The sequence below is a fragment of the Bacillus sp. L_1B0_5 genome, from assembly GCF_000836715.1.
GTDB classification, from domain to species: domain Bacteria; phylum Bacillota; class Bacilli; order Bacillales; family Bacillaceae_G; genus Bacillus_A; species Bacillus_A thuringiensis_S.
Genome location: NZ_JXIS01000035.1, coordinates 1 through 57,671, shown reverse-complemented (window position 1 = coordinate 57,671; position 57,671 = coordinate 1). Strand labels below are relative to the sequence as shown.

Sequence of the window (57,671 nt, the reverse complement as noted above, 5' to 3'; positions counted from 1 at the left end):
TGGAGAAAAACTTCCAGGTAAAATCTAGCATAAGAATCCACCTTTCTCAATAAGCGTAGCCTATAAACCAATTTCCTTTGTTGTTATTAAATTGACCCATTTTGTCCATTTTCATGTGAGAAAAATTTTTCCTAATTTATCAAAGTTCATAAAAACCAATAATCAGCGGATGAACCAACCATCCACTGATTACAACTTTACTCTATTTTAGTACTCATCCTCGCGGAAACCTAGGTCACGAAGCTGAGACATTTTATTACGCCAATCTTTTTGCACTTTTACCCATACTTCTAAAAATACTTTAGAACCAAGTAGCGCTTCAATATCAAAACGAGCTCGCTTACCAACTTCTTTTAACATTTTTCCTTGTTTTCCGATGATGATTCCTTTTTGTGATGCACGTTCAACAACAATCGTTGCATTTATATAAACTGCCCCGCCCTCACGCTTTTGAATCGCATCGATAACAACAGCCACAGAATGCGGTACTTCTTCACGTGTTAAATGTAGTACTTTCTCACGAATAAGCTCTGCAATAATAAATCTCTCCGGATGATCCGTCACTTGATTCTCTGGATAGTATTGTGGTCCTTCTGGTAAATACTTTTTAATTGTTCCAATTAAAGCGTCCACATTATTACCGTCTAACGCAGAAATTGGTACGATCTCTGCAAACTCATGTAGTTTACGATATTGATCAATTAACTCTAGTAATTGCTCTGGATGAAGTTGGTCAATTTTATTAATGACTAAAAATACTGGTTGTTTCGTTTCTTTTAATTTCTCAATGATGAATTCCTCACCACGACCAAATCCTTCAACTGCATTAACCATAAACAGAACAATATCCACTTCTTTTAATGTCGTTTGCGCCATCTTTACCATGAAGTCGCCTAATTTATGTTTAGGTTTATGTATTCCTGGTGTATCAATGAAAATAACTTGTGCATCATTTTCTGTATATACACCTTGAATTTTATTACGAGTCGTTTGTGGCTTATCACTCATAATAGCAATTTTCTGGCCGATAATACGGTTTAAAAATGTAGATTTTCCAACATTCGGTCTGCCAATAATAGAGACAAAACCTGATTTATAACCTTTTCTATTCATGTAAATCCTCCGCTAAAAATGCTCCTGGTAACAATTCTCCGACTGTCGTCTCTTGAACGTCACCATGTAAGTTTGATAAGTATACTTTCGTATCCTGTTTACATAATTCTACCATAACTTGTCGACATGCTCCACAAGGAGGTACTGGGCGCTTTGTATCTGCTACAACCGCAATGGCTACAAATTCTTTATCTCCTTCAGAAACCGCCTTAAATAAAGCCGTTCTTTCAGCACAATTACATAAGCCATATGATGCATTCTCAACATTACATCCACGATATACTTTTCCACCGCGCGTTAATAATGCTGCACCCACTTGAAATTTAGAATATGGTACGTACGCTTGTTTACGCGCTTCGATTGCTTCTAGAATTAATTGTTTACTATTCATATTCCCGCATCCTTCCTGTTCACAGCTATGAAGAGATACACTCTCTCATTAAAGGCCCTTACAGCACTTCCAAAGCTTAATAAAAGCTTCGGAATGCAACTATACCATATACGGTAAAAAGATAATAGCACCAATTATAACAGCTATAATTGCAAACAATAAAACCGCTCCTGCCGCAACATCCTTTGCAATTTTTGCAAACGGATGAATATCGGCAGTCGCTAAATCTACCGTTTTTTCCACAGCCGTATTTACCATCTCTAAACTCATTACACTCCCTATTACAATAAGTAATATCATCCACTCTATTTTCGTAATATGGAAATAAAAGCCGCAGCATATAACAATGACTGCGGCTAAATAATGGATTTTCATATTTCGTTCATGACGAAAACAAAAGAATATACCAGCTATAGCATATCCAAAACTATCTATAAGTTTTCCTTTTTTCATCGTCCTAATCCAAAAGCTTCTAAAATTTCTTTTTGTCTTCCGAACATTTCTTTTTCATCATCTTCAGTCATGTGATCATAACCAAGTAAATGTAAAAAGCCATGCAACGCCAAAAATCCAAGTTCACGATCGAAAGAATGTCCGTACTCTTCAGCTTGCTCTTTCGCCCTCGGAATAGAGATAATAAGATCACCTAACATGCGCGGCATCTCTGCACCAACAATCTCCATTTCTCCTTCTCCCATCTCTTCCATGGCAAAGGATATTACATCTGTAGGTTGATCTTTATCTCGGTAATCACGATTAATTTCTCTAATGCGCTCATTATCTACAAATGTCACCGATACCTCCGCACCATCCTCGATATTTTCCATTTGAGCTGCTTTTTCTAGCACTTCACGAATTAAACTCATATACTCTTCTTTTACTTCTTCTGTTTCATCAATAAAATCAATTAACAAACTCATTCTTTCTCCTTTTCTTCCGGAGGTTCCGGATATGTAATACGCGAATGGAAAATACCATTTAACGTTTCACACAACGTTTTTCCAACGATTTGTAGTTCCTTAAACGTCAAATCACATTCACTAAATTGACCGTCTTGCAGTCGATCTTTAATAATACTTTGCACCAAATTATTAATTTGTTCTGGCGTTGGGTGATTCATAGAACGTACCGCAGCTTCTACACTATCAGCAATACCAACAATTGCCGATTCTTTCGAAGTTGCTTTTGAACCTGGATAACGGAACATCTCTTCTGTATATTTTTCTTTATCTTCTTTAATAGCTTTATAATAAAAATATTTCAGTAACGTTGTACCGTGATGTTGCCCAGCGATATCAATAATTTCTTGTGGAATATGATATTCTTCGAGCATTCTTACTCCATCCGTTACGTGAGCAATTATAATATCTTTACTCGTTACAGGATCTAATTTATCATGCGGGTTTTCAATTCCCATTTGGTTTTCAATAAAGAATTGCGGTTGTACTGTTTTTCCTACATCATGATAATATGCCCCTACACGCGCTAATACACCATTTGCCCCGACTGCTTCACAAGCAGCCTCAGAAAGATTCGCTACCATTACACTATGATGATATGTCCCTGGCGCTTCTAACAAAATTCTGCGTAAAAGCGGATGATTTGGACTTGATAGTTCCATAAGCTTCATACTTGATACGATTCCAAGTCCACTTTCTAAATATGGTAAAATCCCCATAGCCAAAACGGATGATATAATCCCTGAAAGTGAAGCCATTAATAATTGCGTACCAATTTCAAGAGGCGAAAAATTCCCATTACGTAATAATAAGAGCGCCGCTAATACGACTACATTTAATACAGAAACGAGTATACCAGCTTGTAAAATCATTGTACGACGATTTTTTTCTCGCAAGAAAATACTAACCGATAATGAACTTAACAATACGTAAATCCCTACACTATAATTTAATGTACTCGTTACTCCTTCATTAAACATAATACTTCCGCATACAGAAAAAATCATACTCGTTAAAAAGACAAATCGATCACCAATCATTAGTTTTACAAGTATTGTTCCCATCGCAACTGGGACAACATATGCAATCCCTGCATATTCAAGTTTTTGAAATAAACTAATGATTTTCATTAAGACGATTGTAATAGACAAAATTGTAATATACGCTAAAACATACGGTCTATCTTCTCTTTTTCTCTTTAAAAATAATTCAAATTGTTTATGCATAAAGTATAGTAACACACCAATGAGTACCGCTAATCCAACATAAGGTTGAAAGCCGTTCCCTTTTTCTAACAAACCAACTAATTTCAACTGATTATACACATCACTTGAAATTGTTTCACCTTCTCTAACAAGAACTTGCCCTTGAAGAATATAAACAGGTGGAACTAAATCTTCCTCTGCTTTTCTCTTCTCTTTCGTTAAGGTCGGGTCATAAAAATAGTTCGCTGAAATCGCATATCTTCCTAGCGCCTTAATTGACTCTTTTAAACCATTATCAACATTAACACTATTCATCTCACTTACATATCGTTCTTTCGCATCTTTCAATTCGTCCATTTTAATATGCTCAGTCATGATACTATTAATCGCTGTGACCGCAGCATCTTTCGCTAATACTAATTGGCTCGAATCTGCATTAATCAAATTTAGTAAGTTTGAATCAGATAATTCTTTCGTTAAGTCAGTAGGTAGTTTCTTTTTTAACTTGTCCACTTTCTCAGCATCAGTCATCTTTTTTTGATCATCCGGTCCAACAGCTTTAATCTCTTGCACCACTTCATCTACTTTAGCAAAGACGTCATTCACAATATCAACTTTATTTTGTTTATACTCACTTTTATATGTATATTGATCTTCAACTTTTGTAGCGGCTTCTTTTTTCTTTTTATCCGTTGTAACTTTATCTTCAATTTTTATAGGAGAATGGATTGTCTTTTTCGCAATAGAATACATGTTAACATCTAATTGCTCTGGTTTTACATTATTCATAAGCGCAAAAAACAGCACTGCTCCTAATACAACGTAAGAAATCCAACTTAGTTTTTTCGAATGTTGTAAATTACGAAACCACTTAGAAATTTCTTGAGATCTTGACATGATTTCAATACCTTCTCCTCTCCAGAAATAAAGTGAAACTATTTATAGCTTTCATTTCTTCTACCCAACGATACTTTGAGGCAACATTTTATACCAGTACCTATAGTTTATTTTCCTTATCTTTCATGATAGTAAAAAATACGACGTTCGCCAACCTTATCATACAAAAAGAAATGATCCTGACAAATAGGATCATTCCATTTTATCATATGCCTCAATAATACGTTGCACCAATGGATGTCTCACAACGTCCGTTTGTTCTAATGTAATAAATGACAGACCTGATACACCAGATAAAATATTAGCAGCTATAGATAGCCCTGATTTTACCCCTTTCGGCAAGTCTACTTGTGAAGGATCTCCTGTAATAACCATTTTAGAACTAAAACCTAATCTTGTTAAAAACATTTTTATTTGAGCACCCGTTGTATTTTGAGCCTCATCTAAAATAACAAATGAATCATCAAGCGTACGTCCCCTCATATAAGCAAGCGGCGCGATTTCAATTACTCCTCGCTCCATCATACGCTGCGTATATTCTTGTCCAAGAATATCATGTAAGGCATCATATAATGGACGTAAGTATGGATCCACCTTCTCTTTCAAATCCCCTGGTAAAAAACCTAAATTTTCTCCAGCTTCTACAGCAGGTCTTGTTAAAATAATTTTCTTTACATATCCTTGTTTTAAAGCCCTCACAGCCATTACTACAGCTAAGTATGTTTTTCCAGTTCCTGCAGGCCCTATCCCAAAGACAATATCATTCTTCTTCATCGCATGAATATATCGTCTTTGCCCCATTGTTTTTACACGAATGGATTTACCTTTTGCAGTCTTGAAAATTTCTTCTTCATATAACTCTTCAAATTGAGCAATTTTCCCTTGTTGTGCGAGCTGAATTGCATACGCAACATCTCTCTCTGAAATTGATATACTTTTACGAATTACAACAAGTAATTGCTGTAAGATTTTTTCTACGAGTGTCACCGTTTCAACTGCCCCAGATACATGAACAGTTTCTCCTCTAGTTACGATCGATACATTCAGTTCTCGTTCAATTACTTTTAAATGCGCATCATTGACTCCAAAAAGAGCGATTGCTTCGTTAGTATTTTCCAATTGTTGGTTCATTTCTACTAATTGTTCTGCCATTACTCAGTCTCCTTGAATATCGGATTCGGATATTGGTTGTGGCTCTGCAATATTTTCAACCACAGTATAATGCAATGTGACTTTTAGTTGATCCCCCTCAACCTTTTTACTCAAAATCTTATCACTTACAATCATAGCATGTTCATCCAATTTTTTCTTTAGTTCTTTTTCAGCCATCTCTTTCGCTACTTTCAGCGCTTGCTTTTCTGTATATTCTCGATTCGCTTCTTCCTCTTCTCTTACAACATCTTTTTCATATGCAATCGGCAGTGTAAAACCAAATAATTTCACATCATGCTTTACACTTTCAGTACGAGAGCGTTTATACTTATCATGTTGAAATCCCCATATTTTTATTTTCATATCCCAAAATTTAAGAAAATGTTCATTATATACATTACCAGTATACACTTGGAATTGCGTCTTTAGTGGGACATCTACCTTAGACGTATACCACGTTTCGCCATACACAATACCTTTCGCTGAAACAATCGTCGGACTTTCCTCATTACCATATATTCCCGATACGAGAATCTGCCCTTTTTCTACATGATCATTTTTCAGTACAACCGGCTTTCCAACTTCTACAAACGTTTTTGTAATAATCGCTTCTTTTTTTGCTACTAAATTTTGCGGCCTTTGTTCCTTTTCTTTTTTCGGTTCGTTTTTTTCAACGATTTTAAAATGATACGTTGTTCCTCTTACTTCTAGTCCCGCCCAAGTAATGGCATTAATATTATCTGTCAAATGGCGTTGTACATCTTCTACATTCGGCATTTGAAACTGTAGTTTCCCTTTTTGAATACCCATTTTATCCAATTCTTTCATCAATATATATTCTGTTTCAGGTTTTGCTCCTGAAATTTCAATTTTCCAAACCATATTTGACATTGTAATCACGCCAAAAAAGAAAATTAAAAACCCAATTAAAAATCCACTGTTTTTAATTAAACGCTTATTCCAAAAAGGAAAACCATAACGTCCAATAAAATATAATTTACATTCATTTTTTCTATAAATTGGTTTTATTTTTTTCACATCGCGTAACAACATACAAAAAACTAACGTTTCATCAGCTATCTTCCTAACATCCCAAACTAATAAATTCCTCCGTACACATTCATTAACAAACCGTTCCGCTCCTCTACCTTCAATTCGCACTTTTACATATCCAAGCCACTTTATAAACCATTTATTTTTCATTTACCACCTTCACTACCTTTCTAAAAGTAGATATACCACTTTTCATTTGAAGCATTAAAATAGCTCGTACTAAAATGAAACAGAGTAAAACTGTAATCGATCTCTATCAACGGAACTTTTACAGGATAAAGAAGAAAAACTTCACAAATGGAAGTTTCACTTCAATCACCTTTTTTCTCATTTTCTAAAAATGTTACTTGCTCAATTATCCCTTCGAGCAAAAGCTCCTCTGGAAGAATCGTTTTAATAACAAAGGATTGTCCTTTAATTAGTAATTGACCGTGCTTTAAAAGCAATCGCACTTCTTTATCTGAAAACACTAATAGCCCCCGATGATTTTCTATATAAATATGTATTTGCCCAACAAGAGTAATCCGAGGCAGATCCATTAATACATCCACTGGTAGGTCTACTTGTTTTGTTAACCAATTTTTCATTTGTTCTAATTTCTTCATCTCGAAAGACCCCCTCCTCATCCCATATATATGTATTTCTTCACAAGTGCCTATCGTGTTATAACGACTTCACTAACATAACTATATTCTGTAAGTGTTCATCTCATGTTAATTAAAACAGTCGCTATATGAAATCATATTTATCGGGACAATGATGGATCAGAGGATGTTACCCATAATAATAGAAGTATTAATACAAGAATATGCGCCCCTAGGGGATATCAGTACAAGTTACATTAAGAAATTGAGCCTAGCGAGCAGTTAGAAACTTGAAAAACCCTGTTACAATTTGTTCTGGGTGTGACATACTGACCATAGAATAAGTAGTTGTCATTCATTAGACAAATAAGATAAAATTCGAAAAAGGAAATTGCTCCACTCTGAATTTTGCGGTGTAAGTAAGAATATCTTATAGGTGGTTGTTATATGAATTTCAAAAAAATATTAGGAGTCATTAAAAAACAAAAAAATGAATTAATAAGCGAGGAAATACGAAAGGAAATTGGATTTAGTCAAGAAATTTTAAATGTTATAAAACAAGTTACTAACAGCAGCATCCAGCCCTTTTATGCAACTGATTCAAAATCTAAAATAGCCGGAGTCTCTTTCGTTACCTTTGAGAATTATGCTGAACAGCAAGTTATAAAACTTCAATCTGAGGTTCAGAAGCTTGGATACTTAGCTTTTATTTGCGAAAGAAGTTTTAGTCAAGGAAGTAAGAGTAAGTGTAGAATTGCAATTACACAAGGAAATGGCCAATTTGATATCCTTACAATCCAACAAACAAATGGCGTTAATTACGAAGTTAGCAATATGGATGTTATTTTCAAACTAAGAAAATGGAATGATCGCTATCCTTTTATCATAATCGGTGCAGATCATGACTGGGTTGATGCCATTTTTAGCGTGTTACCTACAGACGAAGAAATGCAATCTTTCGCGCAAGAAATGTATGAATTTTGTCCAGATATAGTGGAACAAGGAATAGAAAGCATTGAGGAGTTAGTCGAAGAAATTAAGAAAACGAAAAAGCTTTTTTTATGGTGGGATTAATCACAACTAAGGCCGTTACCTTTTTTACATACCAGAGGCGTTTCTATCACTTACAGAAACGCTTTTTAAGCAATATAGCGTTTTTCCTTAATAAGAACAATAAAAAAACGTCTCATACGAAATGAGACGTTTTTTTATGCTAATAGCTGGATAACCAACTTATTCACAAGTGATCCGTCTGTTTTACCTTTTACTTTCGGCATAACAGCAGTCATCACCTTACCCATATCTGCTTTAGAAGTCGCACCAACTTCAGAAATAACTTGCTTGATTACATCAACTAGTTCTTCTTCAGTTAATTGCTCTGGCAAATATGCGCTTAAAATCTGAATTTCACTTTGCAGTTTATTAACAAGGTCTTCACGACCAGCTTTTTTAAATTCAAGGAGGGAGTCCTTATACTGTTTTACTTCACGAGCTAAAACTGTTACTTCCTCTTCTTCAGTAAGAGTATGTTGCAGTTTAATACCTTCATTTTGTAAAGCAGCCTTAACCATACGAATAACGGTTAATTTTTCTTTTTGTTTATTCTTCATCGCTTGTTTCATATCATCGTTTAAACGACCGAGAAGACTCATAACTTACACCCTCTCTTAGAATTTACGCTTTCTTGCCGCTTCAGATTTCTTCTTACGTTTTACACTTGGTTTTTCATAAAACTCGCGCTTTCTTGCTTCAGCAAGTGTACCAGTTTTAGAAACCGATCTTTTAAAACGGCGAAGTGCATCCTCCAAAGACTCGTTTTTACGAACGACTGTTTTTGACATTCTCTTTCCCTCCCTCCGAAACATCACACTTACATACTAACTTCAGCATGCAAAAAGAAACACTTCTTCAGCATGTCTTTTACGATTATAATACATTTTATCACTTCAGGTCAACTATTTGGCAGAATAAAAGAAGAATAGAAGCATTTCCTTTTCAAAAGTTATGCAAATAGCTAGTATCCTTCTTTCATGAAGATAACTATATTTTTATCATTTCATCTTTTTTCATACAGGGATGCACGAAACGCCTCCCCACCTTCTAGTACTTAACCTCTTCAAAAATAAAGAAAGCATGCAAACCGTTTCCGGTTGCACGCTCTTTTTATGCGCTTGCTGATTCTTTTTTCACATCATCTTCAAGAACACGAACAAATTGTGCTTCGTTATATGGATAACCAGCTTTCGTAATTTTCACTTTCACTAGCTTACCAATTAATTCTTCTGATCCTTCAAATACAATTTTCAAGTAGTTATCTGTATAACCTACATATAACCCTTCACGGTCGCCCTCTTTAAATTGCTCTTCCGGAATAATTTCAAGTACTTCACCTTCAAACGCTGATGCATATTCTTTCGCTAATTGATTAGATAACTCAATTAAACGATGAACACGATCGTTCTTCACATCTTCAGGAACTTGATCTTCCATGCGCGCTGCAGGTGTTCCTGTACGTTTTGAATAAGGGAACACGTGTAACTCAGAGAAGCGGTTCTCTTTAATAAAATTGTATGTTTCCATGAATTCTTCTTCTGTTTCACCTGGGAAACCAACGATTACGTCAGATGTAATTGCAAGGCCTGGTAACGCTTCTTTCAAACGATCTAAACGCTCTTGGAAGAATTCCATCGTATATTTACGACGCATACGTTTTAATACAGTATTAGAGCCAGATTGCAACGGGATATGCAAGTGACGTACAACTACTTCAGATTTATCTAACACTTCAATTACTTCATCTGAAATTTGACTCGCTTCAATAGAAGAAATACGAAGGCGTTTTAATCCGCCTACTTCCGCTTCCATATCACGAAGTAATCCAGCCAAGTTATAATCTTTTATATCTTCGCCGTATCCACCTGTATGAATACCCGTTAATACGATTTCTTTATAGCCTGCATCCACTAATTGTTGTGCTTGTTTAATAACTTCCTTTCCATCACGAGAACGCATTAAACCACGCGCCCAAGGAATGATACAGAATGTACAGAAGTTATTGCAACCCTCTTGTATTTTTAAAGACGCACGTGTACGATCCGTGAAATAAGGTACATCAAGTTCTTCGTACACACGTGTTTTCATAATATTGCGGACAGCATTAATTGGTTGACGCTCTTTACGGAATTCTTCGATGTAACCTAACATCTTTTCACGATCCTGTGTACCAACTACGATATCTACACCTGGAATCGCCATAATTTCAGCTGGAGATGTTTGTGCATAACATCCCGTTACACAAATAACTGCATCTGGATTTTGACGCACAGCACGTCTGATTACTTGACGGCTTTTTTTGTCCCCAGTATTCGTTACTGTACATGTGTTAATAACATATACATCAGCTTTCTTTTCATATTCTGTTCTTTCATAACCACCTTGTTTAAACAATTGCCAAATGGCTTCTGTTTCATAGTGGTTTACTTTACAACCTAACGTATGGAACGCAACAGTTGACATTGATCATCACCCCATCAATTCAAAATGATACGAAGCAGCACTTAACGCGTATAACGGCGCCGTTTCTGTTCTTAAAATTCTTGGTCCTAAACTACATGGTACAAATTTATGTTCACGAAGCGCTGTAATCTCTTCCTCAGCTAAACCGCCTTCTGGGCCAAATACAATCAATAGTTTTTGACCTGGTTTCATTGTCGTTAAAGCTTTCGCAAAATTAGATTTCTCGCCTTGTTTTGCTTCCTCTTCGTAAGCAACAAGACAAACATCATACTCACCACTCATTGAAAGCAATTGCTTAAATGATGCCGGAGCATGTACTTCTGGAATTTCACTTCTATGTGATTGTTCCGCAGCTTCTTTCACAATTTTTCTTAAACGCTCAACTTTTTTATCAGCTTTTTTCGCATCCCATTTTACGATAGAGCGAGATGCTTGAAATGGTAAGAATGCAGCTGCCCCAAGCTCAGTTCCTTTTTGAAAAATCAACTCTAGCTTGTCTCCTTTTGGCAGTCCACTTGCAATCGTCACGAAAACAGGAAGTTCACTTGACGCCTCTACCCATTCTACAATAGCCGTATTAATAAATTCACTGGTAATTTCATCAATTGAACACACTGCTGTTTTTCCGTTTACACAGCAATAAATTTGATCGCCAGCTGTCATACGCATTACTCTCGCAATGTGATGTACATCATCACCTACAATGCGAATTTTTGCTTCACTTACATGTTTTTCTTCTACAAAATAACGTTGCATATAATCACCTTAGTAGAGTTTCGTTCCTTTCGTAAGTCAACACTTACGAAAAGAACGAAACATTATCATTTTTCATATAACAAACGGCAAGTCCCTCACCTTATAGTGAGAGACTCCCCTTTTCATTATAGACTAAAATCTATATTACGCATTTCGTGCAATAATTGCTACCCAATCTTCCATTCGTAACACTTCTTCAATTGTAAATCCAGCTTGTTCTAACGCCTCAGAAATTACTTTTTCCTTCGCAGCAATAATGCCCGATGTAATAAATAATCCACCTGACTTCACAACTCTCGCTGCATCTTCAGGGAATAAAAGAATAATTTCTGCTAATAAGTTAGCTACGATTAAATCAACAGGACCTTCAATACCTTCTAAAAGACTATTTCGCCCAACAGACACGATATCATCTGTTTTATTTAAACGCACATTCATTTCTGCACTTTCAACTGCAACCGGATCTAAATCATATGCTTGAACAGAAGACGCACCTAATTTTGCCGCTGCAATACTAAGCACACCAGAACCTGTTCCTACATCAATGATAGCGTCACCTGGCTGTACTGTTTTTTCTAAAGCACGAATACACATCGTTGTTGTTGGATGAGTTCCTGTACCAAACGCCATACCTGGGTCTAATTCAATGATTTTTTCATCAGGAGAAGATGGTGTATATTCTTCCCACGTCGGTACGATTGTGAATGTATCAGAAATTTGTACTGGATGGTAATATTTTTTCCAAGCAGTAGCCCAATCTTCTTCATTGACTTCGTTAACGGTAATATTTCCAGTACCAATTTCAATGTCGTAAGATGGAAGCACATCAATAGATGATTTTACACCTGCAATCGTTTCATGTAAAGAATCCGTTTGCGGAAAATATGCTTTTATTAATACACCTTCCGCCGGATATTCATCTGGATTCAATGCATAAATTTCACCATATTGTTGCTCGCGCTCTTTCGTTAACTCCGCTGGGTCCTCAATAGCAACTCCACTAGCACCAGCCTCGTGTAAAATATGAGAGACAGCTTCTACTGCTTCTTCTGTTGTATGAATACTAACTTCTGACCATTTCACAATTTACCAACTCCATTTTTTATTTCCATTATTCCCCTTTGAAAGCACGTTTAAGCTTTCCAAACAAACTATCATCCTGCTCTTCTTGCCCTGCAAATTCACGTAATAAATCTTTTTGATGTGAAGTCAATTTCGTCGGTACAACAACGCGAACGACTACATATTGATCTCCTTGACCGTATCCACGTACGTTCGGAGCACCTTTTCCTTTTAAGCGGAATTCTGTTCCAGTTTGTGTTCCTGCTGGGATTTTCAGCTTCACTTTACCATGAACAGTAGGAACTTCCACTTCAGCACCAAGTGCCATTTGTGCAAATGTTAATGGCATTTCGCAAATAATGTGATCTCCTTCACGCTCAAAGAATTCATGACTTCTTACATGAACGACTACATATAAATCTCCTGCTGGTCCACCATTTACGCCAGCTTCACCTTTTCCAGATACACGAATTTGTTGACCATTATCGATACCTGCTGGAATTTTAACATTGATTTTTTTGCGTTTACGAACTTTACCAGAACCGTGACATGTCGTACATTTTTCTTTAATCATTTGCCCAGTACCTGAACAATGACCACAAGCTTGACGGTTCACAATACGACCAAACGGTGTATTTTGTTCTACACTCACTTGACCTGATCCTGAACAATGTTTACATGTTTCTTTTGAAGTTCCTGGTTTTGCACCGCTACCTTTACAAGTATCACATGGATCTTCTACTGGAATTTCCACGTTTAATTCTTTACCAAAAATAGCTTCTTCAAAATCTAAAGTGACTTGATATTGTAAGTCAGCACCTTGGCGCGGAGCATTCGGATCACGACGTCTGCCGCCACCACCGCCAAAGAAAGAACTAAATATATCTTCAAAACCGAAGCCACCGCCGAAGTCTCCTCCGCCGCCAAATCCACCGAAGCCTTGATTTGCACCAGCATGACCAAATTGATCGTACTGCGCACGCTTTTGATCATCACTTAACACTTCGTATGCTTCTTGTACTTCTTTAAACTTTTCAAGCGCATTTTCTTCTTTGCTTACGTCTGGATGGTATTTTTTAGCCAAACGACGATACGCTTTTTTAATTTCATCTGTTGAAGCGCCCTTGCTAAGTCCAAGGACCTCATAATAGTCTCGTTTACTCATAAATTTGCAACCCCCGAATCTTTCACATAAACGTAATTTTAACACCGAAAGAAAGTGCTTTGCAACAAAGTTTCCTCACTTACAGTATGCAAAGCAAAAAACTTAAGAACCTCACACATTTCTCCTCATTCGTGAAAAAAGCCAAAGTCAAGGCACGCTTGACTTTGACTTTTTGTCATCTTACTTATTATCTTTGCAGTTGAATTACTTGTCTTCTTTTACTTCTTCAAACTCAGCGTCAACTACATTATCTTTCTTCACGCCAGCGTCTTGTGCACCTTGCGCACCTTCTGCTTGACCAGCAGCTGCTTGAGCTTGCTCGTATAATTTAACACTTAATTGTTGTACGATTTCTTGTAAAGCGTCTTTTTTCGCACGAATTTCCTCAAGCTCGTTTTTCTCAATTGCAGCTTGTAATGCTTCTTTCGCTTCTGTTGCTTTTGCAACTTCAGCTGCATCTACTTTACCTTCTAAATCTTTTACAACTTTGTCTGTTTGGAATACAAGTTGGTCAGCTTCGTTACGAAGTTCAACTTCTTCCTTACGTTTTTGGTCAGCGTCAGCATTTGCTTCTGCTTCTTGTACCATACGATCTACTTCTTCATCAGAAAGACCTGAAGAAGATTGGATTGTAATAGCTTGCTCTTTGCTTGTTCCTAAGTCTTTCGCACGTACGTTAACAATACCGTTCGCATCAATATCGAATGTTACTTCGATTTGTGGAATACCACGTGGTGCTGGTGGAAGGTCTGTTAATTGGAAACGACCTAACGTTTTGTTGTCAGCTGACATTGGACGCTCACCTTGTAATACGTGAATGTCTACTGCTGGTTGGTTATCAGCAGCTGTTGAGAATACTTGTGACTTACTTGTTGGAATTGTAGTGTTACGCTCGATTAATTTCGTGAACACACCACCCATAGTTTCAATACCTAAAGAAAGTGGAGTTACATCTAATAATAGTACGCCTTCTACATCACCAGTAAGTACGCCACCTTGAACTGCAGCACCTAATGCTACAACTTCATCAGGGTTTACACCTTTATATGGCTCTTTACCAGTTTCACGTTTAATAGCTTCTTGTACAGCTGGGATACGAGTAGATCCACCAACAAGAATAACTTTATCTAATTCGCTTGGAGCAAAACCAGCGTCTTTTAATGCACGACGAGTTGGCTCTAATGTTCTTTCAACAAGACCTGCTGAAAGTTCTTCGAATTTCGCTCTTGTTAACGTTAATTCTAAGTGTAATGGACCAGCAGCTCCAGCACTAATGAATGGTAATGAAATTTGTGTTTGTGTTACACCAGAAAGATCTTTTTTCGCTTTTTCAGCTGCATCTTTCAAGCGTTGAAGCGCCATTTTATCTTGGCTTAAATCAATGTTATTTTCTTTTTTGAACTCAGCTACTAAGTGATCGATGATAACTTGGTCAAAGTCATCTCCACCAAGACGGTTGTCACCAGCAGTTGAAATAACTTCGAATGTGCCGTCTGCTAACTCAAGGATAGATACGTCAAATGTACCGCCACCTAAGTCATATACTAAGATTTTTTGTTCTTCATCTTGTTTTTCTAAACCGTAAGCAAGTGCTGCTGCTGTTGGCTCATTAATGATACGCTCAACTTCTAAACCAGCGATACGACCAGCATCTTTCGTTGCTTGACGCTCTGCATCGTTGAAGTATGCAGGTACTGTAATAACAGCTTTCGTTACTGTTTCACCTAAGTATGCTTCAGCAGAAGCTTTTAAGTTTTGTAAAATGATTGCAGAAATTTCTTGAGGTGTGTAATCTTTACCTTCAACTTCTACTTTGTAATCTGTACCCATATGACGTTTAACAGACATGATTGTATTTGGGTTTGTAATTGCTTGACGCTTTGCAACTTCCCCAACTTGACGTTCTTCATTTTTGAAAGCTACAACAGAAGGTGTTGTACGGTTGCCTTCTGGATTTGGGATAACCTTTGGTTCTCCACCTTCCATAACAGCTACACAAGAGTTTGTTGTACCTAAGTCAATACCGATAATTTTACTCATGGCTAATCCTCCTACTTTTATGTAAATTATTGATTTACTTTTACCATTGATGGGCGAATTACACGATCTTTTAGTTTATAACCTTTTTGGAATTCTTCCACAACCGCGCTTGATTCAAATTCACTGTCTTCCACTTGCATAATAGCTTGGTGTTCATTAGGATCAAACTGTTTACCAACAGCTCCAATCACTTCCACACCTTCTTTAGTCAACGCTTCTAGCAATTGACGATGCACCATTTCCATACCTTGTAATAAGGATTTCGTTTGCTCATCAGTTGCTTCCACTTGCATCGCTCTTTCAAAATTATCAAGAGCTGGCAAAATGTCTGAAACTAGACTTTGTGCTCTATATTTTTCAGCAGCCTGTTTATCCATTTGGACACGGCGCTTATAATTTTCAAAATCAGCTTGTAGACGTAATGTGCGACCTTCCGTTTCCGTTAGTTTCGCTTGTAACTCATCTACTTTTTCTTGTAAAAGAGCAGCCTCACTTTTTTCTTCTACAGTTTCTTCACTGTTTTCTGGCGTGACAGCTTCTTCAACTTGCGCTTCTTTTACTTCTTCTACCACTTGTTCGTTACGCTCTTCCACAATATTCACCTCCTTAAAAGGTATTAGGTATCATGTATAGCATGATTACCTAAACATTATATATTACACACAGCAATGAAAATTTCATCACTTGAGCGAATGTATTACTCTCATTTACTTTTTAAGTCCATCAGTAAATTGTCTCGTAAATAACTGTAACAAACTAATTACACGAGAATATTGCATTCTCGTAGGACCTAAAATAGCAATTGTTCCAAGTTGCTCTTCGCCGATCGAATATGTTGCAGAAATTAAACTGCAATCCTCCATAGCCGTCGAAGTGTTTTCCCTACCAATTTTCACTTGAATCCCGACTTGTTTATGACGCAAAATGTCATAAAATTCGGCTTCATTATCAATCATGGTAAGCAAAGATCTAACCTTTTGAATGTCATGGAACTCTGGCTGCGAAAGCATATTTGCTTTTCCTCCAAAGTATATCTTTTCCGATAACGGAACTTGAAATGTACCATCTAACATTTTTATTGCACTATCGTAATTATGAACATACCCACGTAAAACTGTAACAATTTCCTTAAAGATTTTATTATGAAGTTCTTCCATCGGTACGCCAGATAGCTTTTCATTTAAAATATTAACCATTTTTTCTAAATCTGATAAATCAACAGATTCCGGAACGGTAATCGTTTTACTTTGTACATGCCCTGTATCAGTTACAATAATAGCGACTGCAGTTTGACGATCAAGCGGCACAATTTGTACATTTTTAAGTTTATTTGTACTTAACTTCGGTCCAAGGACAATGGCCGTATAATTCGTAAGTTCTGATAAAATTTGAGCAGATTGCTGTGCAATTTTTTCCGCTTCAAAAATTCTTTCAGCAAATAAATCTTTAATTTGTACAATTTCAGCGTTCGGTAAGTTTTGCGGCGCTAAAAGATGGTCTACATAAAATCGGTAGCCTTTCTCAGAAGGAACACGTCCAGAAGAACTGTGTGTTTTTTCAATAAAACCTAATTCTTCTAAGTCCGCCATTTCATTTCGAATAGTAGCTGAACTAAATGTAATTTGATCTTTTTTAGCCAACGTTCTAGACCCAACAGGCTGCGCTGATCCAATAAAGTCATCAATAATTGTTTGTAAAATTAAGAGCTGACGTTCCGTAAGCATCTCATCATCACCTCTGTTAGCACTCTTTGTCTTCGAGTGCTAAATCTATTAATAACTTACCAAAATTGACATTCAATTGTCAACGGAAACGTCACGAAATAATGAAACTTTTTCACGCCCATGGAACATTTAATTAGTCAATCAAAAATGATTGGAATACTTCATTCCCTAATAATTTTCCTTTTCGCGTTAAACGCACATGTCCATTTTCCTCTTCAAGTAATCCCTGTTCTTGATTGCTTTGTAACTGCTTCGCGAAAACTTGATCCATCTCCACATTAAATTTATTGCGGAATGCCGTTTTAGAAACACCTTTCGTTTTTCGAAGTCCTAAGAACAGTTCTTCTTCCATTCTTTCTTTCTCCGTCACCTTATGAACATCTAAATACGGAAATCCTGTTTCATCAATTTTATTAAAATATTGCTTCAGCGGACCTACATTTTGAATACGTTCCCCATTCACATAACTATGAGCTCCAGCTCCAAAGCCATAATACTCTTCATTATTCCAGTATGTGAGATTATGTTTACTTTTATTGTCACCTTTTGAGAAATTACTAATTTCATACTGGTTATAACCGTTTTTCTCCATTTCATCCATTACCATTTCATACATTTTCGCTTCATGGTCTTCACCCGGAAGACGCAATTTCCCTTTATTCATTAAGTTATAAAACACTGTTTTGGGTTCCACAATTAATGAATATGCCGAGAAATGTTGTACACCAAGCGTAAAAGCAATGTCTAATGTTTCCTTCACATCTTCTATCGTTTGTCCTGGCAAAGCATAAATAATATCTACATTAATATTTTTAAAGCCTACTTCCTGAGCTTCTCGAATCGCTAGGAATGCATCTTCCCTCGTATGCTTGCGCCCGATTTTCTCAAGCAGTTCATCACGGAACGTTTGCACACCAAAACTAATTCGATTCACTCCACCTTCTAGTAGTACATTCAACTTCTCTTTCGGTAGATCTCCTGGATTCGCTTCAAATGTCAATTCACAATTTGGAGCAAACGGACGCAAATGACGATTAATAATCTCGAGTAATTTTTTTGTCTGTTCCATATTTAACGCTGTCGGAGTTCCACCGCCCACAAAAATCGTTTTCATACTATCAAACGGAACTTTTTGAACCGTATTTATTATTTCCTTCTCTAAATAATCTAAATATTGATCAACCGGTTGGCGTTCAATAAACACTTTATTAAAATCACAATAGTGACAAATGTGCTGACAAAACGGAATATGAATATATGCAGCTTGTACCAAATATAACTCCTACCTTTCTAAAAAGAAAACCTCCGCACTCCGGAGGATTCTCTACTTCTCTAACGTATTACGAATTTGTTCCATTCGCATTTTTCCCCAATCATACATCATTTCAACGATCGGTAAAAGCGACATGCCTAGTTCCGTCATATAATACTCAACACGAGGAGGAATTTCGGGATATACTGTTCGATCAACAATCCCATCTTCCATTAACTCTTTTAATTGGTTCGACAAAACTTTATGAGAAATGCTTGGGAATAACCGTTGTAATTCACTAAAACGATGAGGCCCTTCCACACCAAGATGCCACAGTATCACAACTTTCCACTTTCCACTAATAATAGAAAGCGTCAATTCCTTTTCACAATTAAAATTGCCATTTTGTATTTTATCTTGAATATCTTTTCGAATATTTTCGGACATTAACAATCTCCTAACTCTATATGAACTAAAAAGCTCTCTCATTATTGTAAATGAGAGCTGCTCAGATGTCTAAAAAGTAATTATACAGAAAAAAGAAGCCGCACAAACGACTTCTTTTTTATTTCAAATATTAGTTGTCATCCATTTTCAGTACAGCCATGAATGCCTCTTGCGGCACTTCTACAGAACCAACAGACTTCATACGTTTTTTACCTTCTTTTTGCTTATCAAGAAGTTTACGCTTACGAGAAATGTCACCGCCGTAACATTTTGCAAGTACGTTTTTACGCATCGCCTTAATTGTAGAACGGGCTACAACTTTATTTCCGATAGTCGCCTGAATTGGCACTTCGAACTGTTGTCTCGGAATTAATTCTTTTAATTTCTCTACAATTACTTTACCACGGTCATACGCTGAATCACGGTGTACGATAAATGATAAAGCATCTACTTGTTCATTATTTAAAAGAATATCCATTTTCACAAGTTTAGATGGTTTATAACCAATTAACTCGTAGTCAAATGATGCATACCCTTTCGTATTTGATTTCAATTGATCGAAGAAGTCATATACGATTTCTGATAACGGGATTTCATATGTTAATGTAACACGCGTTTCATCTAAATATTGCATATCAATAAACGTTCCACGTTTACCTTGGCAAATTTCCATTACAGCTCCAACATAGTCATTCGGAACCATAATTGAAGCCTTCACAAACGGCTCTTCTACACGATCGATAGACTGTGGATCTGGCATATTAGATGGATTATCAACAATAACATCTTCACCGTTTGTTAAATAAACTTTATAAATAACGCTTGGCGCTGTTGTAATTAAGTCAATCTTAAATTCACGTTCAATACGTTCTTGAATGATTTCCATGTGAAGAAGTCCTAAGAATCCACAACGGAAACCAAATCCTAACGCTTGAGATGTTTCTGGTTCAAACTCAAGAGCAGAATCGTTTAACTCTAATTTTTCTAACGCATCACGTAAATCGTTATAACGAGCAGAATCAATTGGATACAGCCCACAGAATACCATCGGGTTTAATTTACGGTAACCTGGTAACGCCTCTGCAGCTGGACGTTTCGCATGTGTAATCGTATCACCAACACGTGTATCACCTACGTTTTTAATAGATGCTGCTAAGAAACCTACATCACCTACTGTTAACTCATCACGTTGCGTAGTTTTCGGTGTAAATACACCTACTTCTGTTACTTCAAATTCTTTACCCGTTGCCATCATACGTACTTTATCGCCAACTTTTACCGTTCCATTTACAACACGGATATAAGCAATTACACCACGGTACGGATCATATAAAGAGTCGAAAATCATACATTGTAACGGCTCTTCTGAATCACCTGCTGGAGCTGGTACTTTTTCAACAATTTGTTCTAAAATTTCTTCAATACCAATTCCAGCTTTCGCAGAAGCAAGTACCGCTTCTGATGCATCTAAACCAATTACATCTTCTACCTCTTGACGTACACGTTCTGGATCCGCACTTGGTAAGTCGATTTTATTGATAACTGGTAAAATTTCTAAGTTGTTATCAAGCGCTAAGTATACGTTCGCTAACGTTTGCGCTTCAATACCTTGCGCTGCATCTACTACAAGAATCGCGCCTTCACAAGCCGCTAAACTACGAGATACTTCGTACGTAAAGTCGACGTGTCCTGGTGTATCAATTAAATGAAGAATATACTCTTCACCATCTTTTGCTTTATAGTTTAATTGTACTGCGTTTAATTTAATTGTAATACCACGCTCACGCTCTAAATCCATAGAGTCAAGCAACTGAGCTTTCATTTCGCGTTGTGTTAACGCATTTGTTTTCTCTAAAATACGGTCTGCTAACGTTGATTTTCCGTGGTCAATATGAGCAATAATAGAGAAATTACGAATTTTGGACTGTCTTTTTGCTCTTTCTTCTTTGTTCATCTATGTTCTCAACTCCTAATAGTCTCGCCAATATACACTAGCACTGATTATATCAATAGAGCAACAAAGATTCAATGAAAACTCGTGCTGCTTACGATACAAATCATTCTATCTATATCTTATGCGAATAAACCATAAGAGACAAACCCTTTTCAAATTTTAAAACGGTTGTCTTACAAATCAGTAAAACAACCGCCTCCCATGTTACTCTTAGCTAAAAATCCCCTTTATTTTCCCAACAACTATATCCGTTCCAAACTTCGTCATTTCATAAGCTACACTTGCTACCGCCATCCCAATTCCTTCTACAACATTAAAACTTCTTAAACGTTCTAATTGTTGTTGTTTTTCTGAAGCTGAAAACGAACTACCCAAAATTTCTGATTCAACACCTGTACTCTCTGTCCCTGTCATATGAGCTATTTGTTCATACGACAATTGCCGATAACCTTTCATACTTTTCAAACCATGATTAGCAAGTGACACTCCTGCTATCATCATAAGTAAACATAAAGCTACACTACATATACACAAAAGCGCAAAACGACTCAAACTATTATCATCTTTCTCCCTCAATGTGTATACGCTCCTGTATTATCTTGATCAATTTGATGATGCAGCGCTGCATTTAAACCACTCGCTATTACATTCGCCATATCCTCAATAAAAGTATCTACTTCTTTTGGGGTCACCATTAAATTATGACCAAGAGGCGATAGCACTTCATAAATCAGCCTTCTTTTTTCTTCTTCTTCCAACGTACCAACAGCACCTAAAAACATATTTCGGCTCTTTTCATCTGGCATATCTTCTTCTGTTAATTTTTTCTTTTCTCCAAATGAAAATCCCGCTGGTAACAAAGATCGTGAAGGTTTGTTTCCTTCTTTCATCTCTCGACCAAAATGTTTCAAAATAAAATCAATCGTATCACTCGTAATCGAAACGGCATCGACCACAGTCGGAACACCAATTGCAATAACAGGGATACCTAATGTCTCTTTACTTAGTTCCTTACGTTTATTCCCAACCCCCGATCCTGGATGGATTCCAGTATCAGAAATTTGTATCGTGCTATTTACTCGTTCGATAGAACGGGCAGCTAATGCGTCAATCGCAATTACAAAGTCTGGATTTGTCTTCTCAATAATCCCATAAATAACATCGCTCGTTTCGATCCCGGTAATTCCCATTACCCCCGGTCGAATTGCACTAACAGGCCTAAATCCTTCTTCTACACTTTCAGGCTGCAATTGAAACAAATGTCTCGTTACTAATACATTTTCTACAACTATTGGCCCAAGAGCATCCGGTGTTACATTCCAATTCCCAAGGCCTACAATTAAACAGCTCGCTTCTTTTGTAACACCAACCTCTTCTAAGAAATAAGAAAATTCTTTTGCAAAAATACGCTCCACCTTTTGTTGAAGTTCTGTATCTTGCTGACGTATACCTTGTACTTCAAGCGTTAAATAATTTCCAGGTTTTTTACCCATCGCTTCAGAGGCAGCTTCATCAATTGTTACTTTTGTAATTATAGTACCTTCTTCTTCCCTCTCTTTTACAATTACTCCCTGTATCCCTTTTTGTTCTCCTTGGCTTTCTTGCAACATTTGATGAGCTTCTACAGCAAGGTCAGTTCTAACGCTATATTTACTTAAATCCAATGGTTCTTTCATCGTATCTCCTCCGTAATTCATAGTAAATATCGTTAGATTTCCCAAAGTTATATAAGGTCATTCTTTCCTTTACGTGAAATTTCATGGATATACTATTGCAATTCTCTTCACCGTTTGATAGAATATCACTTGTTCTATGTAAGAATCGAGTCATTCGATTGCACCAGGGAGGTGAAAAGTATGGCAAACATCAAATCTGCTATCAAACGCGCTAAACTTAGCGAAGAGCGTCGTGCACATAACGCTTCTATCAAGTCTGACATGCGTTCTGCTGTTAAAACTGTAGAAGCTTTAGTTACTAATAACGATCTTGAAAATGCTAAAGAAGCTTTCAAAACTGCTTCTAAAAAACTTGACAAAGCAGCTCGTAAAGGTCTTATCCACCAAAACGCTGCATCTCGTCAAAAATCTCGCTTAGCGAAACAAGTAAACGCGTAAGGCGTTTAAAAAACGATCCATTTGGATCGTTTTTTTATATACAAAAAAAGTTCATGCACTAAGTACATGAACTTTTTTGTGTCATCACATATGATTTAATCGCATTAAGAAAAACTCGAGCACAAGTTTCTTATCCATCTTTCCCGTCTTCATACTATAATCAGCTTCCGCTAATTCTATAATCACTTTTTTTAATTCTTCAAAAGAGAAAAATTTCGTTTGATTCATCGCCAACTTTACACGATACGGATGCACACCAATATGAGATGCAATTTGATTTTGCCCATAACCACGTTGCTGTAACTCTTTCACTTGATACAACAAACGGAATTGACTCACTAATAACGCAAGCAATTTAATCGGTTCTTCCTGCTGCGTAAATAATCCATCCAAAATTTGCATTGCACCTGCAATATCTTTTTTTACCACTTTTTCTGTCAAAGCAAATACATTTTGCTCAACTGATTTTGGCACAAGCTCTGCAACAAGTTTCGTCGTAATCTCTCCGCCCATACCAACGTATAACGTTAACTTGTCCATTTCCTTCGCCAACATCGTTACATTACTTCCCACAAGCTCTAGCAACAAACTAACAGCCGCGTTATCAATGTGCACATGCACTTCATCTGCACGAGCAATAATCCACTTCTGAACATCCTGCACTTGCATCGCATTCGCTTCTACTACATCAGCTGTTTTCTTTAATAGTTTTGTAATTTTTTTTCGCTCATCAAGTTTTTCGTAAGGCGCAACAAAAACAAGAATAGAAAATGGAGAAGGTTCACCAATATATTCTTCTAAAATTTTTATATTTTGCTCTAACTTTTCTTTTTGCGAAGTCAGAAATAGCGGTGATTTTATTAACAGTACTTTCCGTTCTCCAAAGAAAGGAAGCGTACGCGCATCCTCAACCACATCTTCTAAATACGCTTCTTCCAAATCGTATGTCACAACATTAAACTCTCTATCTTCCTCTTCAAGTGCTTCTGTCGTAATAAGCTTTATCGTTTCATTTATAAAAAAAGCTTCCGTTCCATATAGTAAATATAACGGAGCGAACTGTTTCTTTTTAATTTTTTTATGTATATCACTCATACTTTTTCCTACTCCCTAACTTGACAATATATATTTATACTAATGCCCTCGCTTTTGTTTTACAAGTACAAAGGAACAGGCTTTATAACCCGTCCCTTTATTTATATTAAACGCCACGCAATAAGCCCCGGGTTTCTTATTGGTGTGCGGTAATCACCTTCCCTTTATTATTCACAATAAAAATTCGAGTATAAGTGCCAACTGTTAACATGCTTGGAAACAAAAAACTTACGTTACTTCATGATCTAAAAGTAGCAAAAAAGCTCGTTTTCTCTTCACATGGAAATTGTAGATTTTTTTCTGACAATATTTTATACTAAAGTGGAATGTTGGGGAGGGATTCTAAATGAATGATTTTGAACAAAACGTTCAAAGTAAACGCAATGACGCTATTGATTCAGGGGTAGGATTTATCGTCTCATTTGGTTTTTTCGCAACACTTTTCATCATTGCAACTGTTATTAAATTTATCGGTTCTTAAAGGCTGCCACTTCATGGCAGTCTTCTCTTTTTCAACTATTATATGTCTTATCATATGTGATTTTACTTTGAAAGGTTCCATTTTCCCCTTTAAAAACATAGGAAATAGCACCTTGCTGGTCCGTGCGCCATATCGCACTCCCCATCTTCTCAAAACGCTCTATCACTTCTTTATGCGGGTGTCCATATCTATTCTGCTTACCAACAGATATAATCGCTACACGGGGCTGTATAACGTTCAAAAAAGGCTCTATAGATGACGTGTTACTCCCATGATGAGCAACTTTTAAAACATCCACTCGCAAATCTGGATGCGCATATACTAAAAACTTCTCTCCTTCTTCTTCTAAATCGCCTGTAAATAGCCACGTCAGTCCTCCAAATTTTGCCCATATTACAATTGAAGCGTTATTTTCGCTTTTTTCTTTTCCTTTTGGAGCTAAAACGAAAAATTCTGCTTCATTTACACTCCAACTCTCCCCTTCCCCCACTTCAGTTATTTTCATTTCCTTTTCTAATGCCTTTTTCTTTACTACTTTTTCTAATACTGCATCTTTTCCCTTTCGGCCAAATACAACTTCTTTTACAGGTATATATGATAATAATTCTTGCGCAGCACCTATATGATCTGCATCTCCATGCGTTACGATTAATTTATCGATTGTTTTAATACCTTCCTTTTGTAAATAGGGTATTAAAACATCAGTTCCAACAGAAAATTCATGCTTTTTTTGTTGCCATTCTTCCTTATTCACACGAAGCGTTCCACCTGTATCAATAAGATAAATCCCTTTATCATACGGAAGGCGAATCAATATTGCATCACCTTGTCCAACATCAATAAATGTTACACTTCCGCTTTCTCTAAAATATGGATATACATAATGACACGTGCTAATAAAAAGAAATACACTTACAACTATACACACCATTTTTTTCGGCGCTCTCCTTTCCCAAACCATCAATATACTGACAATACTCGCGCAATATACAGCTACAAGATTAAAGGGCGTTTTCCCAAAAACAAGCTGGGTAAATGGTAAACTTTCACAATAACTTAGAAAATCATTAGACATACTCAAGCCTATTGATAATACATTCGCAAATCCTTTTGCGAGAAACGGGACAATTGGCATACACAGTAAAATAATAATGCTACATGGTAATACAATGATAGATAAAAACGGGACGTATAAGAGATTGAGGAAAATGCTATATGGAGAAAAATAACCAAAGTGATATAACAAAATCGGAGTACTAACGAGCTGTGAAATGATAGAAATATAAATAGCATTTCGGATTACTCCGTTGCTACTCCCTAATAATAGCGGAGCAGACAAAAGTAAAGCGAAGCTACCTACAAAAGAAAACTGAAATCCAATATTAAAAACAAGATAAGGGTCATATATAAGCATACATATAGCTGTTACACTTAAAGCATCTAAACTAGATAAACGAATCGAGCACATAAAAGCAATCAACATCAAAACTCCTGTTATAGAAGCTCTTATAACAGATGGTGACGCCCCTGCTAAAACCATATACAAAGGAATACAGACGATAAGGCAAATTGTTGCTACCTCCCTCGTCGCACCACTTCTCAGCAAAACAAAATATACTATCCCCATTAACAATACAATGTGCGAACCTGAAATTGCTAACAAGTGTACAAGACCAAACTGTTGATATTGCTCTTCTACTTCAAACGTCATTTGTTGTCTATCACCAAATAGTAACGCATTCATAAAAGCACCTGATTGCTCCGGAAACATTTCTGTAACTTTGGAAATTGCTTGTTGCCTCAAAAGAAGAATCCATTGCATGAGCGACAGTGATGTTTTATAGCATTCAGAAATATATGTAGCCTCAAATGTGAAATGAATATGTTGCTTATATAAATAATCACGGTAATTAAAACCATGAAAATTCCGAGCTGTTTGCGGTTCTTTCCTCTCACCCTCGAATATACATGATATCCCTGCGTATAATTGTTGCATCTTTTCCTTTTCCAAGGCTGATTTTATTCTATAACTTAACTGTACTATATTTTTATTCTGGTCTTCAAATTGAAAAGATAGGCGATCCCCATTAACAAGCGGCGTATTTTGTATAACCCCTCTTGTAACCCCATAGGACTCTCCTAGAGGCTTGTTCCACCCTTGAACACAGGAAGTGTATATAGCGCTACTAAAGCACGCTACAATGCAAAAAATGAAGGTTTTACGCGAAGTGCGATATAAACAGAAGCAAACATTTAAAAAGAGGCAAAAAACTATCAATAAAAGTGACGAGGAAAAGGCAATTGCAATCCCTATTATAAACGAGATTGCAACATACCCCCATTGTTCCTGCAACTTATACTCACTCCTTATAGCATCATTTTTGCTTTCGTGAATACATGCTGTAATTCTTCCATTGATAAATTATCTTTTTCTAAAGACGCAAATAATTCTTTTAACTCCGTATAACTTTTTTGCTCCTCTAATGCAGCAATATCATATTCTAACGGAACGTGCTTCACTGTTACATTCGCTTGTTCAAATAATTCTATGGCGTATGGATGATTTTTATAATCCTGCGCATAATAAACCGCTGTAATACCACTTTGAATAATTGCCTTACAACATTGTAAACAAGGGAAATGCGTAACGTAAATTTCTGCTTCCTCTGTTTTCGCACCAAACTTGGCACATTGTAATAAAGCATTCATTTCGGCATGAATTGTCCGAACACAATGATTATCGATTACGTAACAACCATCATCTATACAATGTACGCCACCTTTAATCGAACCATTATATCCACCAGCAATAATTCTTTTATCGCGAACGATTGTCGCTCCTACCGCAAGCCTTGTACATGTACTACGTAACGATAGTAGATGGCTTTGCGTCATAAAATATTGATCCCATGAAATTCGTTCCATATTTTTCACCTACTTTTTTTGTCTACTTGTAGTGTAGCGAAAGAAGAAAAACTTCGTCAATCTTTTACGGAATAATAATTTGACCTTTTATCTTTTCAAGAGACTTCGCACCAATCCCATCAATCTCTAATAAATCTTCTATTTTCTGAAACGGACCATGTTCTTCTCGATATTTCAAAATACTTTCTGCCTTTCGAGAACCAATCCCCGTAATTTTTTCCAATTGCTCTTTCGCCGCTGTATTTATTCGAATCTTGCCATCTTCCTTAGAAGAAGTAAACATCCCTTGTTCTGACTCATTTTTACTCGGTATATAAAGAAGCATTTGATCTTGTACAATTTGTGCTAAATTCACTTTTTTCATATCTACTTCTGATAAAAAACCACCAGCCTTTTGAACCGCATCCTTTACGCGATCTCCTTCCTTCATTTCATATACACCTTCTTTACTAACCGCTCCTTTCACATCAATTATAATTGTTCTTTTCTGTTCCTTTGTATCCGATATTTTCGGTTTATCCTTTTTTTCTATCTCCTTCTCTTGCACATTCATTGTAATAGGCGTTCGTTCTACACTCTGGTTCGTTTTCCAAAAAACAAGAAAAAGTAAAGTTCCAATAATAGCTACTAAACCTAACCACTTTTTCGGAAAATCCCACATCATTTTACACCTCTAATCATAAATTTATAACATCATTCATATTGTTTAGGAGAAAGCTGTTACGAAGGAGGGATGAAACTTTGAACATAGGAATTATAGGGACAGGAAACATGGGGAATATACTAATCGATGCATTTTTAGAAACCCGTGCTGTCAAACCTTCGTGCCTTACAATCATTAATCGGACGCCTGCCAAAGCATATCATATAAAAGAAAAATACCCTTCTGTTCATATAGCAAAAACAATCCCGGAAGTAATCGAACAATCACAACTTATTTTTATTTGCGTTAAGCCGATAGATATATACCCTATCCTAAAAAAATATGCTGAACATTTTTCTGATGAAACGTGCTTAGTTTCTATTACAAGTCCATTATCTCCATCACAATTAGAGACTCTCGTACCGTGCCACGTCGCACGTATTATTCCAAGTATCACAAATCGCGCCCTCTCTGGCGCCTCACTATTTACATTTGGAGATAATTGCTCTGAAGAATGGCAACAAAAACTACTTCGTCTATTCAAAAATATTTCTACACCTCTTGTAATAGAAGAAGATATAACACGCGTTTCATCTGATATAGCAAGTTGCGGTCCTGCTTTCTTTAGTTATTTACTACAATGCTTCATTAACGCTGCTGTAGATAAAACAAATATTACACACGAAGAGGCTACTACTTTAGTAAGTGAAATGGTCGTGGGGATGGGGAAATTACTTGAAAAAGAAATCTTCACATTACCTACCTTACAAGAAAAGGTTTGCGTGAAAGGCGGCGTTACCGGGGAAGGCATTCGGGTTTTAGAAGAACACGTTGGAGATATGTTCCATAAGTTAATCGAGCGAACACATGAAAAATTTGATGAAGATTTAGAATGCGTTGATCAGCAATTCAATAAACACACATAATAAATACGTCATTTTCATTCCAAATCCTTTTTATAAATACTTACTTTTTTACAATACATTTTCACTTCAACTACTATTCCCACACTTTACGCATACGATCTTCAGATTATGCTAGAACTAAAAATACATCTTCTTTATAAAACAAAAGCAACCTTCTCGGTTGCTTTTGTTTTATTTGTTTTATCCGTTTTTCTTCGCCATGAAGAAAATACGCTCTGTTTGTTCTGTAACTTCAAGTCGCTCAAAATCACCTGTTACACGAAGAACTGTAAAACCCGCTTCTTCAAGCCATTTCGTTAACTCTTCCACTTGATATGCACGTTGCACGTGACATTCGTCAAACCGATGGTACACATCTTCTTCCGGATCTTGAACAAAGAATGTTAAATCATGCTCTACACTATTTGATTCTTCACCAGGGAAGCAATTCCAAATAAGAGATATTTCTTCTCCATTCACTGTATACGTTTCATTTTGAAATACATGATGTATTTTATATAGAGAATGTACATCAAATAAAAACAAACCATCTTGGCGTAAATGGTGAAACACTCTTCTAAATGTTTCTTGCACTCCATCTTCTTGCAATACATAATTTAATGAATCACAAAAGATAGTGACACAGTCAAACTCACCTGGAACATCAAGCTCTCGCATGTCTTGTTGGTAAAAAGGAATAAAGTATCCCTCCCCTCCTAGTTTTTGCTGAGCGACTGTTAACATTTCTTCTGAAAGATCGACACCTATTAAATCGTAACCCTTTTGCACAAGCGGAAGGGTTACATTACCCGTACCGCATGCTACATCAAGAATCTTTGCCTCTTTCATATCTGCCTGCTGCAAGCTTTCCTCTGTGAATTCCACCCATTTATCATAAGGGACATCATTCATCAGTTCGTCGTACAACAATGCAAATTGTTCGTATTTCATTGGCCTAGCTCTTCTGTTATATCTTCACGTGGCACATCGCCCCATAGACGCTCTAAATTATAGTGATTACGCTCATCTTTATGGAATACATGGGCAACTACATCTCCAAGATCAACTAATACCCAACGTGCTTCGTCAAAACCTTCCATACGTTGTACGTCGATTTGGAACTCATGTGCTTTTGATTTAATTTCACGTGCAATTGCTTGCACTTGTTTATCTGAATTACCGTGACAAATAATGAAATAATCTGCAATTGGTGAAATACCTTGCATATTTAGGACAACCATATCTTCTGCTCTTTTATCATCAGCTGCTTTTGCTGCTAATACTAATAAATCTTTATCGTTCATTTACTCATTTCCTCCTTGATAACTGCATTGTATGTTTGGAATGTTAATGGATAAATCGTCTGATTTTTTTCCATTAAAAATTGAATTGTTCTTTTTAAGGCAAATAATAAAGCTTGATTTATATCCGTATATGCGAGTTTACGAGCCTCTTCCACACCCGGAAACTTTCGCCCTGGCTCAATGTAATCAGCTACATAAATCACCTTATCTAACATCGTCATGTTCTCATGACCACTTGTATGATATGTAATAGCTTGCAATATTTCAGAATCCGTAATGCCTACCTCTTTTTCTACTAAGTATGCCCCAACAGGCGCATGCCACAACTCTTTATTATAGCAAAGTAAATCTTTCGGCAAATCTTCACGTTTAATAATCTCTTCCATCTCTGAAATTGCTCTACATTTCGCATAATCATGGAATATAGCTGCCATCTCTGCTTTTTTCTCGTCCACACCGTATAACTTAGCAAGCTCAAGCGCTGTCTCCATTACACCAATTGTGTGTATATAACGTTTTTCATGCATTTGTTGTTTGACAATATGCAGTGCATTCTCACGATTCATACAACCCATTCCTCTCGATATATACCTGTACTTTTTCAGGAAGTAAATATTTACACGTTTTCTTCTCCTTATATCTCTCACGTAATAAGGATGAAGAAACTGCAAATTCCGGAATTTCCACTGTAGTAATCTTATATGGTGTATGCAATGTATACCCAGGTCTTGCAACTCCAACAAACGTTACAAGATTAAGTAAAGCTTCAATGTTATACCACTTCGCTAAATACTCAACCATATCCCCACCAATAATAAAGTGAAACTGCACATCCGGATACTTCTTCGTCAATTGTAACATAGTGTCATACGTATAAGATGGGCCCTTCCTACTTAGCTCTTCTAAACAAATAGAAAAGTGTTCTTCTGCCTCAGTCGCGAGCTCTAACATATGTAAACGACTTTCTACACTTGTAATATTCCGCCCTTGTTTATGTGGCGGAATCTGATTTGGCAAGAACCATACTTCTTCCAAGTTCAAAGCGTGATATACTTCATTTGCAATTAGCAAATGTCCATAGTGAGGCGGATCAAATGTACCGCCAATGATGCCAATTTTCCTCAAAAGAAACGCCCCTTCCTTTTACATACAGCAACTCTCCTCGGTTAAGAATGAAGAGAATTGCTATTAATAAAAGTTCAATTGGTTTCGCTCTCTACATCATTACGCATCAGCGATAAAAATAGCGCATGCTAATCTTTTTATCGAGGAAGCTTAATCTGCTTATTTTCTCTTGATTCTTTGTATAAAACGATTGTACTTCCAATTACTTGAACGATTTCAGCACGTGCACCTTGTGCAAGTTCTTCTGCAACTTCACGACGATCAAATTCACAGTTTTGTAATACGCTCACTTTAAATAGTTCACGAACTTCTAACGCTTCTCCAATTTGTTTCACCATATTTTCATTTACTCCGCCTTTTCCTACTTGAAAAATTGGTGTTAAATGATGTGCTTGTGCACGTAAAAATCTTTTTTGTTTTCCTGTTAACATATATGTTAGCCTCCAAGCTTTTCTATAACTAATTGTTTCATTCGATCAATATTTGGTACACGTCCTGTCCACATTTCAAATGCAAGTGCTCCTTGATAAACAAACATATCAATACCATTTTGAATGATTGCACCTTGCTCTTTTGCCTCACATAAAATTTTCGTTTCAAATGGATTATAAATTATATCTGATACAATCGTTCCTTTTTTTAACGAACAAATTTGTAATGGCGTATGTTCGACGTGTGGATGCATACCTATTGTTGTCGTCTGAATGATAATATCATAATTTCCTTGTTCTTCTGTCGCTTTTTCTAACGACAAAGCATCAGAATTAACATCGGCCGTACGTGCAGCAATAAGTTCTTTTGCCTTATCTACTGTACGATTGGCTACATCAATCTCTTTTACACCTACATCAGCAAGAGAAAAATAAATAGCTCGGCTAGCACCACCTGCACCAAGTAACAAAATACGTTTCCCTTGAAGTGGTTCATTACTAATTGACTGCAGCGCTCGAACAAAACCAATTCCATCTGTGTTGTAGCCAATCAACCTTCCATTCTTATGAACCACTGTATTTACTGCACCGATTTTCCTTGCCAATGGATCAATCTCATCCAAATACTCCATAATAGCAACCTTGTGCGGAGTTGTTACATTAAATCCTGAAATACCTAATGCTTTTAAACCTCTTACTGCTTCCCCTAGCGCTTCCTCTTCAATAAGGAATGCATGATAATGGGCATCCATATTCAAGTGTTCAAATGCATCGTTATGCATAACGGGTGATAATGAATGTCCAATTGGATTTCCGATTACACCATATAATTGTTTCATAAATCCCTCTCCATATTAAATTAAAGATTTACGTAGTGAAACACTTACTCCTTTTGGTACGTGTGCAACAATTTTTGCTCCTGGTTCGTTCACAGTAACCCATCCTAATCCAGAGAATACAACATCCGTCTTTGGTTCACGAATATTAAATTCGTATTTCACTAACTCAGGCATATTTGCTAATTCTTCTGGCGTTGGTGGGCTTAGTAAATCCCCAGCATGATTTTTATATAATTCATCTGCTTTCTCAAGCTTTGTACGATGGATTGTTAAGCGATTCGAGAAGTGACAAGTAAACGCACGACGACCACCACTTACATAATCAAAGCGTGCCAATCCACTAAAGAATAACGTTTGTTCTTCATTTAATTGGAATACCATCGGCTTAATTTCTTTTGTTGGTGTAATAAGCTTTAAGCTCTGCTTTCCAACATAATGAGCCATTTGGTGGTGGTTAATAATACCTGGCGTATCATATAAAGAAGATTCTTCGTCTAATGGAATATCAATTAAATCCAGTGTTGTTCCTGGGAAATGAGATGTTGTAATTACATTTTCAGTCTCATCACTAAATTCTTTAATCATACGATTAATAAATGTCGATTTCCCTACATTCGTACATCCAACAACGTAAACATCTTTGCCGCCGCGATAATACTCAATAGCATCTGCTAGTTCAGCAATTCCTTGTCCCTTCGCTGCACTAATTAAAAAGACATCTTCTGGTTTTAATCCTAGCTGCTTTGCACTATAGCGCATCCAATGCTTTACTTTATCATGTTTTACTGACTTTGGAATTAAATCAGCTTTATTTCCAACAAGTAATACTTTATTATTTCCTACGAAACGATGTAAGCCAGGTAACCAGCTACCATTAAAATCAAAAATATCTACAATTTTGACTACTAATGCATCTGATTTTCCAATTCCATTTAAAATGCGTAGGAAGTCATCATCTGTTAACGATACATCTTGAATTTCATTGTAATGCTTCAAGCGAAAACAACGTTGACAAATGATTTGTTCTTTCTCTAAAGATGAGGTAGGAGCATACCCCACTTCGTTTTTATTTTCTGTTTGAATTTCTACACCGCAACCAATACATTTAATTGTTTCAGTCAAACTTTATTCCTCCCAGTTAATTAAACCTTTTTTCTTCATATTTTTCATGATTCTTCGTTCAATTTTCCGATTAAAGCGCGTCACTAATCCGTCCGTTTGTGCTACCGGTACAACTAAAATTGTATGAAGTCCTACTCGATTTCCACCAAGCACGTCAGTCAGTAACTGATCTCCAATTACTACAACTTCCTCTGCCTGCAGATGCATCTCTTGTATCGCACGCTTAAACGCTCGGACAAATGGTTTACGTGCACTATGAATAAATGGAATACCTAATGGATCAGCAAAATCTTTTACACGTTGCTCATTATTATTTGAAACGACCGTTACTTGGATGCCTTGCTCTTTCATTTTTAAGAACCATTCTTCAAGTTGCGGCGTTGCATTTGGACGATCCCATTCAATTAAAGTGTTATCTAAATCAGTAATAACGCCTTTAATTCCACGTTTTTTCAAATCTTCTGGTTGAACATGATATACATTTTTCACATATTCATTCGGTAAAAATAGCTTCAATTTCTTTCACCTCTTTGAGGATTTTTCATAAAATTTTTCGACAACATTTTTCGATATATAACCTGTGGATAAAATTGTACACATTTTCCACATTAATTTTTCAGTTAATTTGGAATTTACTAACATTCTATACACACCTTATCCACCTAGGTATGTGGATAACCACTCGTTTGTGACTGTCATATTTTTTTGGTACATTAAATGCATCAACGAATCAATCCTTATATTATTAGGAGGTGACTCACCTTGAAAACAAAACATATGGAACAGTTATCTACTGAGTTACTCACTGAGTCTTATTATAAAGCAAAAGAACTAAAATTAAATCCCGACTTCATTTTACTTATAAAACAAGAAATTATTAGACGCTCATTAGAGGACAAGCTTGTCAAATCTTCTTGATTACATATAAAGCGAAACTTTAATCATCCCGTACCAATCAAACAGTTACGGGATAAATGATTGGATGACCTGTAAAAAGAGCCATCCTACGATGGCTCTCGAATAAACAAGTACTCCCATCTAGGGGATTTCATCATTAAGTATCTTTGCCCATAACTCTTACTTACGGTTATAAAAACTTTTCTTTATTTGTGAGTTAATCGAGTAGCAATTTTTTCACCCAGACGAAGCTCTTGTCCACTCTTCAATTCCTGCACTACTTCTATCATATCTTTTTCAAACAATAACACAACTGTTGAACCAAATGTAAAGTATGCCATTTCTTCACCTTTTTGAACAGTATCTCTTTCATGCAAAAGCTCAATACTATTAACAAACATAGCACCTACTTTTACAAGAGCCATATGCTCGCTATCACTGCTTACTTCTGTAACAGAACGATAATTTTTTGACAACGGTTCTTTCCCGTATTCCATACCAGCTGCATTTACCGGATATGATTTTCTACCGAGTACAAATCTTTCAGTCACAGAACCAGAAAGCGGACTATGAATGCGATGATAATGACTTGGACTCAAATAAATTACCATATATGTACCGCCTGCATATCGCGTTGCACGTTCTTCATTACCTAGCATATCCACAATTGAATAACGCTTACCTTTAATATCAAATGTCTTTGTGTCCTCAATAGGACCATGATCTGCAAAAACACCATCAACAGGACTAACGATACTCGATGCATCTGTATCAATACTACGCATTCCTTCTTTTAGCTTACGCGTAAATAAATCATGCAATGTTCTATATTCCTTCAAGCCCTTTTCCATCTCATCTTGATTAATTTGAAAAACTTTCGCATACGATGGAATAATGATAGAGCTCAAACGAGATTGTGCAAATTTACGTAATATATAAGAAGTAAAGCGACCATTTGTAAGTTCTATCATAAGTCGATATAATGTACGTCGCAAATTGCGAAACCTCCTAATCAGTCTATAACTTTAGTTTTCCCTTCTTTTCTTTCTATATCATATGTAAAATTGGTTCTTATTCCCACATATCATATAAAGCAGCCTTATTATACATGCAGAAAACTAAGTATGGTATTATTCTTAAATTATTTAGCACCTTCTAATATTACAGATAGAATCCGCCATTTTCAACAGTGAACATGTATTTCTTCTTAGCATAACGCGTTTTCTTTTCTTATTTACAAAAAAAAAGCAGCCTATTTTAAAATACGGCTGCTTCTAATACACTTTATTCTTTCGCTTTTTTCTCTTTCTCTGCCCTTACAAACTCGTGGAACATTTTCATTAAGGCACGCTTTTCAATTCGTGATACGTAGCTTCTAGAAATGCCAAGCGCCTTAGCGATTTCCCGCTGTGTTTTCTCTTTATCAAGCCCAAGTCCAAAACGTTTCACAATCACTTCTTTTTCTCTTTCGTCTAAAATATCGATATACTCTTTAATTTTTTCTAACTCCATACTAAGCTGAATCATATCAATTACATCTTCAGACTCTGATTTTAATATATCAATAAGCGATATTTCATTCCCCTCTTTATCTTGCCCAATCGGATCATGAAGTGAAACATCTTTTTTCGTTTTCTTTAGTACACGTAAATGCATCAAAATTTCATTTTCAATACAGCGTGCTGCATACGTCGCAAGCTTTGTTCCCTTTCCTGCGGAATAGCTCTCGATCGCTTTAATAAGCCCAATCGTACCAATTGAAATTAAATCTTCTGCATCTTCTCCTGTGTTCTCAAATTTTTTAACGATATGAGCTACAAGCCGTAAATTATGTTCAATTAAAAGATTTCTCGCTTGAGCATCACCTTGCTCCATTAACTCTAAGTACTTTCTCTCATCATCTGATGATAACGGCTGCGGGAACGCATTGTTCTTCACATAAGAAACAAAGACAAACACTTCTCGAACCATATATCCAATTGCGGCGAATAGACTCAAACCTTTCACCTCCGCCAAAATAGTGGTCTTTATTATGTGTATGTGGGCGTGAGGTTGTTTGTGTCTGTACAGTTTATTTATAAAAACCAACACTTCCAATATTTAAAATATTTTATTGTTATATTATAATTATATAAAATTGTTATTTATATATGAATATGCTATTAAAGGGGACACTATTCATGCTTACATTAGATCGATTATTAAATGTAACAATTTATTTAGGGGTATTTTTACTTTTCATTTCGTTCATTACTTTTGTTATTAAGAGAGGGCCTGATTTATTATTTTTTCAATTTGGAATTTCTTTGTTTTTTGGAGCTCAAATTATAATTGGAATGAAATTTTTTCATAATTATGGTTTCTCCTTTCATTCAAAACTAGAACTACTTATCTTTATTTTCTATGTAATTGGATTTATTACATGTATACTACTGTTCTTTCACTTTCAAAATCCCTATCGAATTTTTTTATTAATTTGTAGTTTTTTATTTTTAACTGGATCCAATTATTACTTTAAAGAAACATTAAATTTTAGTAAAAAAACTCCAAAGCAACTTAAAACTTTTTTAAGTACACAAGAAGACTCTTTTCCAAAAGAAGTCCACAAATTTTCAAAGGATTACAATAACATAATAAGGAATGATTTTTATGAAATACCGATGATTCCTACTGAATTACAGATTACAAGCAAAAAAGATTCTTCCCATAGTACATCTTTCTTAGTCGAACTTTATAATAGCGAGAATGAAATTACTGATGACTCTGTACAATTAACTCCATCAGACCGTTTTTATATACTGTTAAATACACAAAAAACAAAAATATCAAAAATAGTATATGAAGGGCAAAATTTTTTCACATTAACAGTCACACTAAAGGCTCTTAATTTACAGCAAGAACCAGAAATTCATAATATGTTTTTAGAAATAGATAAACGTAGAGCGATGAATCTTCTTAATTTTGAAATTAAATCCCATACTAAAGAATGGAAAGTAATATTTAAAAGTGATAGTTCTTCTTCCCATCTTCCTATCACATTTACTTTTGAAAAACGAACAGGCAAATTATAATAATAAAAAGAGTTATTTTTATATTCTTTGAAAAATAACTCTTTTTATTTTACTTACTCCAAATCTTTCTCTCAGTTTGGGCATCAATATAACGAATTTCCCGACTACAATCAAAAGGTTCTTTATGTTTTTCATCTGTCGTTTGTTTGTACAGTAGTTTGTATTTCGTTTCCTCTGCATCATGATCTAAAAACCATTCTAATTTAACTCGGATAGCCTCTCTGTATATTTCTAACGCTTTTTCTTTTATTACTTTTGGTGTTGTTTCATATGTAAGTACTTCTTTTATAAAGTCGCTAGATTCCCCCGAGTAGTGCATAACAGCACCATTTTCTGCATTGATGTTGATCATAATATATTTCCGCTCTACATGAATGTCATTTACATACATTGAAAAGGAAAACCGCTCTATCCCCTCTTCCTCCTCATAATTATCCCAAAGTTGAACATACTTTGTCGCATCTGGGATAGTATGCTCTAAAAATTGAAGTGCTTTGCTTAAACATTGCTCTCTTGATAAGATTGTTTTCCTTTTTTTCTCATCCTTCCACATAAAAAAAGAAAGCAATTGATTTGTTTCTTTATCTAGAGTAATTACAACGAATTCATCATGCTTCAACATTGGAAAATGTTTTTTATAAAACTCATCCATTGAATATGAATCCTTCTCTTCTATTTCTTTTTGTAATTCTTCTTTTAATACAAATTTTATCCGGACTTCATCCTCATCTACTTTTTCATCTATTTTGACAAACTTCCCCTTGTCCCAATCAAATAAATCAAACACATCTTTTTTTTGACTACTCTTTAGCGGTTTATCAACAAGTACTGTAGAAGGTAATTTATAGTGTTCTGGCCCATATAAATCTTTACCTGTACTGGCATCAATAAACGCATGACTAGGCTCTGGTTCATATACAAGATGGTACCCTGTTACTTCTCCACCGTTTTCATACTCACATGAAGAGTATGTTAAATCTACAAATACAAGTCTCATATTTTGTCTAGCTTTCAAATTTTCTAAAACGATATTCTCCCCAACAATTTCACTTGGCCATAACGGTTTTTTCTCTATGGCTTTTTGTCCATTGTAATGAAAATGCACAACATTACCTGAAGGGTGCACTCGCACAACACACCCTGTATTCGGCAAAGGATAGCTATTCACCGCTTGCATATAATTTACTTCTTTCCAACCGCGCCTGTCGTCCTTAACCGTTACATATGTATAGAATTCATATCCTTCTTTTGTATATTTTTTTAAGAATGTATTTGCAACCTCTCTTGCTTTATTCTCCTCTATCGCTCCCTTATCACTCGAAAAAGAATTTCCATCATCTATCCTAAATTCAATTAAATTACCAGTATGTCTATTTAATGTAATTTGTATCTGTTTCTCCTCATCATCTTTATGTCCCCACCATAATAGATGATACGGGTCATCAACCCCTTCTTGATCATCTACAACAAGCCTATATTCATCTGGAATTTCAATAATATGAGCTACGTGCTCTTTTCTTTCTTTATCTTTTTGATTCACCATGCTCTCTCCTTTGTTACAATTTAAGGTAATTATAACAAAGAAAACCAAAACTTATTAACAAAAAAAGACTAGAGATATCTCTAGTCTTCTACTTCGTCTCACGATGTAACGTTACTCGCTTTAATCGTGGACAATATTTTTTTAGTTCGATGCGTTCTGGATTGTTTCGTTTATTTTTTTTAGAAATATAATTACGATCACCGCACTCCGTACAAGCTAATGTAATATTTACACGCATAGGTAATTCTCCTTTCTTTCAAAGATCGCAAACTAAAACGTAATGATTACGATTTATATATTATAAAACTTCATTCTATTTGTCAATTGCAAAACAAGAAGATTCCATTTAGAATCCCCTTGTTTTTATAGTTAAATAAATTTTATTAAAACGATTCGTATGTAACAAACTCACTAATCGGCTTTCGATACCCTCGTGGGCGAGTTTGAGTCTTATCACTTTTTCCTATCGTAATCATTAAAACAGGTACTATATGCTCGGGCATATTTAATTCACTTTGTACTGCTTTTTCATCGAAACCAATCATTGGACATGTATCATAGCCATAATATTTAGCTGCGTACATAAAAGTCATCGCGCTTAACGAAGCATTTCTAATCGCTTCATCCTCCATGAAACGCTCTCCTTTTCCTTCATATAACCCTTTCGTTTGCCTAATTGTATCTTCATATTCGCATTCATCAATCATCTTTAAAACTTTCATACCGAAGTAAATATTTTCAACATTTTGGTATGCTTTTTTATCACCACAAACGAGCACTACCGCTGATGCACTCGATACTTTATATTGACCAAAAGCTAATTCTTTTAATCTTTCTTTTCGCTCTTGATCACGAATTACAACATAATGTGTGTGCTGCAAATTATAGCAAGATGGAGAAAGCTTAGTTAACTCAAATATTTTTTTAAAATCCTCATTAGGGATTTCTATACCTTGTATAAATTTCATTGCAGAACGTCTAGCAATTGCTAATTCTTCAAAGTTCACCATATATCCTCCTTAATAACTATAAATTTAAATATACATTAATTTATACAAATAGATAAATCAAATGAAAACACTTTAAATCCGAATAATAATTATGATTAACAGCAAAAAAGACAAAAAGCTGAAACAATTAGTTCATACGAAATTCACACGAATCTATTACTATAGAAACTGTACATAGTGAACTTATTAACAATCAAGTTTATTTATATAGAATCTTACTCGAAAGGAGTTGAAAGTATGAAAACTAAATATCGCTTTATGATCTCATCATTTGCTGCTTGTGCTTATATGATTTGGTATTTAGTATAATAACAACCTCACTTGTAAATAGGAAAAGGTGTGTATATAAATGGAATATAATCAATCAACAGTTAACTACTGGAAAGCTTTTGTATTACCATATACATTTGCTTTAGAAGAGTTAAAAACTAAATTTGAAATTATGAACCGGGAAGCTCAATTTCTAGAGGATTACAACCCGTTTGAACATATAAAAACAAGACTAAAACAACCTGAAAGTATTATTAAAAAACTAGAGCGCAAAAGCTTGTTACCAACAGTTGAAAACGCTCAAACACATTTACAAGATATTATTGGTATCCGTATTACATGTTGCTTCGTAGAAGATATCTATCATTTGAAAGAAGTCATTCAAAAACGCGAAGATATGGAAGTCATAGAAGTAAAAGATTATATCGCTACCCCAAAGGGAAACGGCTATAAAAGTTTACACATGATTATTAAATACCCTTTATCACTAAATTCTGGTACAAAAGATGTATTTGCAGAAATTCAGTTACGTACACTGGCGATGGACTTTTGGGCAAGTTTAGAGCACAAACTTTATTATAAATATGAAGGGAAAATACCGGAGTATTTAAAAGATGAACTACATGATGCAGCAATGAAAGCTGAAGATCTTGATAACAAAATGGCCACAATTCGTCAAGATATTGATGATATTGAGGCATGCTCAAATCAAATTATGCTACCACTATAAAAAAAGGTTCTCGCCAATGAGAACCTTTTTTTATACCATTTTTGGGAAGTACGACTCCCACACTTATTAAAGTTTCACGTTATTTTTTCTCTATCGTGCGAACCTCTTCAATCTTCCATTTCTCATCTTCTTTTCCAAGAGCATACTGTACTTTCTTTTGAAGAGTGACACTATCGTCTACTTCCTTTTCTTTCGTTTCAACAATAACATACCCTACTTTACTAGCTTTCATATCTATATGTTCCAATTCAATCTTCTTATTTCCCTTTTGAAATGCGGCTTCTTTTTGTGTTTTTAAGTCTTCAGCACTAGGCATCTTCTTTGAAAATAACTCCATATGTTCTGCAAGATTTTTTTCATTCGTCGTTCGCACAAATGTATTAATAACATCTTGAATAGATTGCTCTTCTGCTTTTGTTATTTGTGCCTTTTCCTCAGTTTTTTTAGTAGTAGATTTTTGTTCTACATTATTCTCTTCTTGTTGACATCCAACTAGTAATACTACAAATACTAGAAGGAATCTTAATTTCCTAAATAATTTTTTCATATTTCCAACTCCTAAAAAGAAAAGTGAGGCATTTGCCTCACTTTCACTCTTAATTAACGTCTTCCTTTATTCGGATCGCCGCCGCCAACAATATCAAAGACACGTTTCGCTATATTTGTATTCTCTTGAACGCCTGAGAATAAGTATTTACCTGGACCAAATGCATACACATTCACATCTTCCCCCGTATGTCCACCAGTTGTCCAGCCTGTAACCGAGCGCTTATTGAAAATATCTTCAATTGCATTATCAATCTTTGTTACATCTTTTGACGGAGCTATATCATTTACAGCTTGAATTTCTTCTGGAGTTAATTGTAAATCAATATACTTTTTCAATGTTTCTTCTACATTTGCACCTTTTGCAATCTCATTTGCCATAAAGTCTGGTGTGCGTTTTGCAGCTTTAATTGGATCTACTTTAAAGTTATACTCACCATTTGCACCTAAAGATAATCCACCTGTAGCGTGGTCTGCCGTTGCAACAACTAACGTATTTTTATCTTTTTTCGCAAACTCAATCGCTGCTTTGAAAGCTTTTTCGAAGTCTTCCATTTCACTCATTGCACCAACAATATCATTATCATGTCCAGCCCAGTCGATTTGACTTCCTTCCACCATTAAGAAGAAACCATTTTTATTTTTGTTCAAACGCTCAATTGCTGCATTAGTCATTTCTTCTAATGAAGGTGTTTTCTCATTACGGTCAATCATTTTATCTAATCCACCTGGTGCAAATAAACCAAGAATTTGATCATTTTTATCATTTAACAATTGATCTCGATCCGTTACATAGCTATAACCAGATTTCTTAAACTCTTCTGTAAGATTACGATCTTTTCTAACAAAGTTCTTTACGCCGCCGCCAAGCATAACATCTACTTTATGCTTCCCTTTAATTTTCTCATCAAAATAATCATTGGCAATTGCGTCCATATTTTTACGGCTAATGTCATGCGCACCGAAAGCAGCTGGTGTTGCATGTGTAATTTCAGAAGTTGCAACGAGTCCCGTTGATTTCCCTTTTTCTTTCGCTTGCTCAAGAACTGTTTTCACTTCCGCTTTATCATTATCAACTGCAATTGCAGCATTATATGTTTTAATCCCTGCTGACATAGCTGTTGCTGCCGATGCAGAGTCTGTAATATTTTCATGTTCATCTTCTGGATATGTTTTTTGTGTTCCTACAAGATGCTTATCAAATTCTGTAGATTCCATTTCAAAGGTTTTTGGATTATCTTTCATATAACGGTGAGCCGTCATATATGAAGGGCCCATACCATCCCCAATTAATACGATAACATTTTTAATCTTTGCATTGCTTCCGTTCTCATCTGCATTAACCTCACTAGAACGAGTAAAATTCCATGTTGCTACCGAAGTAACTGCTAATGATGCCACAACTGCTAATGGCCATGCTTTTTTCACAAACTTTTTCACTGTCTTGTCCCCCTAATTAGGTTATTCATTTCCCACTATCAAATTTAATGGAAGACTATTAAGAGAAAATTAGCTGTATGTAAATTTTTTGTTAACTTATGTAAATATCAGTTATAATTTGTATAACTTTGTCTTTTCGTATCAACCATCCCGCCCTTTACAATTTAAATATAAACAAGTTGGATTTCATTTAACGTAAATCTCTTTTTTTACATTTTGACTCTATTTTTATGAAATTAAATAGAAATGCGGTGAGCCTTTATGAAAATAGTAAAGCTAAATGAGTCTTTTATTTTTGAATTACTTAATCTTTGCAAATCTGTTGGATGGTTACACGATGAAATTTTTATGAAAAAACAATTCGAAATGTATCTTTCTATCGGCACACTTGTAGGTTATATTCATGAAAACAAACTCATTGCGACTGGAGGAGTATTTCCCTTTACGAGTAACTTCGCTTCCATTGGTATGTTAATCGTTCACCCTAATTTTCAAGGACGAGGAATAGGGCGCATGTTGCTAAATCATTGCTTGGAACAAATTCATCCAAAACAACCAATTGCACTTATTGCGACAAAAGCTGGCGAACCTCTATACATATCATGTGGATTTCAAACAGCAACAACGATTCATCGTTTTGAAAAGCAAACTATTAAGACGTACCCTTCTCACTTGCAACAAGTACGAGAAGAAGACCTTATATCTCTTACTTCTCTCGATCAAATTGCAACTGGTGTGAATCGTTCTCTACTTTACTCTTTGCTATTACCAAGGGCCATACACTCTTTTAAAATTGAAAGAAATAACCGTATAGAAGCTTTTTCATTATGCATACAAAAGGGCAATATATTATGTATCAATCCACTTATCGCCAAGCAAGAAGAAGATGCTATTCAATTATTAAAAAAGATATGTGAATGTTGGAATGGTATAGTACGAATTGATGTCCCACACTCACGATTTACATTTCGTAAATTTCTTCAAACAGAAAATTTCCAAGAAACGCTCCTTTCACCTCTTATGATAAAAAATGGTAGCCAACTTCCTGGAAATCGTAATATGCTATTTGCTATGATAGATACAGCGTTATGTTAGAAAGGAGACACCTAATTGAAGCGATTTAGCTATGTTATGGTAGGTTGTCTTACTCTTACACTATTAGTAGGATGTAGTGCAGCAGAAAAGCCAGTAGAACAAGTAAAGCAAGTTAAAAATACAATTACAGCGAAACTAGCTACCGAAGAAAAAATGGTAGAAATAGATGGTCAAACCATTTACTTTAAAAAGATTGGTAATGAAAAACCACCTTTACTTATGATTCATGGCTTTGGAGGGTCATCAGATGGTTTTCAAAAGATTTACTCCGATTTAGCAAAAGATCATACAATTATTTCTGTAGATGCTTTAGGATTCGGGCGCTCATCTAAGCCAATGGATTTTTATTATTCTTTTCCAACTCATGCAAATTTGTATTATAAATTAATGAAAAAACTAGGGTATGATTCATTCGCAATACTGGGGCATTCCATGGGGGGAGAAATTTCTCTAAATTTAACATATTTATATCCTGAAGCAGTTACTCACCTTATTTTAACTGATGCTACAGGTGGCCCTCATACATTTGTTAATAAACAAGGCTCACCAAAACCACAATTGCCGACTGATTTAAATGCCGTTTCTTCTATTACTGATTATGATGAGAGCAAAGTGAAATTCAAACGTAACGATGAAGAGCATTATAACAAAATGAAACTATGGCCTAGACGTCTTAAAATTAATGCGAATGAAATGAAACAGCCAACTTTAATTATATGGGGCAGAAATGATAGTAGCGTTTCTTGGAAAGAAGGAGAAACGTATCATCAATTCTTAAAAAATAGCACTTTGCATATTATTGAAAAAGGATATCATGCACCATTTCGCCAAGAACCACGAGAATTTGTCGGGTATGTACAAGACTTCTTTAAGAACAATCCGATCAAAGTTGAAAAATAACATAAACGGGTATCTCATTTTGAGATACCCGTTTTCATATATTAAGCAGCTTGCTTTTGGCGTTTTGGCGTTTTTGATCCTAATACTTTCGGGATAACGAAGCCATCCATTCCAAATTTCCCAGCGTTCATACCGGCAACAAGAACAAACATAGATAAGATAACCATCTCAGGGTTCACACCAATTGACCCACTAAACATATAGGAAAAGTTCATTACAAGACCAAAAAAGACCGCTGTTTTTGTTAAACAGCCTACAATTAAACCAATTCCGACTAAAATTTCTCCCCATGTTACAAGTGTATTAAACAAATCTACATTTGGAATTGCAAATTCTTGTAAGAATGATGCCCACCAAGATTGAACAGCCGGTTGTGCGCCTTTAGATTTTTCAATTGCGCCTTGCAAATAACCTGTTGCATCGAATCCTTTTCCTTGTAGTTTACCGATTCCAGCCATTAACCATGTGTAACCAAGATATACTCGAATTACTGCTAATACAAAAGAAACTGCTTTGTTTTCTCTTAAAAATTGAATAACCATATCTTCCTCCTAAAGTTGTAATTAAGTTAGTTACAGTTAATATAATAACATTAGTTACTTATTTTTCAAACGTTATTTATGAATAATTCATGACATGTGTATGAAACATTAAAAACTAACGTTTATATAGTAACTTTTATTACCTGTAAAAACTTGAACATATCATACCACAGGTGATAATCATTTTCATTGAAAAAAATGTAAAAAAATTGTGAGTTAAATGTGAAACACGTTTATTCGAATATAGAATAAACGTGTTTCACACTAATTATAGAATCGAAATGTATGTGTCTCCTCATCAATTAAACTCGCTTCTTGAAACGCTTCTTCTAACGTTTTCCCATGGTTAATAACCCCATAAAATAAGCGTATAGTAAACATAAGTGCTGCATTTCCATCTACATAATCAATCGATCCAATATATGATTTCGCACCACTATGTAAAAAAGATTTTGCAAGATTTTGCTCCCCTAATGTGCACCCGCTATTTACAATATGTGTATTATGCAATTTTGCATATTTATAAATTTCTGCTGTACCAAAATACCCTCTCGGTTCATCTTGTTCATATACTTCTTCGCTTAACTCTTCCATGACAAACTTCCCTTCTTCACCATGAAAGCAAAAAATAATATAACTAATATCGTTAAATAAGTTCTTTCCAGAAAGAACTTCCACAAAATCTTTCGGTCTACCAATCCAATATGTCACAACTCTTGCACCAAAATACTCAAGAGATGCTCGTATTGATTGCGCCTCTAAATCCGAATTAAAACCAACTACTAATGCAATATTCAACAAACAACCTCCATCCTATAATCAGCCCTTATCAATCAAACTTTTATGGGATAAATCCATTTCATATATACCTGTTTCTTTCAAAAAATCTGATCTAGTTAAAACGACTTTCTGTAAATATTGCCTATATGCTGTAATTGTTCCATCGTGAGATACAATGCAAATTCTTTCCGCACCCAGTTCATAACACCAAAGAAGAAATTCATCTACTATTTGCTGAAAACTATTCTCTGAAATAGTGTTTATACCTTCCTTCCATAACTGATTATTTGAGCTTTTCTCTATCGAAAAATGCGGAAATAACTTTGTTATCATTCCCTGCTCTACTATATAATCGCACGGTAATGTTCTCGCTTCTTCTCGATAAGGAAAAATACGCGGAGATACATATGGATGGACGATTTTTTGACAAGCTACTTTCGCACTCCATATTGTCGCCGTTTGTAAAGTTCTAAGTGTAGGACTAACAATTAATATGTCCGTTTCCTGCAATGGTACATCGCATTGAATTAAATTAGCCTGATTCCTTCCTTCATCCGTCAATGGCGGATGCAGCACTTGTAAACTTGATGGCAAATCCCTTGTATGTTCCCCTTCCCCGTGCCGAACAAAGACAATTTTCATCCCCTTCCTCCTCTCATTATGAAATCCTCTTACATATTTCTTCCCTATCTCATACTTTATTCCTGCTATATGAAAAACCGATATGTAAAAAAAATTTGACATACACAATTGGAAAACATTACAATCATTTATGTAAAATACTTTTTACAAGGGAGAGGGGAATCACAAATATGAAATGGATAATCATCTTAATTGGAATGATTATATGGGGATATATAAACGGCTTCTTTAGTAGTGATAAAACTACTAATCCCTGGATTACAGATGATGAACGTGAAACAAAAATTAAACAGAAGGCCATTATTGCAAGCTGGTCTGGTGTTTTCATGTTTTGTATCATTAACCTCTTAAACAAATGGTTAGGTGTAGGAACGAGCAATACATCACCTTACTTACCAGACCCTGTTAAAAGAAAATGTAGAGGTACAAGTTTTACTTATGTTATTCATTACGTATGGACTATTTTACGTATACTACCGACGAAAGCTAAGCGCTTAATTTTCATCTCATGATTATCCTCCTAAATGGTTATAGTAACTAGGACACAATGAAAAAAGGAGAGATATAAAAATGAGTAACTCAAATGACTTTTTAGATACTTTACATGAAAAACAAGCAAAAGATGAACAAAATAGAAAGCGCCAAGGGAACGGAAACCCAGCGAAAAAAAAGCCAAATAAAACACATAAATAACAGTAAAAAACTGCCTAAAACGATATTTTAGGCAGTTTTTTATTCTTCTTTCACCGAGATAACATTTTCCCAATTCCATTTCTCATAATACCACTCTGGTACATCTACATTTTCAATCCACTTCTTTTCATGTTTTCCATCACTATGAGCTATCCATATATCAGCTTTCTTACGATCTGAACGTATCCATATTAATTGATTGCTCTTCTTCATGAAAATTGGATGATAATCGCCTTGCTTATTAGATGACCTTGTAATTTGATATTGTTTATCGCTTGTGCTATTTATCTCATATAAAGATGGGAATGGCCTTTTTTCTGGCAGAGTTTCAAACCCTCCCTCTTTTGCTCGTGAAACGATAATTACATTATCGTTCTTCCATGTAAAATCCCAATCCACATATCCTTTCGGCGTAAATGTTTGCTGCTGGAGTGCTGGCAGTTCTTTTATTTTTAAATGTTTATTCTCTAATGCAACTCTCCCGCTTCCTTCAATATAAGCCAATATATTTTTGGATGGCGCCCATTTGAACCATTCTGTATTTAATAGCATTTGATCTACTATTTCAAACCGACTGCCGTCTGCTCGAACTAAGCAAAGCGTATTACTATCAGCTGACCATGAAGCTGTCGGTACCGCTAAAAATGAAATCCACTTTTGATCTGGTGACCACTTAAAGCCACTTGCTACTAGCGCTAGAAAATCATCATGTTCATTTGGCAATGCATACAAATGCTTCATTTTGTGAGGATTCATATGTGCATCTTTTTGCACTTCATATAGCTGAGCCCCTGTCCATCCTGTTGGAAGTAAGTGCGCTTCTGAGGATACAAGAAAGTTCTTTCCATCGGGGTACCATGCATAATCCCCTACACCAGCCGATACATTTTCAAAATCTGCATTCTTTTTTTCTACATCAAATGTATTTAATGTACCTGTAAATATAAATGCAATTATATTTTCTGTTGGTGACCATTGATAATTCGATGCTTCTGAGTGAAACGGCGTAACTTTCTTTCCGTCTTTCAGCCGATATAACTCAAGCATACTTTGTTTCTTTCCTTTTACATATGCCAGCCACTCTCCATCATATGACCACTTCGGCCCTGTTATGTACTCTCCTTTTGTAATTTGTATTTCTTTTCCATCAACTTTTATCCAAAGATTATGATGACGAATAAAAGCAACTTTCACATTATTATTTTCTGCGCTCGTGATAGTGATAGAACATAAAAACATAAACAACACTACACTACCACTTACTATTAGCCTCTTCATACCATCACTCCATTTCCCTCATAGCATTCCTCACTTTCTCCCTACAATATGTGAAAAATATCGATTCGACATAATCAGAAAAAATTTCCCAAGAAATTTTCAATCCATAGAGGATTGGTATGAATTATATCGAAAGTATAGTTTAGCCAACATTTATATTTATAATTTCCAACTAAAATGCAAGATTTTATTTCTGAATATTGGCACTTTTTATTAGGGGGAGTATCAATGAAAAAAACTACATCTACACTATTAAGCATGGCGCTTGTCTTTTCTAGTTTTGGAGCTTTAAGCGCTCATGCTGAATCACTACAAAAGGAGAAGCAATTTAGTCCACAATTAAAAACAACGATTGAACAGTGGGGAGAACATAAAATTGCTCAAAATATTGAAACGAAAACAACAAAAGAAATATCAGTAATTGTAGAATTGCAACATGCACCTCTCGCTGCTCAAAGTAATATTCAGCATGCTCCAGATTTACAAAATAGTAATGCGCAGTCTTATCATGCTGAGCTAAAAAAAGCACAAGAAGATACGACTAAGAAAATAAAAGAAAAAGCACCTGGTGCAAAAATTAAAGAAGTGTATAATACGTTATTTTCCGGATTCTCTATTTCAGTTCCTGGAGATCAAATTACCTCTCTTGCCTCTTTACCTGAAGTAAAAGCAGTCTATCCGAACTTAACATATAAATTGCATGAAACATCAAAAAGTACTACTAACGAAGAAGCACCAAATATCGGTGGACCGACAATTGGTGCACCTGAAGCGTGGAATTTAAAAGATCCATCTGGCAAACCGCTTGATGGAAAAGGCATGAAAGTAGCCATTATCGACTCTGGCGTAGACTATACACACCCTGACTTAAAGGCAAATTATATCGGTGGGTATGACACGGTTGATGAAGATAACGATCCAATGGATGGTAACGTACATGGTACTCATGTAGCTGGAATTATTGCGGGTAACGGAAAAATTAAAGGCGTTGCTCCAAACGCTTCTATTCTAGCCTATCGTGTAATGAATGACGGTGGAACTGGTACAACAGATGATATTATCCAAGGGATTGAGCGAGCGATTCAAGATGGTGCGGATGTGTTAAACCTCTCCCTTGGGCAGGATTTAAATGTACCTGATCAGCCTGTAACATTAACGTTAGAACGAGCAGCGAAACTTGGTGTTACTGCTGTCGTTTCAAATGGAAATGACGGACCAAAACCTTGGTCTGTTGATGCTCCCGGTAACGCAAGTAGTGTCATTTCTGTTGGAGCATCTACGGTTTCTATCCCGTTTCCAACATTCCAAGTAGCTGGTTCCAGCAAAACATATCAAGGATTACCGTTATCAAAATCCGATTTCCCAATAGGGAATGATTCCCCTCTTGTATACGTTGGTTATGGCAATCCAAGTGATTATGCAAAACAAGATGTGAAAGGGAAATTCGCACTTATTTTACAAGGTACTTCTAGTACATTAGTAAAAGCAGAACAAGCGAAGCAAGCTGGGGCACTTGGTGTATTATTAATCTCTAGCGAAAAAGAAATTAATATGATGCCGGAATATTTTTCACGTGAAAATCTTGCTGTCCCAGTAATGCAATTATCAAATACAAATGGGGAAGAATTAAAAACTTTAATTGCAAAACGAAAGAAAAATATAAAAATTGGACAACCAAAGCAAACAGAACTTATCGGTAACTTTAGTTCAAGAGGACCATCACAAGGAAGTTGGCTAATAAAGCCTGATGTTGTTGCACCTGGAGTACAAATTACTAGTACAGTACCGCGAGGCGGCTATGAATCGCATAACGGAACAAGTATGGCTGCTCCGCAAGTAGCTGGAGCGGTTGCCCTCTTGCGTCAAATGCATCCTGATTGGACGACAGAACAATTGAAAGCGGCTCTTGCTAACAATGCAAAAACATTACATGATGTCAATGAAAATACATACCCTGTTATGGCACAAGGATCTGGTTTAATTAACATTCCGAAAGCAGCTCAAACAAATGTATTAGTAAAACCTAACAATGTCAGCTTTGGTCTTATTAAGCCAAATAGCGGAAAAGTAAAACTGACGCAAAATGTTACATTACAAAACCTTTCTAGTAAAAAGAAAAGTTTTTCAACTCGTGTGGAATTACTAGATGCAAACACAAAAACAAAAGTAAGAGCTTCTGTCCCTTCATCGATTAGCATACAACCGAATAGTAGTACCGAAAAACCATTTACTATCACTGTGGATAGCTCACTACCACAAGGTGTGTATACTGGAAATGTATATGTAAAAGAACAAGGGGCAAAAGAAGAAATTCGAATTCCATTCACATTTAGTATCGATCCTAAAGATTATAAACGTATCGATGGACTTGAAATTATTAATTCTACTTTTAGCCCAAATGGCGACCACGTACTAGATGATAATCTCATCAACTACTATTTAGTTGCGCCTGTGGATGATGTAACATTGCATGCAAATTTAGTTTCGAAAGAACGTGTAACGTATCAAGGGATTATCCATCAAGCTAAAAATGCAACTCCTGGATACAAACCTTTCAAATGGAATGGTACAAAAGCAGATGGCACTCCTTTAGCTGACGGGCTATATCAAATCGAAGCAGTTGCTTCTAATTCTGGCGGAGAAACAAAACAAACAGCTGCTGTATTTCTTGATCGAACTGCACCTAAGTTAACATACGAAGTTGACCAAGAAAATCTCGTAATTAGAGGAAAAGTTGATGATATTCTACTGGATTGGATGTCAGAATCTGGTTGGATAGCACCTGGGATTCCAGTGAGAATGCAATATGAAATTAACGGAAATGGTGTATGGGACCAGGCATTCCTGAACCCTTGGGAGAAAAGCTATGACATTTATTTCGATCGTACTCAATTACAAGAAGGAAAAAATACTATTCACATTGTAGCAACTGATGCAGCTGGCAATACCTCTAATTTAAATGTTAATTTAGAAGTGAAATAAAGTGAAACTTTAATCAGTGGAGATTTTGTTCATCCCCACTGATTATTAGCCTTCACCAATCGGGGGTTACGGGCAGTTAGTCTCCATCTCACTTCTTTACTCCCACCGAATTTTTAGGTAAGAATTTTACTGCTCATTAACACGGGATAAAAAATTTTTGTTGACAATTTTTTTAATATAGTTTTATAATACAAAACATAGTTTAGTTGAACGAATTATATATCGGCTTTGAAGGAATACTAGTAGCGACTTATATCACTGTCTCAGAGAACTGATGGTTGGTGCGAATCAGTACATATACAAGCGTGAATTACAATTCTGGAGCTTCTTTCCCGTAATGCTTTTTATGCATGAAGAGAAAGACGGATCTTTCCGTTATCGTAAAGTGAGTGGTAAACAATTACTTGTTTACAAATAGGGTGGTACCGCGATTTTTATCGTCCCTATCGGATTTTCCGATAGGGACTTTTTTGCGTCCATCCCCTTATACAATTTCATATATACGCGTTGAAAGAATCGCAGTAGTATCTTATATCCCTGTTACAGAGAGCTAATGGTCGGTGGAAATTAGCACATATATAAGTATGAATTACAATTCTGGAGCTTCTTTTTCGTAGTGCTTTTATGCATGAAGGAAAAGACGGAATTTTTCCGTTATCATTAATTGAGATGTAAGTATATTTTCACTTACAAATAGGGTGGTACCGCGATTCTTTCGCCCCTATCGGATTTTCCGATAGGGGCTTTTTCTATTTCTCACAGAAACAGATGTTAAATAATTCCGAATCTTATGATAAAATTTTATAAGCGCTTACAAAAATGAAAGGAGGTGATACAAGCTATACGAAATCGATATTCAATTTTATTGAAAAAAAGGAGGATGTCTTAATGACAAAGAAAACAGAAATTCCATCGCATTTAAAACCATTCGTATCCACACAACATTATGATCAATACACACCGGTGAATCACGCTGTGTGGCGTTATATTATGAGACAAAATCATAGTTTCTTAAAAGACGTTGCTCATCCAGCCTATGTGAACGGACTACAATCATCTGGTATTAATATAGATGCAATTCCAAAAGTAGAAGAAATGAATGAGTGTTTGGCTCCAAGTGGCTGGGGCGCTGTAACGATTGACGGACTTATTCCCGGCGTAGCATTCTTCGATTTTCAAGGACATGGATTACTACCGATTGCAACAGATATTCGGAAAGTAGAAAATATCGAGTACACACCAGCTCCAGATATCGTACACGAAGCCGCAGGACACGCACCGATTTTACTTGATTCTACATATGCAAAATATGTGAAACGTTTTGGGCAAATTGGTGCAAGAGCTTTCTCTACAAAAGAAGAACATGATGCATTTGAAGCTGTTCGTACATTAACGATAGTAAAAGAAAGCCCTACTTCTACTCCTGATGAAGTTAAGGCTGCTGAAAATGCTGTAATTGAAAAACAAAACTTAGTTTCTGGTTTATCAGAAGCTGAACAAATTTCACGTCTTTTCTGGTGGACAGTAGAATATGGATTGATCGGAAATATAGATGATCCAAAGATATATGGTGCTGGTCTCCTTTCTTCTGTTGGCGAAAGCAAACATTGCTTAACAGACGCTGTAGAAAAGGTTCCATTTTCTATCGAAGCATGTACAGGGACAACTTATGACGTAACAAAAATGCAACCACAACTATTTGTTTGTGAATCCTTTGAAGAATTAACAGATGCGCTTGAAATATTTTCTAAAACAATGGCCTTTAAAACAGGTGGAAAAGAAGGTTTAGAAAAAGCAATTCGCTCTGAGAACTATGCAACTGCTGAGCTAAATAGTGGATTACAAATTACAGGTACATTTAGCGAGACAATTGAAAACGATACAGGTGAATTAATTTACATGCGCACAAATTCGCCAACGGCATTAGCGCTTCATAATAAACAGCTAGCGAATCATTCTACTTCTGTACACAGTGACGGATTTGGAACACCGATTGGATTACTCACTGAAAATATTGCATTAGAAAATTGTACAGACGAACAACTACAATCATTAGGAATTACAATTGGAAATATCGCTGCGCTTACTTTTGCAAGTGGTATTCATGTAAAAGGAACAGTAACAGATATTGTAAAAAACGATAAGAAAATTGCTCTTATTTCCTTTATCGATTGCACAGTTACTTATAACGCCCGCGTTTTATTTGATGCTTCATGGGGCGCATTTGATATGGCTGTTGGCTCACAAATCACTTCAGTATTCCCAGGTGCCGCAGATGCCGCAGCATTTTTCCCAATGGATGAAGAAGTTCAAGAAATTCCTGCTCCACTTGTACTGAATGAACTTGAACGTATGTATCAAACAGTTCGAGATATTCGAAATGAGGGGATTTTACACGACGCGCATATCGATCAATTAGTAGCAATTCAAGAAGTATTAAATAAATTTTATGCGAAAGAATGGTTGCTGCGCCTTGAAGTATTAGAGTTACTTTTAGAGCATAACAAAGGGCATGAAACATCGGCAGCATTACTACATCAACTTTCTACTTTCACAACTGACGAAGCTGTAACACGCCTTATTAACAATGGTCTTGCGTTACTTCCAGTAAAGGATGTGAAAAATGATGCTACGATTAACTGAAGAAGAAGTTCACGAGGAATTATTGAAGGTAGATAAATGGATGGTAAAAGATGAGAAATGGATTGAACGAAAATATATGTTTTCCGACTACTTAAAAGGAGTCGAATTTGTCTCTGTAGCCGCCAAACTATCAGAAGAACATAATCACCATCCATTTATCCTTATCCAGTATAAAGCAGTTATTATTACTTTGTCATCTTGGAATGCAAAAGGTTTAACGAAACTAGATTTTGAGCTTGCAAAGCAATTTGATGAACTATTTTTACAAAACGAAAAAGCAATTATAAGAAAATAAAAAAGAGAAGCCTTTTTAGGCTTCTCCTTTTATTTTGAAATGGATACAATGTCCAAATGGATCCTCGACTTGTAATATTCCATCTTTGTACGTAGCAATCTTGCCAATATTTTTTAAGCTTTCACATACTTGCTCTTTTTGTTTTTCATTCGCTAGTACAACTGTGAAATATTTTAAACCAACAGAACCTGGCATTTGCGGTGGTACCCCTTCACCTTGCCATGTATTTAAACCGATATGGTGATGATAACCACCTGCAGATACGAACAACGCTCCATTACGAGCTGGGATCGTTACTTCAAAACCAAGACCATCAACATAGAAACGTTTAGCTTCCTCTAAATCAGCTACATGGAAATGAATATGCCCCATCACAGTACCAGCTGGAAAGCCATTCCATGTACTTCCTTGCTGTAATAATTCTTCACCAGCTAACGGGTTACTAACAAATGGTAGTTCTCCATTCTCATCACGCCAAACTTCTTTTTGTCGATCATGATAAATTTCAATCCCGTTTCCATCTGGATCAGCTAAATAAAGAGCTTCACTAAAGTAATGATCGGCTCCACCATGTAGTGGATATACCATCTCTACAAGATGACGAAGAACATTCGCTAAATCCTGTCTACTTGGTAATAAAATTGCGTAATGATATAACCCTGTTCTTCCTCTTTGCTTCGGAAAAGCTTCTTTCTTTTCTTCAATGATAAGAAGTGGTTCATCATTTTCATTCCCAAATGTAACGACTGCTGCTTCTTCTTTTAGCACCTTCATACTTAGTACTTCCGTATAAAACTCTAGTGATTTCTTTACATTAGATACGTATAAATGAACAACATCAAGTGTTGTATCGGGATGAAGTTGAAAACTCATCTTGTTAGCCCCCCATTTAAATTAGTTCTTCTTTGACATTTTTTCTTTTAAAAAATTATCTACAAAACCATCAGCCTTTGCAACAAATAAGTATGCACCCATTGCTAATAATGCAAGTTCTAATTCGAAACCAGGATTTTTTCCATCTCCCAATAAGCCAGCTGACCATTTCACTTTTACAATTGCTCCAACCATAACAAGTGCAAATAATAATCCAATATATCTTACCCCTAAACCTAGAATTAATAATAGGCCTCCAACTAATTCAAACGTTGCTACACCGTATGCAAGTCCTCCTGGTAAACCAATGCTTGTAAACCACCCTGCAATATTGTCAATTCCTGATTGGAATTTTGTTAAACCGTGCATGAAGAATGTTACCCCTAACACGATACGAATAATTAAGTTACCAATATGTTGATTCATTTCATTCTCTCCTTTATAGTTTTCTTATACAAAACTTTTATTTACATTACAAAACATACACTAATTTTTTTTATTCGTCAATTCATTTTCACTGGGAAAAAATATATTTTTTTTGCTATGATACAAATAGTTGTTTACAAAAAGGAGCTTGATTTTATGAATATTGGTTCTGCAATACGTGAAATTCGTCAACGTAGAGGCATAACAATCGCACAAATTTGCGAGGGAACAGGTCTTTCTAAAGGATTTATGAGTCAGGTTGAAAATAATAAAACATCACCATCTATCTCAACTTTAGAAACGATCTCCAATTTTTTAAACGTTCCCCTTCCCTATTTATTGTTAGAGCAAAAAGATCGATTAAAAATTGTCAAAAAAGAAGAACGGAAATACAGTGTATACGGCAAAGATGAGCAAAGAATTGAACATGTTGCGGAGCAAGGGGGGCTTCGCCTATCTTTAGTAGAAATCCCTACTGGATTCCCGAAAGAAAACTCACCAAATGCCCATGAAGGGGAAGAATGTCACCTTGTATTACGCGGAAAACTAGAAGTTCAGCACGGTGAAGATATTGCAATTGTAGAAGAAGGTGATTCTTTCTCATGGAATGCATGCGTTCCTCATATTGTTCGTAATATAGGAGAAGAAACTGCATTATTACTCATCTCTAGTTATGCGGAAAACCGAAAACGTGTTTACTAAATAATAAAAAAGAAGCCTGTTAAACAGGCTTCTTTTTTCAGAGTGTTGGGAAACCCTTT

General features: G+C 35.7%; 62 protein-coding genes, 1 pseudogene and 2 other annotated features (1 of these 65 running past the window's edge). Of the genes and pseudogenes, 15 read left to right on the top strand and 48 right to left on the bottom strand.

Annotated elements, in window-relative coordinates; translation table 11 throughout:
- From RT27_RS32405 to yqfC, 9 genes are all read right to left on the bottom strand, one after another.
- Window positions 1-31: the 5' end (the start) of a YqzL family protein gene (locus RT27_RS32405; protein ID WP_000883924.1), read on the bottom strand. The gene continues 113 nt to the left of window position 1, outside the view; the window shows 31 of its 144 coding nt (coding positions 1-31); the start codon lies at window positions 29-31; its stop codon lies off the left edge, out of view.
- A 176-nt stretch (window positions 32-207) separates the two neighbouring features.
- On the bottom strand, window positions 208-1,113 hold the full coding sequence (gene era, locus RT27_RS11805) for a GTPase Era (RefSeq protein WP_001080230.1): 906 nt from the start codon (window positions 1,111-1,113) through the stop codon (window positions 208-210).
- Window positions 1,106-1,504 carry a cytidine deaminase gene (locus RT27_RS11800; RefSeq protein WP_001086285.1) on the bottom strand — a complete coding sequence of 133 codons (399 nt, stop codon included), beginning with the start codon at window positions 1,502-1,504 and terminating at the stop codon, window positions 1,106-1,108. The genes era and RT27_RS11800 overlap by 8 nt, the downstream gene beginning before the upstream one ends.
- Before the next feature lie 99 nt (window positions 1,505-1,603).
- Window positions 1,604-1,957 (bottom strand): diacylglycerol kinase family protein, encoded by a 354-nt coding sequence (locus RT27_RS11795; RefSeq protein WP_000715464.1) that lies wholly within the window; start codon window positions 1,955-1,957, stop codon window positions 1,604-1,606.
- On the bottom strand, window positions 1,954-2,424 hold the full coding sequence (ybeY, locus tag RT27_RS11790; protein WP_016080260.1) for an rRNA maturation RNase YbeY: 471 nt from the start codon (window positions 2,422-2,424) through the stop codon (window positions 1,954-1,956). The genes RT27_RS11795 and ybeY overlap by 4 nt, the downstream gene beginning before the upstream one ends.
- Window positions 2,421-4,565, bottom strand: coding sequence for an HD family phosphohydrolase (locus tag RT27_RS11785; RefSeq protein ID WP_029443317.1), 2,145 nt, complete (start codon window positions 4,563-4,565; stop codon window positions 2,421-2,423). The genes ybeY and RT27_RS11785 overlap by 4 nt, the downstream gene beginning before the upstream one ends.
- A gap of 192 nt (window positions 4,566-4,757) precedes the next feature.
- A complete protein-coding gene (locus RT27_RS11780) occupies window positions 4,758-5,717 on the bottom strand; it encodes a PhoH family protein (protein WP_000840520.1) in 960 nt (319 codons plus the stop codon).
- 3 nt (window positions 5,718-5,720) lie between these two features.
- The gene (yqfD, locus tag RT27_RS11775; RefSeq protein ID WP_043936249.1) at window positions 5,721-6,920 is read right to left on the bottom strand and encodes a sporulation protein YqfD; all 1,200 of its coding nucleotides are present in this window, start codon (window positions 6,918-6,920) and stop codon (window positions 5,721-5,723) included.
- A gap of 161 nt (window positions 6,921-7,081) precedes the next feature.
- Window positions 7,082-7,375 (bottom strand): sporulation protein YqfC, encoded by a 294-nt coding sequence (yqfC, locus tag RT27_RS11770; RefSeq protein ID WP_000732269.1) that lies wholly within the window; start codon window positions 7,373-7,375, stop codon window positions 7,082-7,084.
- Between the two features lie 426 nt (window positions 7,376-7,801).
- Here yqfC and RT27_RS11765 point away from each other — a divergent pair, with 426 nt between their 5' ends.
- A complete protein-coding gene (locus RT27_RS11765) occupies window positions 7,802-8,428 on the top strand; it encodes a DUF4253 domain-containing protein (protein WP_043936247.1) in 627 nt (208 codons plus the stop codon).
- Between the two features lie 134 nt (window positions 8,429-8,562).
- Here the strand turns inward: RT27_RS11765 and RT27_RS11760 are convergent, their stop codons facing one another.
- The 14 genes from RT27_RS11760 to gpr form a co-directional block, all read right to left on the bottom strand.
- The gene (locus RT27_RS11760) at window positions 8,563-9,006 is read right to left on the bottom strand and encodes a GatB/YqeY domain-containing protein (RefSeq protein ID WP_000054582.1); all 444 of its coding nucleotides are present in this window, start codon (window positions 9,004-9,006) and stop codon (window positions 8,563-8,565) included.
- Between the two features lie 15 nt (window positions 9,007-9,021).
- Complete coding sequence (gene rpsU / locus RT27_RS11755) at window positions 9,022-9,195, bottom strand: 30S ribosomal protein S21 (RefSeq protein ID WP_000048061.1); 174 nt, start codon at window positions 9,193-9,195, stop codon at window positions 9,022-9,024.
- A 322-nt stretch (window positions 9,196-9,517) separates the two neighbouring features.
- Complete coding sequence (gene mtaB, locus RT27_RS11750; protein ID WP_000108680.1) at window positions 9,518-10,870, bottom strand: tRNA (N(6)-L-threonylcarbamoyladenosine(37)-C(2))-methylthiotransferase MtaB; 1,353 nt, start codon at window positions 10,868-10,870, stop codon at window positions 9,518-9,520.
- Window positions 10,871-10,876: 6 nt separating this feature from the next.
- Complete coding sequence (locus RT27_RS11745; RefSeq protein WP_016080257.1) at window positions 10,877-11,626, bottom strand: 16S rRNA (uracil(1498)-N(3))-methyltransferase; 750 nt, start codon at window positions 11,624-11,626, stop codon at window positions 10,877-10,879.
- A gap of 144 nt (window positions 11,627-11,770) precedes the next feature.
- Window positions 11,771-12,709 carry a 50S ribosomal protein L11 methyltransferase gene (gene prmA / locus RT27_RS11740; protein WP_043936245.1) on the bottom strand — a complete coding sequence of 313 codons (939 nt, stop codon included), beginning with the start codon at window positions 12,707-12,709 and terminating at the stop codon, window positions 11,771-11,773.
- A 28-nt stretch (window positions 12,710-12,737) separates the two neighbouring features.
- Window positions 12,738-13,853 carry a chaperone protein DnaJ gene (dnaJ, locus tag RT27_RS11735; RefSeq protein WP_016080255.1) on the bottom strand — a complete coding sequence of 372 codons (1,116 nt, stop codon included), beginning with the start codon at window positions 13,851-13,853 and terminating at the stop codon, window positions 12,738-12,740.
- Between the two features lie 204 nt (window positions 13,854-14,057).
- The gene (dnaK, locus tag RT27_RS11730; RefSeq protein ID WP_016080254.1) at window positions 14,058-15,893 is read right to left on the bottom strand and encodes a chaperone protein DnaK; all 1,836 of its coding nucleotides are present in this window, start codon (window positions 15,891-15,893) and stop codon (window positions 14,058-14,060) included.
- Window positions 15,894-15,919: 26 nt separating this feature from the next.
- Window positions 15,920-16,486 carry a nucleotide exchange factor GrpE gene (grpE, locus tag RT27_RS11725; protein ID WP_043936244.1) on the bottom strand — a complete coding sequence of 189 codons (567 nt, stop codon included), beginning with the start codon at window positions 16,484-16,486 and terminating at the stop codon, window positions 15,920-15,922.
- Between the two features lie 114 nt (window positions 16,487-16,600).
- On the bottom strand, window positions 16,601-17,617 hold the full coding sequence (gene hrcA / locus RT27_RS11720) for a heat-inducible transcriptional repressor HrcA (RefSeq protein WP_016080253.1): 1,017 nt from the start codon (window positions 17,615-17,617) through the stop codon (window positions 16,601-16,603).
- A gap of 133 nt (window positions 17,618-17,750) precedes the next feature.
- Window positions 17,751-18,890, bottom strand: coding sequence for a radical SAM family heme chaperone HemW (hemW, locus tag RT27_RS11715; RefSeq protein WP_029443320.1), 1,140 nt, complete (start codon window positions 18,888-18,890; stop codon window positions 17,751-17,753).
- Window positions 18,891-18,941: 51 nt separating this feature from the next.
- Window positions 18,942-19,316, bottom strand: a complete 375-nt coding sequence (locus RT27_RS11710; protein ID WP_001293539.1) for a helix-turn-helix domain-containing protein — start codon at window positions 19,314-19,316, stop codon at window positions 18,942-18,944.
- Window positions 19,317-19,446: 130 nt separating this feature from the next.
- Entirely contained in the window at window positions 19,447-21,270 is a 1,824-nt protein-coding gene (gene lepA, locus RT27_RS11705) for an elongation factor 4 (protein ID WP_001030948.1), read from the bottom strand.
- A 210-nt stretch (window positions 21,271-21,480) separates the two neighbouring features.
- On the bottom strand, window positions 21,481-21,846 hold the full coding sequence (locus RT27_RS11700) for a YqxA family protein (RefSeq protein WP_001207095.1): 366 nt from the start codon (window positions 21,844-21,846) through the stop codon (window positions 21,481-21,483).
- Window positions 21,843-22,946 (bottom strand): GPR endopeptidase, encoded by a 1,104-nt coding sequence (gene gpr / locus RT27_RS11695; RefSeq protein ID WP_029443322.1) that lies wholly within the window; start codon window positions 22,944-22,946, stop codon window positions 21,843-21,845. Before gpr ends, RT27_RS11700 begins: the two co-directional genes overlap by 4 nt.
- A gap of 180 nt (window positions 22,947-23,126) precedes the next feature.
- Between gpr and rpsT the strand changes: the two genes are divergently transcribed.
- A complete protein-coding gene (gene rpsT / locus RT27_RS11690) occupies window positions 23,127-23,384 on the top strand; it encodes a 30S ribosomal protein S20 (protein WP_001274012.1) in 258 nt (85 codons plus the stop codon).
- 84 nt (window positions 23,385-23,468) lie between these two features.
- On the opposite strand, the gene holA is transcribed toward rpsT, so the two are convergent.
- Window positions 23,469-24,479, bottom strand: a complete 1,011-nt coding sequence (holA, locus tag RT27_RS11685) for a DNA polymerase III subunit delta (RefSeq protein WP_016080251.1) — start codon at window positions 24,477-24,479, stop codon at window positions 23,469-23,471.
- 346 nt (window positions 24,480-24,825) lie between these two features.
- On the opposite strand from holA, the gene RT27_RS11680 reads away from it, so the two are divergent.
- Window positions 24,826-24,960, top strand: coding sequence for a YqzM family protein (locus tag RT27_RS11680; RefSeq protein ID WP_000997609.1), 135 nt, complete (start codon window positions 24,826-24,828; stop codon window positions 24,958-24,960).
- Window positions 24,961-24,991: 31 nt separating this feature from the next.
- Here the strand turns inward: RT27_RS11680 and RT27_RS11675 are convergent, their stop codons facing one another.
- The 3 genes from RT27_RS11675 to RT27_RS11665 all read right to left on the bottom strand — a co-directional run bounded on the left by RT27_RS11675 (window position 24,992) and on the right by RT27_RS11665 (window position 28,549).
- Window positions 24,992-27,313, bottom strand: coding sequence for a DNA internalization-related competence protein ComEC/Rec2 (locus RT27_RS11675; protein ID WP_043936242.1), 2,322 nt, complete (start codon window positions 27,311-27,313; stop codon window positions 24,992-24,994).
- A gap of 14 nt (window positions 27,314-27,327) precedes the next feature.
- On the bottom strand, window positions 27,328-27,885 hold the full coding sequence (locus RT27_RS11670) for a ComE operon protein 2 (protein WP_029443324.1): 558 nt from the start codon (window positions 27,883-27,885) through the stop codon (window positions 27,328-27,330).
- A 64-nt stretch (window positions 27,886-27,949) separates the two neighbouring features.
- Window positions 27,950-28,549, bottom strand: a complete 600-nt coding sequence (locus RT27_RS11665; protein WP_029443325.1) for a helix-hairpin-helix domain-containing protein — start codon at window positions 28,547-28,549, stop codon at window positions 27,950-27,952.
- Window positions 28,550-28,626: 77 nt separating this feature from the next.
- On the opposite strand from RT27_RS11665, the gene comER reads away from it, so the two are divergent.
- The gene (comER, locus tag RT27_RS11660; RefSeq protein WP_043936239.1) at window positions 28,627-29,454 is read left to right on the top strand and encodes a late competence protein ComER; all 828 of its coding nucleotides are present in this window, start codon (window positions 28,627-28,629) and stop codon (window positions 29,452-29,454) included.
- 180 nt (window positions 29,455-29,634) lie between these two features.
- Here the strand turns inward: comER and RT27_RS11655 are convergent, their stop codons facing one another.
- The 8 genes from RT27_RS11655 to RT27_RS11620 form a co-directional block, all read right to left on the bottom strand.
- On the bottom strand, window positions 29,635-30,384 hold the full coding sequence (locus RT27_RS11655; protein ID WP_000873069.1) for a class I SAM-dependent methyltransferase: 750 nt from the start codon (window positions 30,382-30,384) through the stop codon (window positions 29,635-29,637).
- Window positions 30,381-30,737 (bottom strand): ribosome silencing factor, encoded by a 357-nt coding sequence (gene rsfS / locus RT27_RS11650; protein WP_000998173.1) that lies wholly within the window; start codon window positions 30,735-30,737, stop codon window positions 30,381-30,383. Before rsfS ends, RT27_RS11655 begins: the two co-directional genes overlap by 4 nt.
- Complete coding sequence (gene yqeK / locus RT27_RS11645) at window positions 30,734-31,303, bottom strand: bis(5'-nucleosyl)-tetraphosphatase (symmetrical) YqeK (RefSeq protein ID WP_029443326.1); 570 nt, start codon at window positions 31,301-31,303, stop codon at window positions 30,734-30,736. The genes rsfS and yqeK overlap by 4 nt, the downstream gene beginning before the upstream one ends.
- Window positions 31,293-31,862: a nicotinate-nucleotide adenylyltransferase gene (gene nadD / locus RT27_RS11640; RefSeq protein WP_043936237.1), complete on the bottom strand. Its 570-nt coding sequence runs from the start codon at window positions 31,860-31,862 to the stop codon at window positions 31,293-31,295. The genes yqeK and nadD overlap by 11 nt, the downstream gene beginning before the upstream one ends.
- Window positions 31,863-31,999: 137 nt before the next feature.
- Window positions 32,000-32,293: a ribosome assembly RNA-binding protein YhbY gene (gene yhbY, locus RT27_RS11635; protein ID WP_000955228.1), complete on the bottom strand. Its 294-nt coding sequence runs from the start codon at window positions 32,291-32,293 to the stop codon at window positions 32,000-32,002.
- A gap of 5 nt (window positions 32,294-32,298) precedes the next feature.
- Window positions 32,299-33,132: a shikimate dehydrogenase gene (aroE, locus tag RT27_RS11630; protein WP_029443327.1), complete on the bottom strand. Its 834-nt coding sequence runs from the start codon at window positions 33,130-33,132 to the stop codon at window positions 32,299-32,301.
- A gap of 15 nt (window positions 33,133-33,147) precedes the next feature.
- Entirely contained in the window at window positions 33,148-34,254 is a 1,107-nt protein-coding gene (gene yqeH, locus RT27_RS11625) for a ribosome biogenesis GTPase YqeH (protein WP_029443328.1), read from the bottom strand.
- Between the two features lie 3 nt (window positions 34,255-34,257).
- Window positions 34,258-34,770 carry a YqeG family HAD IIIA-type phosphatase gene (locus RT27_RS11620; RefSeq protein WP_000765307.1) on the bottom strand — a complete coding sequence of 171 codons (513 nt, stop codon included), beginning with the start codon at window positions 34,768-34,770 and terminating at the stop codon, window positions 34,258-34,260.
- Between the two features lie 246 nt (window positions 34,771-35,016).
- Between RT27_RS11620 and RT27_RS11615 the strand changes: the two genes are divergently transcribed.
- On the top strand, window positions 35,017-35,172 hold the full coding sequence (locus tag RT27_RS11615; RefSeq protein WP_000850094.1) for a sporulation histidine kinase inhibitor Sda: 156 nt from the start codon (window positions 35,017-35,019) through the stop codon (window positions 35,170-35,172).
- 185 nt (window positions 35,173-35,357) lie between these two features.
- Here RT27_RS11615 and RT27_RS11610 read toward each other — a convergent pair whose 3' ends face one another.
- Both RT27_RS11610 and sigK read right to left on the bottom strand, forming a co-directional pair.
- Window positions 35,358-36,146, bottom strand: a complete 789-nt coding sequence (locus RT27_RS11610) for a phosphatidylserine decarboxylase (RefSeq protein ID WP_029443329.1) — start codon at window positions 36,144-36,146, stop codon at window positions 35,358-35,360.
- Window positions 36,147-36,435: 289 nt separating this feature from the next.
- A complete protein-coding gene (sigK, locus tag RT27_RS11605; protein WP_000051382.1) occupies window positions 36,436-37,149 on the bottom strand; it encodes an RNA polymerase sporulation sigma factor SigK in 714 nt (237 codons plus the stop codon).
- A gap of 152 nt (window positions 37,150-37,301) precedes the next feature.
- Between sigK and RT27_RS11600 the strand changes: the two genes are divergently transcribed.
- Window positions 37,302-38,222: a hypothetical protein gene (locus tag RT27_RS11600; RefSeq protein ID WP_082044871.1), complete on the top strand. Its 921-nt coding sequence runs from the start codon at window positions 37,302-37,304 to the stop codon at window positions 38,220-38,222.
- Window positions 38,223-38,271: 49 nt separating this feature from the next.
- Here RT27_RS11600 and RT27_RS11595 read toward each other — a convergent pair whose 3' ends face one another.
- The 3 genes from RT27_RS11595 to RT27_RS11585 all read right to left on the bottom strand — a co-directional run bounded on the left by RT27_RS11595 (window position 38,272) and on the right by RT27_RS11585 (window position 40,775).
- Window positions 38,272-39,765 (bottom strand): YcdB/YcdC domain-containing protein, encoded by a 1,494-nt coding sequence (locus RT27_RS11595; RefSeq protein WP_043936233.1) that lies wholly within the window; start codon window positions 39,763-39,765, stop codon window positions 38,272-38,274.
- Between the two features lie 88 nt (window positions 39,766-39,853).
- Entirely contained in the window at window positions 39,854-40,003 is a 150-nt protein-coding gene (rpmG, locus tag RT27_RS11590) for a 50S ribosomal protein L33 (protein WP_001265617.1), read from the bottom strand.
- A 145-nt stretch (window positions 40,004-40,148) separates the two neighbouring features.
- Entirely contained in the window at window positions 40,149-40,775 is a 627-nt protein-coding gene (locus RT27_RS11585; RefSeq protein WP_043936231.1) for a nitroreductase family protein, read from the bottom strand.
- 349 nt (window positions 40,776-41,124) lie between these two features.
- On the opposite strand from RT27_RS11585, the gene RT27_RS11580 reads away from it, so the two are divergent.
- A complete protein-coding gene (locus tag RT27_RS11580; RefSeq protein WP_043936229.1) occupies window positions 41,125-41,775 on the top strand; it encodes a GTP pyrophosphokinase family protein in 651 nt (216 codons plus the stop codon).
- Window positions 41,776-41,854: 79 nt separating this feature from the next.
- Here RT27_RS11580 and RT27_RS11575 read toward each other — a convergent pair whose 3' ends face one another.
- Both RT27_RS11575 and RT27_RS11570 read right to left on the bottom strand, forming a co-directional pair.
- On the bottom strand, window positions 41,855-42,322 hold the full coding sequence (locus RT27_RS11575) for a hypothetical protein (protein ID WP_043936226.1): 468 nt from the start codon (window positions 42,320-42,322) through the stop codon (window positions 41,855-41,857).
- Window positions 42,323-42,375: 53 nt separating this feature from the next.
- A complete protein-coding gene (locus tag RT27_RS11570; protein ID WP_043936225.1) occupies window positions 42,376-43,761 on the bottom strand; it encodes an alkaline phosphatase in 1,386 nt (461 codons plus the stop codon).
- A 261-nt stretch (window positions 43,762-44,022) separates the two neighbouring features.
- Here RT27_RS11570 and RT27_RS11565 point away from each other — a divergent pair, with 261 nt between their 5' ends.
- Window positions 44,023-44,856 carry a GNAT family N-acetyltransferase gene (locus RT27_RS11565; protein ID WP_043936223.1) on the top strand — a complete coding sequence of 278 codons (834 nt, stop codon included), beginning with the start codon at window positions 44,023-44,025 and terminating at the stop codon, window positions 44,854-44,856.
- Window positions 44,857-44,871: 15 nt separating this feature from the next.
- Window positions 44,872-45,756 (top strand): alpha/beta hydrolase, encoded by an 885-nt coding sequence (locus RT27_RS11560; protein WP_016080237.1) that lies wholly within the window; start codon window positions 44,872-44,874, stop codon window positions 45,754-45,756.
- 41 nt (window positions 45,757-45,797) lie between these two features.
- Here the strand turns inward: RT27_RS11560 and RT27_RS11555 are convergent, their stop codons facing one another.
- The 3 genes from RT27_RS11555 to RT27_RS11545 form a co-directional block, all read right to left on the bottom strand.
- Entirely contained in the window at window positions 45,798-46,298 is a 501-nt protein-coding gene (locus RT27_RS11555; RefSeq protein WP_016080236.1) for a DoxX family protein, read from the bottom strand.
- A 264-nt stretch (window positions 46,299-46,562) separates the two neighbouring features.
- Window positions 46,563-47,099: a delta-aminolevulinic acid dehydratase gene (locus RT27_RS11550; RefSeq protein ID WP_043936220.1), complete on the bottom strand. Its 537-nt coding sequence runs from the start codon at window positions 47,097-47,099 to the stop codon at window positions 46,563-46,565.
- Between the two features lie 18 nt (window positions 47,100-47,117).
- On the bottom strand, window positions 47,118-47,720 hold the full coding sequence (locus RT27_RS11545; RefSeq protein ID WP_016080234.1) for a histidine phosphatase family protein: 603 nt from the start codon (window positions 47,718-47,720) through the stop codon (window positions 47,118-47,120).
- 170 nt (window positions 47,721-47,890) lie between these two features.
- On the opposite strand from RT27_RS11545, the pseudogene RT27_RS11540 reads away from it, so the two are divergent.
- Both RT27_RS11540 and RT27_RS11535 read left to right on the top strand, forming a co-directional pair.
- Window positions 47,891-48,218: pseudogene (locus RT27_RS11540) on the top strand (phosphoglycerate mutase).
- 72 nt (window positions 48,219-48,290) lie between these two features.
- Window positions 48,291-48,413: a DUF4023 domain-containing protein gene (locus tag RT27_RS11535; RefSeq protein WP_000071861.1), complete on the top strand. Its 123-nt coding sequence runs from the start codon at window positions 48,291-48,293 to the stop codon at window positions 48,411-48,413.
- A 39-nt stretch (window positions 48,414-48,452) separates the two neighbouring features.
- Here RT27_RS11535 and RT27_RS11530 read toward each other — a convergent pair whose 3' ends face one another.
- On the bottom strand, window positions 48,453-49,691 hold the full coding sequence (locus tag RT27_RS11530) for a PD40 domain-containing protein (protein WP_043936218.1): 1,239 nt from the start codon (window positions 49,689-49,691) through the stop codon (window positions 48,453-48,455).
- A 228-nt stretch (window positions 49,692-49,919) separates the two neighbouring features.
- Here RT27_RS11530 and RT27_RS11525 point away from each other — a divergent pair, with 228 nt between their 5' ends.
- The 3 genes from RT27_RS11525 (at window position 49,920) to RT27_RS11515 (ending at window position 55,611) form a co-directional block, all read left to right on the top strand.
- The gene (locus RT27_RS11525) at window positions 49,920-52,673 is read left to right on the top strand and encodes a S8 family serine peptidase (RefSeq protein WP_043936217.1); all 2,754 of its coding nucleotides are present in this window, start codon (window positions 49,920-49,922) and stop codon (window positions 52,671-52,673) included.
- A 219-nt stretch (window positions 52,674-52,892) separates the two neighbouring features.
- Window positions 52,893-53,121, top strand: a binding site (T-box leader).
- A 50-nt stretch (window positions 53,122-53,171) separates the two neighbouring features.
- Window positions 53,172-53,399: a binding site (T-box leader), on the top strand.
- 162 nt (window positions 53,400-53,561) lie between these two features.
- On the top strand, window positions 53,562-55,316 hold the full coding sequence (locus RT27_RS11520; RefSeq protein ID WP_043936215.1) for an aromatic amino acid hydroxylase: 1,755 nt from the start codon (window positions 53,562-53,564) through the stop codon (window positions 55,314-55,316).
- The gene (locus RT27_RS11515) at window positions 55,297-55,611 is read left to right on the top strand and encodes a 4a-hydroxytetrahydrobiopterin dehydratase (RefSeq protein WP_016080229.1); all 315 of its coding nucleotides are present in this window, start codon (window positions 55,297-55,299) and stop codon (window positions 55,609-55,611) included. Before RT27_RS11520 ends, RT27_RS11515 begins: the two co-directional genes overlap by 20 nt.
- Window positions 55,612-55,626: 15 nt before the next feature.
- Here RT27_RS11515 and RT27_RS11510 read toward each other — a convergent pair whose 3' ends face one another.
- Both RT27_RS11510 and RT27_RS11505 read right to left on the bottom strand, forming a co-directional pair.
- Window positions 55,627-56,484 (bottom strand): VOC family protein, encoded by an 858-nt coding sequence (locus RT27_RS11510; protein WP_016080228.1) that lies wholly within the window; start codon window positions 56,482-56,484, stop codon window positions 55,627-55,629.
- 21 nt (window positions 56,485-56,505) lie between these two features.
- Window positions 56,506-56,910 carry a DoxX family protein gene (locus tag RT27_RS11505; protein ID WP_001071553.1) on the bottom strand — a complete coding sequence of 135 codons (405 nt, stop codon included), beginning with the start codon at window positions 56,908-56,910 and terminating at the stop codon, window positions 56,506-56,508.
- A 156-nt stretch (window positions 56,911-57,066) separates the two neighbouring features.
- Between RT27_RS11505 and RT27_RS11500 the strand changes: the two genes are divergently transcribed.
- Window positions 57,067-57,612, top strand: coding sequence for an XRE family transcriptional regulator (locus RT27_RS11500; RefSeq protein ID WP_001020693.1), 546 nt, complete (start codon window positions 57,067-57,069; stop codon window positions 57,610-57,612).
- Window positions 57,613-57,671: the final 59 nt, after the last annotated feature.

Coding starts and splice junctions, on each gene's coding strand:
- era (WP_001080230.1), bottom strand. CDS start 1,113: ATGAATAGAAAAGGTTATAAATCAGGTTTTGTCTCTATTATTGGCAGA.
- RT27_RS11800 (WP_001086285.1), bottom strand. CDS start 1,504: ATGAATAGTAAACAATTAATTCTAGAAGCAATCGAAGCGCGTAAACAA.
- RT27_RS11795 (WP_000715464.1), bottom strand. CDS start 1,957: ATGAAAAAAGGAAAACTTATAGATAGTTTTGGATATGCTATAGCTGGT.
- ybeY (WP_016080260.1), bottom strand. CDS start 2,424: ATGAGTTTGTTAATTGATTTTATTGATGAAACAGAAGAAGTAAAAGAA.
- RT27_RS11785 (WP_029443317.1), bottom strand. CDS start 4,565: ATGTCAAGATCTCAAGAAATTTCTAAGTGGTTTCGTAATTTACAACAT.
- RT27_RS11780 (WP_000840520.1), bottom strand. CDS start 5,717: ATGGCAGAACAATTAGTAGAAATGAACCAACAATTGGAAAATACTAAC.
- yqfD (WP_043936249.1), bottom strand. CDS start 6,920: ATGAAAAATAAATGGTTTATAAAGTGGCTTGGATATGTAAAAGTGCGA.
- yqfC (WP_000732269.1), bottom strand. CDS start 7,375: ATGAAGAAATTAGAACAAATGAAAAATTGGTTAACAAAACAAGTAGAC.
- RT27_RS11765 (WP_043936247.1), top strand. CDS start 7,802: ATGAATTTCAAAAAAATATTAGGAGTCATTAAAAAACAAAAAAATGAA.
- RT27_RS11760 (WP_000054582.1), bottom strand. CDS start 9,006: ATGAGTCTTCTCGGTCGTTTAAACGATGATATGAAACAAGCGATGAAG.
- rpsU (WP_000048061.1), bottom strand. CDS start 9,195: ATGTCAAAAACAGTCGTTCGTAAAAACGAGTCTTTGGAGGATGCACTT.
- mtaB (WP_000108680.1), bottom strand. CDS start 10,870: ATGTCAACTGTTGCGTTCCATACGTTAGGTTGTAAAGTAAACCACTAT.
- RT27_RS11745 (WP_016080257.1), bottom strand. CDS start 11,626: ATGCAACGTTATTTTGTAGAAGAAAAACATGTAAGTGAAGCAAAAATT.
- dnaJ (WP_016080255.1), bottom strand. CDS start 13,853: ATGAGTAAACGAGACTATTATGAGGTCCTTGGACTTAGCAAGGGCGCT.
- dnaK (WP_016080254.1), bottom strand. CDS start 15,893: ATGAGTAAAATTATCGGTATTGACTTAGGTACAACAAACTCTTGTGTA.
- hrcA (WP_016080253.1), bottom strand. CDS start 17,617: ATGCTTACGGAACGTCAGCTCTTAATTTTACAAACAATTATTGATGAC.
- RT27_RS11710 (WP_001293539.1), bottom strand. CDS start 19,316: ATGTCCGAAAATATTCGAAAAGATATTCAAGATAAAATACAAAATGGC.
- lepA (WP_001030948.1), bottom strand. CDS start 21,270: ATGAACAAAGAAGAAAGAGCAAAAAGACAGTCCAAAATTCGTAATTTC.
- gpr (WP_029443322.1), bottom strand. CDS start 22,946: ATGAAAGAACCATTGGATTTAAGTAAATATAGCGTTAGAACTGACCTT.
- rpsT (WP_001274012.1), top strand. CDS start 23,127: ATGGCAAACATCAAATCTGCTATCAAACGCGCTAAACTTAGCGAAGAG.
- holA (WP_016080251.1), bottom strand. CDS start 24,479: ATGAGTGATATACATAAAAAAATTAAAAAGAAACAGTTCGCTCCGTTA.
- RT27_RS11680 (WP_000997609.1), top strand. CDS start 24,826: ATGAATGATTTTGAACAAAACGTTCAAAGTAAACGCAATGACGCTATT.
- RT27_RS11670 (WP_029443324.1), bottom strand. CDS start 27,885: ATGGAACGAATTTCATGGGATCAATATTTTATGACGCAAAGCCATCTA.
- RT27_RS11665 (WP_029443325.1), bottom strand. CDS start 28,549: ATGATGTGGGATTTTCCGAAAAAGTGGTTAGGTTTAGTAGCTATTATT.
- RT27_RS11655 (WP_000873069.1), bottom strand. CDS start 30,384: ATGAAATACGAACAATTTGCATTGTTGTACGACGAACTGATGAATGAT.
- rsfS (WP_000998173.1), bottom strand. CDS start 30,737: ATGAACGATAAAGATTTATTAGTATTAGCAGCAAAAGCAGCTGATGAT.
- yqeK (WP_029443326.1), bottom strand. CDS start 31,303: ATGAATCGTGAGAATGCACTGCATATTGTCAAACAACAAATGCATGAA.
- yhbY (WP_000955228.1), bottom strand. CDS start 32,293: ATGTTAACAGGAAAACAAAAAAGATTTTTACGTGCACAAGCACATCAT.
- aroE (WP_029443327.1), bottom strand. CDS start 33,132: ATGAAACAATTATATGGTGTAATCGGAAATCCAATTGGACATTCATTA.
- RT27_RS11600 (WP_082044871.1), top strand. CDS start 37,302: ATGAATATGCTATTAAAGGGGACACTATTCATGCTTACATTAGATCGA.
- RT27_RS11595 (WP_043936233.1), bottom strand. CDS start 39,765: ATGGTGAATCAAAAAGATAAAGAAAGAAAAGAGCACGTAGCTCATATT.
- rpmG (WP_001265617.1), bottom strand. CDS start 40,003: ATGCGTGTAAATATTACATTAGCTTGTACGGAGTGCGGTGATCGTAAT.
- RT27_RS11585 (WP_043936231.1), bottom strand. CDS start 40,775: ATGGTGAACTTTGAAGAATTAGCAATTGCTAGACGTTCTGCAATGAAA.
- RT27_RS11580 (WP_043936229.1), top strand. CDS start 41,125: ATGGAATATAATCAATCAACAGTTAACTACTGGAAAGCTTTTGTATTA.
- RT27_RS11575 (WP_043936226.1), bottom strand. CDS start 42,322: ATGAAAAAATTATTTAGGAAATTAAGATTCCTTCTAGTATTTGTAGTA.
- RT27_RS11565 (WP_043936223.1), top strand. CDS start 44,023: ATGAAAATAGTAAAGCTAAATGAGTCTTTTATTTTTGAATTACTTAAT.
- RT27_RS11555 (WP_016080236.1), bottom strand. CDS start 46,298: ATGGTTATTCAATTTTTAAGAGAAAACAAAGCAGTTTCTTTTGTATTA.
- RT27_RS11545 (WP_016080234.1), bottom strand. CDS start 47,720: ATGAAAATTGTCTTTGTTCGGCACGGGGAAGGGGAACATACAAGGGAT.
- RT27_RS11535 (WP_000071861.1), top strand. CDS start 48,291: ATGAGTAACTCAAATGACTTTTTAGATACTTTACATGAAAAACAAGCA.
- RT27_RS11530 (WP_043936218.1), bottom strand. CDS start 49,691: ATGAAGAGGCTAATAGTAAGTGGTAGTGTAGTGTTGTTTATGTTTTTA.
- RT27_RS11525 (WP_043936217.1), top strand. CDS start 49,920: ATGAAAAAAACTACATCTACACTATTAAGCATGGCGCTTGTCTTTTCT.
- RT27_RS11520 (WP_043936215.1), top strand. CDS start 53,562: ATGACAAAGAAAACAGAAATTCCATCGCATTTAAAACCATTCGTATCC.
- RT27_RS11515 (WP_016080229.1), top strand. CDS start 55,297: ATGATGCTACGATTAACTGAAGAAGAAGTTCACGAGGAATTATTGAAG.
- RT27_RS11510 (WP_016080228.1), bottom strand. CDS start 56,484: ATGAGTTTTCAACTTCATCCCGATACAACACTTGATGTTGTTCATTTA.
- RT27_RS11505 (WP_001071553.1), bottom strand. CDS start 56,910: ATGAATCAACATATTGGTAACTTAATTATTCGTATCGTGTTAGGGGTA.
- RT27_RS11500 (WP_001020693.1), top strand. CDS start 57,067: ATGAATATTGGTTCTGCAATACGTGAAATTCGTCAACGTAGAGGCATA.